General features: G+C 68.7%; 42 protein-coding genes (1 of these 42 running past the window's edge). 16 read left to right on the plus strand and 26 right to left on the minus strand.

The features are described from left to right. Positions 1–298 precede the first annotated feature (298 nt). Positions 299–1108 (plus strand): SAM-dependent methyltransferase, encoded by an 810-nt coding sequence (locus ACFOY2_RS17090; protein ID WP_379529320.1) that lies wholly within the window; start codon positions 299–301, stop codon positions 1106–1108. A gap of 17 nt (positions 1109–1125) precedes the next feature. After that, on the plus strand, positions 1126–1371 hold the full coding sequence (locus ACFOY2_RS17095) for a hypothetical protein (RefSeq protein WP_379529016.1): 246 nt from the start codon (positions 1126–1128) through the stop codon (positions 1369–1371). A gap of 37 nt (positions 1372–1408) precedes the next feature. Here ACFOY2_RS17095 and ACFOY2_RS17100 read toward each other — a convergent pair whose 3' ends face one another. The 5 genes from ACFOY2_RS17100 to ACFOY2_RS17120 form a co-directional block, all read right to left on the minus strand. Next, a complete protein-coding gene (locus tag ACFOY2_RS17100) occupies positions 1409–2866 on the minus strand; it encodes a sensor histidine kinase (RefSeq protein WP_379529017.1) in 1458 nt (485 codons plus the stop codon). Then, positions 2863–3564 carry a response regulator transcription factor gene (locus ACFOY2_RS17105; RefSeq protein WP_379529018.1) on the minus strand — a complete coding sequence of 234 codons (702 nt, stop codon included), beginning with the start codon at positions 3562–3564 and terminating at the stop codon, positions 2863–2865. The genes ACFOY2_RS17100 and ACFOY2_RS17105 overlap by 4 nt, the downstream gene beginning before the upstream one ends. A 134-nt stretch (positions 3565–3698) precedes the next feature. Continuing rightward, positions 3699–5705: an ArnT family glycosyltransferase gene (locus ACFOY2_RS17110; protein WP_379529019.1), complete on the minus strand. Its 2007-nt coding sequence runs from the start codon at positions 5703–5705 to the stop codon at positions 3699–3701. A 7-nt stretch (positions 5706–5712) separates the two neighbouring features. Further along, on the minus strand, positions 5713–6966 hold the full coding sequence (locus ACFOY2_RS17115; RefSeq protein ID WP_379529020.1) for a glycosyltransferase: 1254 nt from the start codon (positions 6964–6966) through the stop codon (positions 5713–5715). A gap of 118 nt (positions 6967–7084) precedes the next feature. Then, positions 7085–7789 (minus strand): AbgT family transporter, encoded by a 705-nt coding sequence (locus ACFOY2_RS17120; protein WP_379529021.1) that lies wholly within the window; start codon positions 7787–7789, stop codon positions 7085–7087. 82 nt (positions 7790–7871) lie between these two features. Between ACFOY2_RS17120 and ACFOY2_RS17125 the strand changes: the two genes are divergently transcribed. Beyond that, a complete protein-coding gene (locus tag ACFOY2_RS17125) occupies positions 7872–8222 on the plus strand; it encodes a RidA family protein (RefSeq protein ID WP_379529022.1) in 351 nt (116 codons plus the stop codon). Between the two features lie 688 nt (positions 8223–8910). On the opposite strand, the gene ACFOY2_RS17130 is transcribed toward ACFOY2_RS17125, so the two are convergent. From ACFOY2_RS17130 to ACFOY2_RS17170, 9 genes are all read right to left on the minus strand, one after another. Further along, on the minus strand, positions 8911–10377 hold the full coding sequence (locus tag ACFOY2_RS17130; protein ID WP_379529023.1) for a hydrogenase large subunit: 1467 nt from the start codon (positions 10375–10377) through the stop codon (positions 8911–8913). Then, on the minus strand, positions 10374–11831 hold the full coding sequence (locus tag ACFOY2_RS17135; RefSeq protein ID WP_379529024.1) for a proton-conducting transporter transmembrane domain-containing protein: 1458 nt from the start codon (positions 11829–11831) through the stop codon (positions 10374–10376). Before ACFOY2_RS17135 ends, ACFOY2_RS17130 begins: the two co-directional genes overlap by 4 nt. After that, positions 11831–12490 carry a hypothetical protein gene (locus tag ACFOY2_RS17140; protein ID WP_379529025.1) on the minus strand — a complete coding sequence of 220 codons (660 nt, stop codon included), beginning with the start codon at positions 12488–12490 and terminating at the stop codon, positions 11831–11833. Before ACFOY2_RS17140 ends, ACFOY2_RS17135 begins: the two co-directional genes overlap by 1 nt. 3 nt (positions 12491–12493) lie before the next feature. Next, positions 12494–13435: a respiratory chain complex I subunit 1 family protein gene (locus ACFOY2_RS17145; RefSeq protein WP_379529026.1), complete on the minus strand. Its 942-nt coding sequence runs from the start codon at positions 13433–13435 to the stop codon at positions 12494–12496. After that, positions 13435–15450: a proton-conducting transporter transmembrane domain-containing protein gene (locus ACFOY2_RS17150; RefSeq protein ID WP_379529027.1), complete on the minus strand. Its 2016-nt coding sequence runs from the start codon at positions 15448–15450 to the stop codon at positions 13435–13437. The genes ACFOY2_RS17145 and ACFOY2_RS17150 overlap by 1 nt, the downstream gene beginning before the upstream one ends. Positions 15451–15452: 2 nt before the next feature. After that, positions 15453–15935, minus strand: coding sequence for an NADH-quinone oxidoreductase subunit B family protein (locus tag ACFOY2_RS17155; protein WP_379529028.1), 483 nt, complete (start codon positions 15933–15935; stop codon positions 15453–15455). A gap of 128 nt (positions 15936–16063) precedes the next feature. Further along, positions 16064–17620, minus strand: coding sequence for an SMP-30/gluconolactonase/LRE family protein (locus ACFOY2_RS17160; protein ID WP_379529029.1), 1557 nt, complete (start codon positions 17618–17620; stop codon positions 16064–16066). Continuing rightward, positions 17617–19437: a flavin-containing monooxygenase gene (locus ACFOY2_RS17165; RefSeq protein ID WP_379529030.1), complete on the minus strand. Its 1821-nt coding sequence runs from the start codon at positions 19435–19437 to the stop codon at positions 17617–17619. Before ACFOY2_RS17165 ends, ACFOY2_RS17160 begins: the two co-directional genes overlap by 4 nt. 196 nt (positions 19438–19633) lie before the next feature. Further along, complete coding sequence (locus ACFOY2_RS17170; RefSeq protein ID WP_379529031.1) at positions 19634–21802, minus strand: hypothetical protein; 2169 nt, start codon at positions 21800–21802, stop codon at positions 19634–19636. Between the two features lie 514 nt (positions 21803–22316). On the opposite strand from ACFOY2_RS17170, the gene ACFOY2_RS17175 reads away from it, so the two are divergent. Next, a complete protein-coding gene (locus ACFOY2_RS17175) occupies positions 22317–22445 on the plus strand; it encodes a hypothetical protein (RefSeq protein ID WP_379529032.1) in 129 nt (42 codons plus the stop codon). 1 nt (position 22446) lies between these two features. Then, positions 22447–24843 carry a DUF4132 domain-containing protein gene (locus ACFOY2_RS17180; RefSeq protein ID WP_379529033.1) on the plus strand — a complete coding sequence of 799 codons (2397 nt, stop codon included), beginning with the start codon at positions 22447–22449 and terminating at the stop codon, positions 24841–24843. 151 nt (positions 24844–24994) lie between these two features. Here the strand turns inward: ACFOY2_RS17180 and ACFOY2_RS17185 are convergent, their stop codons facing one another. Both ACFOY2_RS17185 and ACFOY2_RS17190 read right to left on the minus strand, forming a co-directional pair. Further along, on the minus strand, positions 24995–25534 hold the full coding sequence (locus tag ACFOY2_RS17185; RefSeq protein WP_379529034.1) for an NUDIX hydrolase: 540 nt from the start codon (positions 25532–25534) through the stop codon (positions 24995–24997). Between the two features lie 37 nt (positions 25535–25571). Next, the gene (locus tag ACFOY2_RS17190; protein ID WP_379529035.1) at positions 25572–26420 is read right to left on the minus strand and encodes an oxygenase MpaB family protein; all 849 of its coding nucleotides are present in this window, start codon (positions 26418–26420) and stop codon (positions 25572–25574) included. A gap of 60 nt (positions 26421–26480) precedes the next feature. Here ACFOY2_RS17190 and ubiA point away from each other — a divergent pair, with 60 nt between their 5' ends. The 3 genes from ubiA (at position 26481) to ACFOY2_RS17205 (ending at position 30288) form a co-directional block, all read left to right on the plus strand. Next, a complete protein-coding gene (gene ubiA, locus ACFOY2_RS17195; protein ID WP_379529036.1) occupies positions 26481–27353 on the plus strand; it encodes a 4-hydroxybenzoate octaprenyltransferase in 873 nt (290 codons plus the stop codon). Between the two features lie 92 nt (positions 27354–27445). After that, the gene (locus ACFOY2_RS17200) at positions 27446–30154 is read left to right on the plus strand and encodes an AAA family ATPase (protein ID WP_379529037.1); all 2709 of its coding nucleotides are present in this window, start codon (positions 27446–27448) and stop codon (positions 30152–30154) included. A 2-nt stretch (positions 30155–30156) separates the two neighbouring features. Beyond that, positions 30157–30288: a hypothetical protein gene (locus tag ACFOY2_RS17205; RefSeq protein ID WP_379529038.1), complete on the plus strand. Its 132-nt coding sequence runs from the start codon at positions 30157–30159 to the stop codon at positions 30286–30288. A 28-nt stretch (positions 30289–30316) separates the two neighbouring features. On the opposite strand, the gene ACFOY2_RS17210 is transcribed toward ACFOY2_RS17205, so the two are convergent. Continuing rightward, on the minus strand, positions 30317–30937 hold the full coding sequence (locus ACFOY2_RS17210) for a DUF7691 family protein (RefSeq protein ID WP_379529039.1): 621 nt from the start codon (positions 30935–30937) through the stop codon (positions 30317–30319). A gap of 197 nt (positions 30938–31134) precedes the next feature. Here ACFOY2_RS17210 and ACFOY2_RS17215 point away from each other — a divergent pair, with 197 nt between their 5' ends. Next, the gene (locus ACFOY2_RS17215; protein ID WP_379529040.1) at positions 31135–32664 is read left to right on the plus strand and encodes an alpha/beta fold hydrolase; all 1530 of its coding nucleotides are present in this window, start codon (positions 31135–31137) and stop codon (positions 32662–32664) included. A 90-nt stretch (positions 32665–32754) separates the two neighbouring features. On the opposite strand, the gene ACFOY2_RS17220 is transcribed toward ACFOY2_RS17215, so the two are convergent. The 3 genes from ACFOY2_RS17220 to ACFOY2_RS17230 form a co-directional block, all read right to left on the minus strand. Then, complete coding sequence (locus tag ACFOY2_RS17220; RefSeq protein WP_379529041.1) at positions 32755–35907, minus strand: DUF7824 domain-containing protein; 3153 nt, start codon at positions 35905–35907, stop codon at positions 32755–32757. Continuing rightward, positions 35904–37232 (minus strand): SWIM zinc finger family protein, encoded by a 1329-nt coding sequence (locus tag ACFOY2_RS17225; RefSeq protein WP_379529042.1) that lies wholly within the window; start codon positions 37230–37232, stop codon positions 35904–35906. Before ACFOY2_RS17225 ends, ACFOY2_RS17220 begins: the two co-directional genes overlap by 4 nt. 102 nt (positions 37233–37334) lie before the next feature. Next, entirely contained in the window at positions 37335–37523 is a 189-nt protein-coding gene (locus tag ACFOY2_RS17230; protein WP_379529043.1) for a hypothetical protein, read from the minus strand. An 86-nt stretch (positions 37524–37609) separates the two neighbouring features. Between ACFOY2_RS17230 and ACFOY2_RS17235 the strand changes: the two genes are divergently transcribed. Continuing rightward, entirely contained in the window at positions 37610–39850 is a 2241-nt protein-coding gene (locus ACFOY2_RS17235) for an effector-associated constant component EACC1 (protein WP_379529044.1), read from the plus strand. Positions 39851–40036: 186 nt separating this feature from the next. Here ACFOY2_RS17235 and ACFOY2_RS17240 read toward each other — a convergent pair whose 3' ends face one another. From ACFOY2_RS17240 to ACFOY2_RS17255, 4 genes are all read right to left on the minus strand, one after another. Beyond that, the gene (locus tag ACFOY2_RS17240) at positions 40037–41965 is read right to left on the minus strand and encodes a glycoside hydrolase family 127 protein (RefSeq protein ID WP_379529045.1); all 1929 of its coding nucleotides are present in this window, start codon (positions 41963–41965) and stop codon (positions 40037–40039) included. Between the two features lie 53 nt (positions 41966–42018). Next, positions 42019–42861: a carbohydrate ABC transporter permease gene (locus ACFOY2_RS17245; protein ID WP_379529046.1), complete on the minus strand. Its 843-nt coding sequence runs from the start codon at positions 42859–42861 to the stop codon at positions 42019–42021. After that, a complete protein-coding gene (locus ACFOY2_RS17250; protein ID WP_379529047.1) occupies positions 42861–43712 on the minus strand; it encodes a carbohydrate ABC transporter permease in 852 nt (283 codons plus the stop codon). Before ACFOY2_RS17250 ends, ACFOY2_RS17245 begins: the two co-directional genes overlap by 1 nt. Positions 43713–43859: 147 nt before the next feature. Further along, entirely contained in the window at positions 43860–45158 is a 1299-nt protein-coding gene (locus ACFOY2_RS17255; protein ID WP_379529048.1) for an extracellular solute-binding protein, read from the minus strand. Positions 45159–45447: 289 nt separating this feature from the next. On the opposite strand from ACFOY2_RS17255, the gene ACFOY2_RS17260 reads away from it, so the two are divergent. From ACFOY2_RS17260 to ACFOY2_RS17285, 6 genes are all read left to right on the plus strand, one after another. Continuing rightward, a complete protein-coding gene (locus tag ACFOY2_RS17260; protein WP_379529049.1) occupies positions 45448–46179 on the plus strand; it encodes a FadR/GntR family transcriptional regulator in 732 nt (243 codons plus the stop codon). Between the two features lie 95 nt (positions 46180–46274). Continuing rightward, complete coding sequence (locus tag ACFOY2_RS17265; RefSeq protein ID WP_379529050.1) at positions 46275–47477, plus strand: mandelate racemase/muconate lactonizing enzyme family protein; 1203 nt, start codon at positions 46275–46277, stop codon at positions 47475–47477. Beyond that, positions 47474–48460 carry a U32 family peptidase gene (locus tag ACFOY2_RS17270; protein WP_379529051.1) on the plus strand — a complete coding sequence of 329 codons (987 nt, stop codon included), beginning with the start codon at positions 47474–47476 and terminating at the stop codon, positions 48458–48460. Before ACFOY2_RS17265 ends, ACFOY2_RS17270 begins: the two co-directional genes overlap by 4 nt. A 97-nt stretch (positions 48461–48557) precedes the next feature. Continuing rightward, positions 48558–48773: a hypothetical protein gene (locus ACFOY2_RS17275; protein WP_379529052.1), complete on the plus strand. Its 216-nt coding sequence runs from the start codon at positions 48558–48560 to the stop codon at positions 48771–48773. A 68-nt stretch (positions 48774–48841) separates the two neighbouring features. After that, on the plus strand, positions 48842–54109 hold the full coding sequence (locus ACFOY2_RS17280; protein WP_379529053.1) for a LamG-like jellyroll fold domain-containing protein: 5268 nt from the start codon (positions 48842–48844) through the stop codon (positions 54107–54109). A 90-nt stretch (positions 54110–54199) separates the two neighbouring features. Next, complete coding sequence (locus ACFOY2_RS17285) at positions 54200–54646, plus strand: hypothetical protein (RefSeq protein WP_379529054.1); 447 nt, start codon at positions 54200–54202, stop codon at positions 54644–54646. Between the two features lie 129 nt (positions 54647–54775). Here ACFOY2_RS17285 and ACFOY2_RS17290 read toward each other — a convergent pair whose 3' ends face one another. After that, a complete protein-coding gene (locus tag ACFOY2_RS17290) occupies positions 54776–56221 on the minus strand; it encodes a non-reducing end alpha-L-arabinofuranosidase family hydrolase (RefSeq protein WP_379529055.1) in 1446 nt (481 codons plus the stop codon). A 12-nt stretch (positions 56222–56233) separates the two neighbouring features. After that, on the minus strand, positions 56234–57671 hold the 3' portion of the coding sequence (locus ACFOY2_RS17295; protein WP_379529056.1) for a glycoside hydrolase family 43 protein. Its footprint extends 155 nt past the window's final position; 1438 of the gene's 1593 nt are visible here — the last part of the coding sequence; the start codon falls outside the window, past its right edge; it ends in the stop codon at positions 56234–56236.

Below are 57671 nucleotides of genomic sequence, written 5' to 3' on the forward strand. Positions count from 1 at the left end.
TCGAAGGATTACGGAGTGGCCGTCTTCTGTCACATGGATCTCTCCCGCACCACAGCTTGGGCTAGATCACCCGCACACCATCTCCCAGGACGCGAACGGGCGACAGGTCGTCACCAAGGCACGGGTGGCCAGTCTCAAGCTGGGTCAGACCCTGGCTGGTCGGCGGTGCCTCTCCACGCGGGTTCTGGGCCGAATGTGCCCTCGATCTGTCATGGAATCCGCTGGCTTGTGGCACCTCAGCCAACGCTGAGCCCGGTAACTTGGTGGTGACTTCCCCACAGCTTATGGAAGGTTGATGATGGCCGACGAATCCGTTCGCACGGACAAAATTCAGTCGCACGTGCCGCACACGGCACGGATCTGGAATTACTGGCTGGGGGGTAAGGACAATTTCGCCGCGGACCGGGAGGTCGGGGACCGGGTCCGGAAAATCTTTCCGGTGGTGGTCGAACTGGCACGGGCCGACCGGCTGTTCTTGGGGCGAGCTGTGCGATACATGGCCGCTGAGGCGGGGATCCGGCAGTTCCTCGATATCGGCACAGGGCTGCCGAGCCAGGACAACACTCACGAGGTCGCGCAGCAGGTGGCCCCCGAGTCGCGGATCGTGTACGTCGACAACGATCCGCTGGTGCTGGTGCACGCACGAGCCCTGCTGACCAGTTCTGCGGAAGGCGCCACCGACTACATTGAGGCTGATCTGCACGATCCCGACACCATCCTTCGGGAGGCGGCCAAGACGCTGGACTTCTCCCAGCCGGTGGCGATCATGCTGCTGGGTGTCATGCACTTCATCAGCGACGATGACGAACTGCAGCGCATCATCGACCGGCTGCTGGCCGCCGTGCCGTCCGGGAGCTACGTGGCAGTGGCCAACACCACCACAGCGGTCAACGGTGAGGCCACCGCCGAGGCGGTACGCGTGTGGAACCTCGACGCTCAACCGAAACTGAAGCTGCGGACTCCCGAGCGGATCGCCGAGTTCTTCGACGGACTTGAGGTGGTGGAACCGGGCTGGGTCTCGTGCTCACGCTGGCGCGCGGAGCCGGAGTACGACGGTAGCCTGCCTGTCGAGGTCGACCAGTGGTGTGGGATTGTACGGAAACCCTAGGGCAACCGTAGAGCCGCTTGCTGACCAGGGTGAGCTGCTTCTTCTCCACCAGCGGTGATGGGCTCGCGAGCTCGAAGAACCCATCACCGCGTAAGCGTCAGGCGCCGCTGATCGCCTTGCTCCTCCCGGAGCGCGGCCGCCTCGGACGCGTCCACGAGGTATTTGATCTCGTATCGGTTGAACGCGTGCAGCTTGCTCGGGGCTCGCAGCCGGTGACCCTGGTCACCGTCGATCATCGCGCCGGGTACGGAAGCTGGGAATAATGTGTGAACCGTTTCTGGAGTGAAGGTGAACGACTGTTCAGTCGTCCTGAGGCTGCTCAAGCGGGAGGACGACGCGGAAGGTGGTGCCGCGGCCTGGAGCGCTCATCACCTCGATCCGGCCGCCGTGCGCCTGCACGAGCGCCGCGGCGATGGCCAGGCCCAGACCCGTTCCGCCGCTGTCGCGGGAGCGGCCGGCGTCGGCCCGGTAGAAGCGGTCGAACAGGTGCGGCAGGTGCTCGGGGTCGATGCCCTGCCCCTCGTCGCTTACCTCGATCAGCGCGGCTTTGACGTGGGGGAGGGGTCCGGAACCGGCGTGCACGACCTCGGACCCGGGAACCCCGGCGACCGCGCGCGGGCCGATCTTGACCTGGATCTCCGCACCCGAAGGGGTGTGCTGGATGGCGTTGCCGACCACATTGCCGATGACCTGGTGCAGCCGGTGTTCGTCGCCGAGCACGAACACCGGCTCGTCGGAGACGATCAGCCGGATCGGCCGCTCGCGATCGCGGGCCCTGGCGGCATGCACGACGTCGCCGGCCAGCACGTGCAGGTCGACGATGGTGGGTTCCAGCGCCGGCTCCCGGTCCAGCCGGGCCAGCAGCAGCATGTCCTCCACCAGCACGCCCATGCGCGCGGCCTCGGCCTCGATCCTGCGCAGCAGCCGCTCGGCCGCCGGGTCCCTGAAACCTTGGCCGTGCTGGTAGAGCTCGGCGAAGCCGCGGATGGAGGTGAGTGGCGTGCGCAGTTCGTGGGAGGCGTCGGCGACGAAATGCCGCAGCCGCCGTTCGGAGCGTTCGAACTCGCGCAGCGCGGTCGCCAGGCGCTCCAGCATGATGTTGAGCGCCCTGCCGAGCCGTCCCGTCTCGGTGTTCGGGTCGGTGTCGCTGACCCGGCGGTCGATGTCGCCGCCCGCGATGGCCTCGGCGGTACGCTCCATGCGGGTGAGCGGGCGCAGGCCGAGCCGCACCACGGCGAGGGCGAGCATGCCGAGCAGCAGCAGCACCAGGCCGCCCACCGCGACCTCGATGACCAGGATTTGCTGCACGGTCGCCTGGTTGTCCTCCAGCGACATCGACACCGCCATCCGGATTCCGTCGGGCAGCCTCTTCACCAGCACGCGCCACTGTCCCGGCCCGGTCCCGGCGGCAACGGTGATGGGACCTCGGGGGAGTGTGGAGATCATCGCGGCGGGGATGGCCGGCCCGTCGGCTGTTTCGGCGGGCAGGCTGCGGAGCAGATTGCCGGAGGGGGTGTAGAACGCGATCCTGAACTGCGTCGGCAGCTCGGCGTCCCGGCTCACGTCGACCGGCGGCGGCGGAGGTACCGGGCGCCTGCCGAAGGTGGCGGCCACCTCGGTCAGCTGAGCGTCCATCTTGGTCTGCAGCGAGTGACCGAGGAGCAGCAGGCTCGCCGTGGCGAAGGCCGCCAGGCCGGCCGCGCACAGGCCGAGCAGCGCGGCCAGCAGCCGATGCCGCAGGGGCCAGGCCGCTCTCACGACGACCTCTGCAGCCGGTAACCGACGCCGCGCAGCGTGTGGATGAGCGGCGGGCCCTCGGCGTCGATCTTCCGCCGCAGGTAGCTGATGTAGGACTCGACGATCCTGCTCTCGCCGTCGAAGTCGTAGTCCCACACGCGGTCGAGGATCTGCGCCTTGCTGACCACCCGTTCGGCGTTGATCATCAGGTATCTCAGCAGGCTGAACTCGGTTGGCGACAGGTGGATCGCCCGCCCGGCCCGCCGCACGGTGTGGGCCTCCTCGTCGAGTTCCAGGTCCGCGTACCGCAGCACGCCGTCGTCGACCTGCTCCTCCACCGGCCGTATTCTGCGCATGATCGCCCGAAGCCGCAGTACCACCTCTTCCAGGCTGAAGGGCTTGGTCACGTAGTCGTCGCCACCGGCGGTCAGCCCCGCGATGCGGTCGGACACCGCGTCCTTGGCGGTCAGGAAGAGCACCATGGGGCTGTCACCGGCCTCGTGTAGCTTGCGTGCGACTGCGAACCCGCCCAGGCCGGGCATCATCACGTCCAGGACGACGATGTCGGGCCGCTCCCGGGCCACCGCTTCCAGCGCCTGGCGGCCGTTCGCGGCGGTCCGAACGGCGAAGCCGTTCAGTTCCAGAGCCTCCGACAGCAGCTCGCGAATGTTCGGCTCGTCATCGACGACCAGCACTTTTGCGGCAGGTTTTTCGTTCACGACATCGTTCTACGTGCTCGCGGTAAGACAAAGGTGTGAGTCGTCGCCTGCGGGCGACTCCTGATGGTAGCCAGCCCCGGCCTCTGCCATGACCGCGTGCTTTGTGAACTGGCGCCGCAGGCGAGGCGTCCGGCTCACGTGCCACACCTGTAAAGGGTCTGGGCGCCGCCGAAGGAGGTGCCGCTCTGCTCGGTGCCGCCGTACTCGGTGGCAGGCACGGCCGTGCAGGTGCGGCTGATCCAGGTGGTACGGGATTGCGCGGCGCCCATCATCCGCTCCGGGCCGGAGCCGCTCAGAACGTAGCGCAGCTCGCCCGCCTTGACCCAGCGGTCGAGTTGATCGGCGGTCGGCGCGTCATCGGACCCCATGAAACCGCCCATGCCGATCACCGTCTCGTCGCTGTTCATGATGTACGCGGCGGTGCCCATAGCGGAGGAGTTGATCGCGAGCTTGATGCGAGCCCCGCCAGAGTGGGCGACGGCGTAGTCGAGGATCCTGCGCTGCTCGGCGGTGAGCTCCGTGCCGCCGCCCATCGGCCCACGCCCCCCGGGACGGGGCCCGGGCGTCCTGCCGCCGGTGGTGTCCCGCCCGCCCGCGGCCGGCATCCCGCCGCCGAAGGTGTTTCGGGGGCCCGCGGCAGGGTTGACGCCGTTGCCGTCCGGCGGCCCGAAGGCATAGGCGAGTGACCAGGTCGCCGGCGCCAACAACGAGGGGATCAGTACGGCCGCCGCGACGGCCGGCCCCGTGCGGGTACCGCGCCTTGCGATGAAGAGGAAGGCGATCGCAGCGACGGCGGCGGCGAGCACGGCGTAGCGCAGCCAGCCGTTCCATGACGTGTCCCGCGAGATCAGGACCCAGGCCCAGACCGCCGTGACGGCCACCGCCCCCATGGCCGCCACGGTGCCCCATGGGCGGCGGGCCAGCCATACCGTTCCCGCGCCGACCAGAGCGGCCATGGCGGGCGCCAGCATCGTGGTGTAGTACGAGTGGAAAATGCCGGAGGCGAAGCTGAAGATGACGGCGTTGACCAGCAGCCAGCCGCCCCACAGCAACCACCCGCCGCGGTCGGCCGGCACGATGACCGCTCCCCGGCGTCTGGCGCGCACGGCGAACACGACGGCGGCCACGACGATCAGCAGCGCGAGCGGCAGCAGCCAGCTGATCTGCCCGCCGACTACTTCGTTGAACATGCGGAACGGCCCGGAAGAACCGCCGAACCCGCCGCCGCCACCGCCGCGCGGCATGGGCGTGTCGCCGCCGGACGAGCCGGGAGGCTGGAACCCACCCGGTATCTCGGGCATCCCGCCACCGCCCGGCATACCGCCAGGCCCACCACCGCCGAAGATCCGGCCGAGGCCGTTGTAGCCGAGCACAAGATCGAGGGCGCTGCCGTCCGTGCTCCCGCCGATGTACGGCTTGTCCCCCGGCCACAGATCCACCAGCGCCACCCACCACAGGGAACTGACCAGGAGCACCCCGCCCGCGGCGGCGAGGTCACCGATCCGCCGCCTCCAGGGCGCGGAGGTCCCGAACAGGTACGCCAGCAGGAAAGCGGGCAGGCACACCCACGCGGCCAGCATCTTGGTGGTGAACCCACACCCGATGAGGAAAGCGGCCAGCACCAGCCAGCCGGTGGCCCGGCGCGGCGTGATGCCGGCCCGCAGCGCGCGGGTCAGCGCGTAGGCGGCGGCCACCAGCAGCAACACCAGCAGCGTGTCAGGGTTGTTGTCCCGGTTGATCGCGACGGTCACCGGGGTCACGGCGAGCACCAGAGCGGCGATCAGCCCGGCCCCCTCACCGGCCCAGCGGCGGACGGCACGATGGAGCAGGAACACCGCCGCCACGCCCTCGACGATCTGCGGCAGCAGCAGCGCCCACCCGTGGTAGCCGAAGATCCAGGTCGAGACGACCTGCGGCCACAGCGCCATCGGCGGCTTGTCGACCGTGACGACGCCCGCCGGATCGAAGGAGCCGAACAGGAACGTGGTCACGCTCGCCGACATGGACTTGACCGCGGCGCTGTAATACGAGTTGCCCCAGCCCCAGGTCCACCAGGACCATCCGTAGAGCAGGGCGGCCAGCAGGCAGATCGCGGTCAGCGCGTACCGGCGCCCCCGATGGGGGAGTGAGATGTCGGTCATCGGACGATCAGCTTTCTGAAGAGGTGCCGGCGCGGCGGAAGACCCAGCCGCGCAGCAACAGGAAGCGCCCGGCGGTGCCCAGCACGCACGCGCCGACCAGCACCGTCACTTCCACGACGCGCGAGGGGTCCGCGACGGCGGCGTGCAGGATCAGCAGGGCGCCGGAGGTCAGCGCGTAGTACAGGCCGAACACCACCAGCCCCAGCAGGTGCGTTCGCGTGGCGGAGCCTCGGGAGGAGGTGAAGGTGAACCGGCGGTTGGCCTCGGTGTTGAGCACGGTGGTCAGCGTCAGGGCCAGCAGGTTCGCCGGCAGTACCGGCAGCCACATCCGCAGCAGCGCGTACAGGCCGAGATGCGCCGCCGTGGACAGCACCCCGATGGCGCCGAACGACAGCACCTGCCACAACAGCCCGCCGCCGCCCCGCTCGGCCAGCACGGCGTCCGGATGCGCGGCCCGCGGCTCGGGCCGCCGCGGCAGATCGGGTACGCGGGCCGCGCCCGACGCCTTGGCCCTGGCCACCCGGATCAGCCCCTTGATGTCGTCAAGGGCGGTGGAGACCATCTGCACCCGGCTGTCGACGTCCTCCACCCAGTCCACGGGGACCTCCTGCACCCGCAGCCCGTTGTGCTCGGCCAGCAGCAGCAGTTCGGTGTCGAAGAACCAGCCGTCGTCCTCGATCTTCTCCAGTAGCGGACGGATCACCGTCGTACGGGCCGCCTTGAACCCGCACTGCGCGTCGGTGAACCCCACCCCGTGCGTCCAGCGGATCAATGTGTTGTACGCCCGCGAGATGATCTCCCTGCGCGGCCCGCGCAACGTCCGGGCACCGCGTGCCAGCCGCGAGCCGATCGCCACATCGGCATGCCCGTTGGCCAGCGACGCGGTCAGGGGCAGCAGCGCGTCCAGACCGGTCGACAGATCGACGTCCATGTACACCACGACGTCCGCTTGGCTACGCGTCCACGCCGTGCGCAGCGCCAGCCCCCGCCCCTTGCGTTCCAGCCGCAGCAACCGCACGTCACCGCGGTACCGCCCGGCCAGCTCGGCGGCGACCACCGGGGTGCGATCGGTGCTGGCGTTGTCCACCACCGTGATGGTCCACTCGAAAGGGAAACACCGCTGCAGATAATCCCGCAGCACGTCGATACAGCCGGGCAGAGCCCGTTCCTCGTTGTAGACGGGGACCACGATCTCCACCGTCGCGGTCAGCCCGGGAGGCAGGTGGGTGTCGCCTCGCGCGGCCACGGCATTGTCCGTCATACGCCTCACCACTCGCCCGCTCGCGAATCTGTCATGAGACCAGTCATCGCATGCGACTGTGTGAGTAATGTGAGAGCCCACTGGCGGCTGTGCCCTCGCGGTGCGGCGCACCGCTTGATCAGGGCAGGTGGATTCCCGCGCCGGGGCCGACCGGCAGGCCGAAGAAGTAGAAGACCGCCAGCACGCAGGTCCACACCAGGCCGAACGCGGGCACGAACGGCAGCAACCGGGACACCAGCGTGCCGAGCTTCAGGTCGGGTTCGTACTTCTGCGAGGAAACCAGGATGAAGTACAGGAAGATGTGCATCGGGGAGATCGCCTGGGTGATCGAGTCTCCGATGCGGTGCGTGGCCTGGATGATGGCCGGTGACAGGCCGAGCAGCATCAGCGACGGCACCATCACCGTGGACTCCAGCGACCACAGGCCGGAGCCCGAGGTGATCACCAGGTTCAGCAGGGAAGACAGCAGGATCAGGAAGACCAGCGCGGGGAATCCGACGAGCCCCACGGCCTGGGCGGCGTCGGCCAGCTTCACCGCGAGGAACGTGGCCAGCCCGCTCCAGGACAGAACGCTCAGCGTCTGGGCGACGATGAAGATGAGCGTGATGAACCCGCCCATCTCCTTGATCGCCGAGGTCATCAGCGTGTAGACGTTGCGCTCGTCCTTGTCCAGTTTGACCACCCGGCCGTAGGTGTAGCCGAACAGGAAGAACACCAGCGCGATGATCGGTACCAGGTTGTCCAGCAGGGGCGAGGGCATCAGCGAGCCGTCCTGGCCGCGCAATTCGCCGCCTATCTCGCCGGGGACACGACCGGCAAGCACGTGGCCATCCTGAGTGGCGGCTCCGTCAACCCCCCGCTGCTGGCTCGCGTCCTTACCGAACCCGCTCGCCAGGAGGCCCTCCATGAGAACTGATCCACACCACCCGTACAGCCCGGCCGTGGTCGCCTGCGGGCTGGTCTTCGTCTCCGGCTCGCTGCCGCTGCAGGAGGATGGCACCGTGGTGGGCGGCGAGCGGACGGCGCTGGACGCGGCGATGGACACCGCGCGGCGGCGGATGGCCACGGTGGGCGCGCGGCTGGAGGACGTGGTGAAGCTGACCTACTTCGTCACCGACATGGCCCTGCGCGATGCGGCCAACCAGCAGTTCCTCGACCTCTGGCCCGAGCCGAGACCGGCCCGCACGGTTGTCGGGGTGTCCGAGCTGCCCTACGGCAGCGTGGTGGAGATCGACGCCATCGTCAAAGCCCCCTGATCCACTGGGCTGGGACGACAAGCGCGGTGGATCAGCCCAAGAAACGATGGCATGCGATGTTGCGCAGCCGGAACTCAGGTTCGCGAGCGGGGAACAACTCCTCGCACTTCATGGTGAACAGCGATGGGCCCCTGCCATGTCCGGAGGCGTCAGGCGAGACCGGGCGCGGATCGCTTGGTGCGGGCTTCGACCGGGGAGAGCGACGATTGGCAGGTGGCCGAGGGCGTCCGAGTTTCTGATGATCGTGCGGCTCATCGAGGTGTGCACGGTTTGTGGCCGCTGTCGCGTGCTTGCCGCCGCCGCCGTCTCGGGGTGAGCCGATGATGTCGGCGAGGGAAAGGGACGAGACGCTCGAAGCTTCGGGGACATCAGCGCCGGTGACGTCTCGCACAGCGTCCGTGGCCCGAGATGAAGAGCCCTGCTGGACACCGGACCTGACTGCCTCAACTCCGCCCAAAGCTATCGCGCAGGCTACGGCGGCGGCGGTTCCGCCCGCCAGCAGCAGAGTTCTGGCACGCACTCGCCTACGTGGTCGTTCACCCTTGCCGGGCATTCCCTGCTCCCGGATGCTCTTGATCGTCACGGTGCGTAGAGTATCGGCGGCTCTTCGAGCGCTCGGGGAGCTTTGATCTTCCCTTGATGGTTCGTGACGTTGGCTTCTCAAGCGGCCTGCCGGAGCATCGTGCTGTCAGAGGTCGTTGCCGGCGTAGGACAGGTTGAAGCTCTTGTTGACCAGGGGAAAGTCGGGGACGATCGCGCTGTTGAGCGCCACCGGAAGAGCGGGCCAGTTGAAGAAGGACGGATCGACGATCTTCACGCGGGCGAGGGTGCCGTCGGGGGCGAGCTCGATGCGGTGGGCGATCGTGCCGCGCCATCCCTCGACGAGGCCCACGCCTGAGGAAGATCCCTCGCCCCCGGACGCATCCGCCGCGGTGGGCCCGTCGACCAGGTGCGTGATCAGCGCGATGGACGCGGCGATCTCCTCGGCCCGGATCTGGAAGCGGGCCAGCACGTCCCCGGTGGTGCGGCGGGCGGGGGTGAAATCGCCGAGGCCGGTGAACGGATGATCGCGACGGGCGTCGAGATCGAGGCCGCTGGCGCGGGCCACGTAGCCGAGCGTGCCGAGGTCGCGGGCGGCGTCGCAGGACAGGACGGCGGTGCCTGCGAAGCGGTCGGCGACGACAGTGTGCCGCAGGGCGAGTTCGATGATCTCGGCCATGTCGGCGCCGATGGCGTGCAGCCGCCCGGGATCGGGCAGGGTCTTCAGATCGGCGCCACCGAGGCGGATGCCGCCACGCAGCAGCCGGTGCCCAGTGACCTCGGCGTTGAGGCGCAGGAGCTGTTCACGGATGCGCCCTGTGTGTGCGTGCAGGATGGCGAAGGCCACGTCGTTGCAGAGCGCGCCCAGGTCGGTGACGTGGTTGTAGAGGCGTTCCAGCTCCAGCAGCACGGCCCGGTCCCGCCGCGCCCGCGCGCTCACCGGGGTCTGGGTGGCTTCCTCCACGGCCAGGCAGTAGGCCAGGGCGTGAGCGACGCAGGTGTCGCCGCTGACGCGTTCGGCCAGCTCCAGCCCGTCGGCGGGCCGGCGGCCTTCGAAGAGCTTCTCGATGCCCTTGTGCACGAACCAGAGCCGGGCCTTGAGCTTGATGATGGTCTCGCCGACGACGGAGAAGCGGAAATGCCCCGGTTCGATGAGTCCGGCGTGGACAGGGCCGACGGGGATCTCATAGACGCCCTGGCCCTCCACGGTGACGAACGGGTAGGGGCCCTCGGGGTCGCCGAAGGAGGGCGGCGGCCCGGCGTCGGCGCGCATCGGGTACCAGCCGCGTGGCCAGTGGTGGTGGCGCACGAGCCGCCTGAGGAGTGGGTGGCCGAGCGGGGTGATCCCGTACAGGTCGTGGATCTCCCGCTCGAACCGGCCCGCGGGGAAGGAAAGCTGGGCGAGGCTGGGCACCGCCGGCTGCTCGCCCTTGAGACGGAGACGCAGCTCGGTACGGCGATCCTGGCTGCCGGCGACGAACAGGTACGCGAGGGCGAACCCGGCCGTCTCCTGGCGCGCGGAGACCAGCGCCAGCCGGTGACCGGCGGTGAGCAGCCGGGTGGCGTGCTCGGGTAGCTCGCCGGGGCTGATGTCGGCGATGGTGCGGATGCTCATGGCGTTGCTCCGGCGACGGTGGCGGCGGCCTGCAGCAAGGGTTGCAGCGGCCCGAGGGTGATGCCCAGGACGGCGCAGGCGGCCAGGCCCGCGACCAGAGGGATGGCCACGGTGCGCGGCAGCACGCTCAGGCTGCCGGCCTCGCCTGGCCCTTCGCCCAGCAGCATCCGCCGGGTGTGGCGCCCGATGGCGGCGACGATGAGGAGCATCAGTACCAGCGCTGCCGCGACAGCCCAGCCCAGCCCGGCGTCGAAGCCCGCCCGCGCGATGCCCAGTTCGCTGGCGAACAGGCTGAACGGAGGCAGCCCGAGCAGGGCCAGCAGCCCGAGCGCGAACACTCCGGCGAGCAGGGGCGCCCTGGCCAGAAGACCGCCGGTGGCGTGGATCCGGCTGCTGCCGAGTGCCTGGTGCAGCTGCCCGGCGGACAGGAACAACACCGACTTGCCGAGCCCGTGCCCGAGAATGTGCAGCAGGACCGCGACCAGGGCGAGGCTGTTGCCGATCGCCGCGCCGAGAGCGAGCAGGCCCATGTGCTCGATGCTGGAATAGGCCAGGAGCCGCTTGTAGTCTCGCTGGCCGATCAGCAGCAGCGCGGCCACCGTCAGGGAGGCCAGTGCCACGATGACGAGCAGTGCCCGGGTGAAGCCGGCGCCGAGCGCCGCGTCGGCGATGACCTTGACGCGCAGGATGGCGTAGAACGCCACCGACAGCAGCGCCCCTGACATCAGCGCCGACACCGGGGCCGGGGCCTGGCTGTGCGCGTCGGGCAGCCAGGCGTGCATCGGCGCCAGCCCGGCTTTGGCGCCGAACCCGAGCACGAGCAGCATGACCGCGACACGCATCACCCCGGGATCCAGCCGGCCGGCGTGCTCGGCCAGCACCGCCCAGTCGAGGGAGGCCACGCCGGCGTGGGTGCCTGCGTAGTAGGCGATGACGATGCCGAGCAGCGCGAGCGCGATGCCGACCGAGCAGATGATCACGTATTTCCACGCCGCTTCTGTGGCCTGGCGGGTGCGCCGGTGCCCGACCAGGAGGGCGGTCAGGATGGTGGTGGCCTCGATGGCGACCCACAGCAGGCCCAGGCTGGAGGCCAGGACGGCCAGCGTCATCGCGGCGACGAAGGCCTGGGTCAGCACCCCGTAGCGGCGCATCGCGCGCGGGCCGGTGTGCCCGGCGGCGAGCTCGGCCACCAGGTAGGCGGGGCTGGCGGCCATCGCCAGCAGCGCGACCGCGCCGATCACGAGCAGCATGAAGGCGCTGAGCGCGTCACTGACCAGCAGCCCGCCCAGAGCGTCGGGCCTGCCTGCCGTGGTCAAGGCGATGGCACAGGCCAGCAGCCCGGCCGCGGACAGCGTGCCGAGCCAGGCGGTGATCCGGTTCCAGCCGAGCACGGCGTACAGGCACGCGGCGGCCACCGGCACCGCGACTGGAGCGACCACCAGCAGGCTGTCCATCAGTCGTGCAACTCCCGTAGCTCGTCGAGGTCGGTGCCGCCGAACGCGGCGCACATCCAGGTGGTCAGCACCTGCAGCACCAGGACGGCCAGCAGGACGTCCAAGGAGATCCCGAGTTCGACCACGAGCGGGACGCCGCTGGTGGTCAGGAAGGCGGTGGCGGTGATGGCGTTGTCCATCAGCAGGAACCCGACCAGCTGCGACAGCGCCCGCCGCCGGGTCACCAGGACGAAGAACCCGATCAGCAGCACGGTCAGCGCGATCGGCACGGTCTGTGTGGCCGGGGTGGGTGACAGCCGTATCAGCGGCTGGGACAGCGCGTAGGCCAGCATCGCCAGCGCCGCCGCCACCAGCAGCGAGGTCGCCACGTTGACCAGCGGCTGCGTCTCGCGGCCCGCACCGCCGGCCACCAGCGCGCGGCGCATCAGGTACGGCAGCAGTCCGGCCCGCAACGCGCCCACACCGACACCGACCAGGATCAGTTCGAGACTGTCCTGCCGGACGCCCAGGATCACGACCAGCGCGGTCAGCGCCACCCCTTGCAGGGCGAACAACCACACGATCGCCGACAGTTCGCGCCGCCACAGCACCAGCACGCCCGTCAGGAGGAACGCCCCGCAGGCCAGATCAAGCAGCTGGATGTACATCGCGTCAGTCATGTGTCACGCCAGGAAGAAGGAGGCGGCCACGGCCAGCAGCGCCAACAGGAACGAACCGGCCAGCAGCTCAGGAACGCGGAACAATCGCAGCTTGGCCATGAACACCTCACCGACCGCCAGGACCACTCCCAGCACCCCCACCTTCAGCACGAGCGCGATCGAGGCCACCGCCAGCGCGAGCAGCCCCGCGTCCGCGCCTGCGATCCCCAGCGGGAAGAACAGGCCGGCCAGCAGACCCAGCAGCACCGACAACCGCATGGCTGAGGCCCACTCGATCAGCGCCAGGTCCGGACCGGCGTACTCCAGCACCATCGCCTCATGGATCATCGTCAGTTCCAGATGCGTGGACGGATTGTCCAGCGGGATCCGCCCGGTCTCGGCGATCGTGACGATCGCCAGGGCGATCGCGGCCAATATGCTCACCGGGGAGATCACCGACAGCGGGTTCTCCACTGTCGCGGTGACGATCGCGCCCAGACTGGTGGAGCCGACCTCGATCGACAGCGCGAAGGTCGACACCAGGATCGTCGGCTCCACCAGCGCCAGCACGGTCATCTCCCGGCTGGCGCCCATCCCGCCGAACGCCGTGCCGGTGTCCAGCGCGCCGAGTGCCAGCGCCACCGACCCCAAGGCGAGCAGCGCGCTCACCACGAACAGGTCGGCGACACCGTCCAGCGGCGAGTCCGTGGTCACCAGCGGCACCACCGCGGCGACCACCAGCGTGGTGCCGGCCAACAGCAGTGGTGCGGCGCGGAACACCCAGCCGGTGCCGCGCGGCGTGATCGCCTGTTTGCGCATCAGCTTGCGCAGATCCCGCCACGGCTGCCGGACACCGGCCCCGGCGCGTCCCTCAAGCCGGGCGCGGACCTGCCGCATCACCCCCACCAGCAGCGGGGCGCCGACGGCGACGAAGACCACCTGCAGCATCGCCCCGACCACGCTCATCACCACAGCACCACCAGGACGATCAGCGCTCCGGTCAGCGCCCAGAACCCGTAGCCGAGATAGCGGTGCACGCTGCCGGTCGCCAGCTTGCGGGCCCCGCGCCCGAGCACGGTCACGGCGGCGATCAGCGGATCGTAGAGCCGGTGCTCGATCCGGTCCGGCACCCGCGCATGAAAGCGCACCCGCTCCACCAAGTAGGCCGACTCCTTCACCGGGGTGACGGCCACATCGCTCTCGGGGGCCAGCACGTTGTCGAAGACCCGCTGCAACGGCTGGGCGAACGACGTCGCGGTGTACTCCATCCGGGCCGACATCGGTCCGGCGCCGCAGTCCCACAGCCGGGCGGCTCGCCGGGCCCGCCGCGCCGCCGTCACCCGCACCAGACCCAGGACCGCGACGACAGACGCCATGAGGGCCAGGGCGATCAGCAGCGGCGAGATCACCCCCGAGACGCCCGCCAGCCTCAGCGTCAGCTCCCCGCTCACCACCTCCCGTCCCGGGAACACCACGCCGACAGCCCCGCCGAGCGCGGGTACGACCAGCGTGGGCGTCAGCGCCAGGGCCACGCAGCCCGCTGCGGCGAGCGCCGTCGCACCGAGCATGACCGGCGGGCTCTCGCTCGCCCGCTCGGCCTGCGCGCTGCGGGGCCGGGCCAGAAAGCCCACGCCGAACGCCTTGACGAAAGTGGCCACCGCCAGCCCCGCCGACAGCGCGATCACCCCGACGGCCAGCGGCATCGTCACCACACCCACCACCCCGGCGCCGGGTACGGCGTGGATCAGGCTCTGCAGCAGCAGCCACTCGCTGACGAAAGCGTTGCCGGGCGGCAGCGCCGAGGCGCACAACGCCCCGACGGCGAACACGACAGTGGTGTGCGGCATCCGCGTGCGCAGCCCGCCCAGCGCGTCCAGGTCGCGGGTGCCCGTGGCGTGCAGCACCGAGCCCGCCGACAGGAACAACACCGTCTTGAACGCGGCATGGTTGACCACGTGCAGCAGCGCCGCGGCCAGCGCCAACGCCGCCACCACGGACAGGTGCGATGCGGCGAAGAATCCCGCCGCGCCCACCCCGACCAGCACCAGGCCCAGGTTCTCCGTCGAGGAGTAGGCCAGCAGCCGCTTCAGATCCGAGGTCACGACCGCCTGCAGGATTCCGAACAGCGCCGACGCCGCGCCCGCCGCCAGCACCAGCAGCCACCACCAGGCCGGGCCCACGTGCAGCAGATCCAGCCCGACCCGGACGATGCCGTAGGCACCCATGTTCACCATCGCCGCGCTCATCAGCGCCGCCACGTGACTCGGCGCTTCGGGGTACGCGCGCGGCAGCCACGCATGCAGCGGCACGATGCCGGACTTGGAGGCGAACCCGGCGAACGTCGCCAGGAACACCACCGTCTTGGCGGCCGGTGGCAGCGTGGCGGCGCGCAACTGCTCGAAGCTCTCCCCACCGGCCCCGGCGGCGAACGTGACCAACCCGGCCAGGATCGTCACCAGGCCGAGGTGGGTCATGACCGCGTACCACAACCCGGCCCGCCCCACCGCCGCCCGCCGCCGGTGCTCGGCCAGCAGCAGCACCAGCGACGAGACGGCCATCAGCTCCCAGGCCAGCAGGAACGTGCTCACGCCGGCCGCGGCCGGCACCACCAGCATGGCCGCCACGAACAGCGGCAGCACGGCCTGGAACACCCGCCCGTCCAGGCCGTGGGCGCAGTAGCCGATCCCGTAGATCGCCGCGCACACCGCCACCACCCCGGTGATCGCGACGAACACCCCGCCCAGCGGGTCGAGGGTCAGCCGCACCCCGGCCAGCGGCAGCAGCTCCGGCAGCCAGGCCGACCAGAGCTGACCGGGGCCCGCAGTCACAACGGCCGCCACACCCGCCGCCGCTCCCGCGGCCCCCGCGGCCGCCGTGCACCAGCCCGCCAGATGCAGCCGCGCCCGCGGCGGCGCCACCAAGGCGGCCAGAGCGGCCACCGCGCAGCAGGACAGCGCCACCGTGAACAGTGTGCCGGCCACGTTCATCGCCCGGTCAGCCCCCGCAACGCCGCCACGATCGCCTCAGGCTCCGGCGGGCACCCCGGCACCTCCACATCCACCGGCACCACGTCGCTCACCGCCCCGGCCACCCCATAGGCTCCGGCGAACGCTCCGCAGTCGCGCGCGCAGTCACCCAGCGCGATCACCAGCCGCGGCTCGGCAACCGCGTCATGGGTGCGGCGCAGCGCCACCTCCATGTTGCGGGTCACCGGCCCGGTCACGAGCAGGGCGTCCGCGTGCCGCGGCGAAGCCACCAGCCGTGCGCCGTATCGCTCGGCGTCGTAGACCGGGCCGAACGCCGAGGCGATCTCCACCTCACACCCGTTGCACGAACCCGCGTCCACATGCCTGATCTGCACCGATCCGGCCAGCTCCGCCGCCTTCGCCGACGGCTCACCGTCATCGCGCCGCGGCGCGGGCTCGGCCACCCGGCCCGTTTTCGCGATCTTCCGCCACAACCTCATCGTTGTCTCTCCACCGCTCACCGGCCACTACCAGACGATTAGCAGAAGATCTCGTGGGCTGGGGCCGATTTGGTGACTGTCGCGACTCGTTAAGTAGCTCACTGTGATCGGTCTGTCGGGGGTGGAGCTTATGGCACGGCTTCTTCGGGGTGCAGGAGCAGGACGCTGCCGTCGCCGTTCGCAGCGATGATCAAGGAGCCGTCCGCCGTGGCCGCGATCCCCGCGAACGGCCGCGGCATTCCGGGCAGGCCGGGCGGGATGAACAGGCCGGGTTCCGGGCCGGCCCCGGACGCCACAGGAAGCGAGTCGGCTTCGACCTCGACGTCGCCGGTGGCGAGGTCGATGGCGAGCAGGCGACGGTGGGCGGTCTCGACCACGTACATGGTGCCGTCGTGGACGGTGATGCCCTGCGGGGCGCCGAGCCCGTCGGCGAGCAGTACGGGTACGCCGTCCTCTACGCGGTACACGGCGGCGAACTGCTCGTCGCCGACGTAGCAGCGCTGGTCGGCGTCGACGGCTACGTCGACCGGGCGGCCGAGGCCCTCGGCCAGCACGCTGACCTGGTCGTCGTGGTCGATGGCGACGATACGGCCGGCGCCGGATTCGGCGACCAGCAGGGTGCCGTCGGCGCGCACGGCGATGCCCAGCGGCCGGTTCAGGCCGTCGGCCCGGGTGCGTACCGTGCCGGAGCGGCGGTCGTAGGTGCGTACGTGCCCGTACTGGGAGGTGGTGTGGAGCAGGTCGCCGTCGGCGGCGATGCCGTGCACGAAGGTCAGCAGCTCGGTGGTGGTGACGTCTTCGTCCGGGCGGTCGGCGGGCTGGGTGAGGCGGTAGTGGTCGGCCACGTGGATGCCGCCGCCGAGATCGATGGTCACCCCGAAGGGGCCGCCGAGGCCGCGGGGCACGATCTGGCGGGTACGTCCGTCGGTCGCGAGCTCGGCGACGCCGCCATGCGCGTAGCTGGAGACGAACATCCGGTTGTCGGCGTCGAAGGCGGCGTTGTCCAGGGCGTTGAGCTCGCTGACGATTTCCGACCGGTCGCCGGTGCCGGCCAGGTCGACGCGCGTGACGATCCCGCTCGCCCCGCGGGCGAGGACCAGCAGGGCGCCGGAGCGGTCGAAGCGCACGGCGACAGGATCCGGGACGTCCGCGGCCACCAGCTCCGGCTCGCCGCCGTCGAGCGGGATGCGGAACACCTCGCCGGTGAGCATGTGCGGGTAGTAGAGCTGCCCGTCCGGGCCGAGTTGCATCGCGTTGCCCATGGCCAGGCCCGCCGTGAGCACCGTGGGTTCGTCGCCGGCCGGGGACAGCTCCAGCAGGCGTCCACCCGGGATCATCTCGTTGGCGAACACCCGGGTGCCGACGCAGGCAATGCCGTTGGGCGCGGTGATCTCGCCGGTGACGAGCGTGAAGTCCCCGGCCGGGTCACGTCGCCACACCCGGCCAGGGACCAGGTCGGTCACGTACATCGCGCCGTCGCTGTCGAAGGCGAGGTCGTCGGGGGAGCGCAGCGGCCCGTCCGGTGGCACGACCACCTCGACGTCGCCGGTGGCCAGGTCGACGGCGCTGATCTGACCGGCGAGGAACTGGGCCACGTACAGGCGCCCGTCGGGTCCGAAGGCCATGCCGTTCGAACCCCACAGCGGACGCGCCCGGACCAGCCGCTCGATCGTGCGGCGGTTCATCGGGCGCCCGCCAGGATCTCGTCCATGCCGCCCTCGGTACGCCAGCGGCGCAGCAGGTCGTGGAAGGCGACCGGGCCGGGCCCGTAGGTCTGGCTGACCGGGCGGGGTTTGCCCTCGTTGTTGTAGTAGCCGGGCGTGCATTCGGCCTGGAACCGGCTGTTGTCCGGCGCCAGCTCCCGGATGGTGGCGACCCACGCGTCCTCGGCGTCCTTGGTCGGCTCCACCACGCCGAGGCCACGCCGGCGGGCCTCGGCGACCACGGCACCGATGTGGGTGGCCTGCTCCTGCAGGATGTGCACGAAGTTGACCGCGGAGGCGTTCTGCAGCGGGCCCAGGTGGAACAGGTTCGGGAAGCCGTGGCTGTAGAAGCCGTGCAGCGTTTGGGGGCCCTGTCGCCAGGTGCCGAGCAGGGGAGCGCCGTCCCGGCCGTACACCGGCAGCGCGCCGGAGACGATGCCGGAGACGCCGACCTCGAAGCCGGTGGCGAAGACGACGCAGTCGACCTCGTACTCGTGCTCGCCGACCACGACCGCCGATTCGGTCATCGCGGTGATGCCGCCGTGGTCGGCGGTGTCGACCAGGGTGACGTTGGGCCGGTTGAACGTCTGCAGGTAGTGGTCGCTGAAGGTGGGCCGCTTGCACATGTAGCGGTACCAGGGCTTGAGCAGTTCCGCGGTGTCCGGGTCGTCGACGAACTCGTCGACGCGGGCGCGGATCTGGTTCATCTTCTGGAAGTCGGCGATTTCGTCGAGGTACTCGCGTTGCTCGGGTGACAGGCCGGTGTCGACGGTGCCGGCCAGCAGGTGGCGCTGCAGCCGTGCGGTGCTGGTCCAGCCGTCGTCGATCAGGTCCTGTTCGGCGGGCCCGCCGGTGACGACGGTCAGGAAGTTCGCCATCCGTTCCCGCTGCCAGCCCGGCTTGAGCGAGGCGGCCCAGTCCGGGTCGGTGGGGCGGTTGTCGCGCACGTCGACCGACGAGGGGGTGCGCTGGAAGACGTACAGGTGCTGCGAGTCGCGCCCCAGGTGCGGGATGACCTGGATCCCGGTGGCGCCGGTGCCCACGACCGCCACGCGCTTGCCGGCGAGCCGGTGCAGGCCGCCGCTCTGGTCGCCGCCGGTGTAGCCGTAGTCCCAGCGGCTGGTGTGGAAGGTGTGCCCGCGGAACGTCTCGATGCCGGGGATGCCGGGCAGCTTCGGCTGGGTCAGTGTGCCGGCGGACATGACGACGTAGCGGGCCCGGAAGTCGTCGCCTCGGTCGGTGCGTACCTGCCATTCGGCTGCGGCGTCGTCCCAGCGCAGCTCGGTGACGCGGGTGTGGAACAGCGTGTCGCGGTACAGGTCGTAGAGTTCGGCGATCGCGACGGCGTGCCGGCGGATCTCCTCGCCGGGCGCGTATCGCATGGTGGGCAGGTAGCCGACCTCTTCGAGCAGCGGCAGGTAGACCGATGATTCGATGTCGCAGTGGATGCCCGGGTAGCGGTTCCAGTACCAGGTGCCGCCGAAGTCGCCGGCCTCGTCGAGCATCCGGATGTCGTCCACGCCGGCCTCGCGGAGTTTGGCGCCGGTGAGCAGCCCGCCGAAGCCGCCACCCACCACCAGCGCCTCGACCTGGTCGCGGACCGGTTCCCGCTCGGCGCGTTCGGTGTACGGGTCGGCGGCGTAGTAGCCGAACTCGCCACGGGCGCCCTGGTACTGGGCGTTGCCGTCGGGCCGCAGCCGGCGGTCGCGTTCGTGGCGGTATCTGGCGCGTAGCACGTCCGGGTCGAAGCCCAGTTCCGCGACTGTGAGGCCGGCAGGCGGCGTCGGAGAGTGTTCCATGGATGCCTTTCCTGTCTGGAGCAAGTGACACAACCGGACAATGCTGTCCGGTAACAAACGTAGCCCGTCTGACTGATCATTGTCGAATGCAGGGCATGCTGATGTTGAGAATTCGGACGCTGTTGTCCGGTTAGGGCGGCTATCAGAACGGATCGGGGAGACCGAAGGGAGCGATCAAAGTCACCGGCTTCTTGCGTCAGCGAAGGGTGAGCGGCGTGGTCACGACCAGGTCCCAGTCGTTCCCATCCCCGAAGTCCGTCCAGGCGAGCACCGGCCGGCCGCGCCCGTCCAGCGCCATGGCCGGGCCGTGGCCACCGCGGCGTGGGATCGTCGTGACCGGAGTCCGTGTGCAGCGTGTTCCTGCGCAGGTGGCGATGACGAGCTGTTCGCGGTCAAGGTTCTGGTAGGCCACCAGCGCTCGCCCGTCTCGGTCCAGCACCATCGCCGGCGCCGTGTTGCGACCGGGTTCGGAGAGCGTGGTGGTGCCGGACTCCGAGCACTCGCGGGTGTGGCAGTCGAGCAGCTTGATCGCGCCGTCGTTGACGTCCAGGTAGGCGATCAGAGGCCGGCCGTCAGCACGGATCAGCATGGCAGCGCCGGCTTGGCCGTCGGAGTAATAGGTCGAACCTTGGACGGGCTGTTCCACGCGTGCCCGGCCGCAGGCGGGATCGTCGCAGGAGATCACGAAGACCGAGCCGGTTTCGCGGTCGAACCGCACGACGACGGGCCGGTCGTCGGGGCCCACGTCCGCGATGAGGCCCCGATCGTCGTCCCGGTATCTGTGGACGGGAATTTTGGCGACCTCCTTCGTGCGCGGACGGGTGCAGGCCGGATCGTCGCAGGTGGTGATCGAGAGCCCTTCCTTGGCGATGTTGCTCCCGCCCAACGGGAGCTGGGAGAGCTGGGCGACCAGCAGGCCGCCGCCGGGCCGTGCCGCGAGAGCAACCGTCCTGTCCTGTGTGGACGATGTCACCTCCGTGATGGGCTTGCCGCCAGGGGCCGGGACGCAGGCCGTCGCGTCGCAGATCAGCAGCCCGAGCCAGGCGCGCCATTTCTCGTGGTCCAGTACCTCTCCGTCTTCGTCCGCGCCTTCCTGCGCCCATGTCGATACGACGAGACGGCCGTCTGCCAGCCGGGCGCCGGCCGCTGTGTACCCGGGGACGACGCCGACCGGCTCGGCCCAGGTGAGCCGGGTTTGAGCGCAGGTGCTGTCCATGCAGGTCAGCAGTTTCGCCGGGTAGAAGTCGTCCATGAGCATGACCATGCGCCCGCCCTGGCCCAGGTGCAGGGATTGCAGCTCCGACGCGCCGAGCTCCGGCTTGGGACGCCCGTCCTCCTCCAACACCTCGGCATCCGGGTCGCGCGGCCAGGTCGCCGTGACGACCGTCTCGGAGACCTTCGGCCAGCCGAGCGGGTTGATCAGCACCGCGCCGCCATACAGCAGGCCGGGCAGCAGCAGCGCCGCGAGCACCGGCACGAGCCTGGCCGCGCGGGGCGGACTTTCTGGCAGGCCGTCGACGATCTCCTTGAACTCGGCGATCGTCCCCTTGATGACCAGGCGGTGCAGGAACAGGCGGGCGATCACGGCTGCCTGGAACGGTACGGCGATCAGCGCCAGCACGTAGCCGGCCACGGCCGGCACGATGGGCAGCCCGGACACGCCCCGGTTCACCGCCTGGGCGGCCAGCATGGGGAAGAGCACGACACCGAAGGCCAGCGTGAACGCGGTCGCCCCTGAAGCGCCCGCCGTCAGCCGGTAGGCGCGGGCAAGGGCACCCTTCGCGGAGCGGCCCTCCAGCACCACGGGTGCCACGGCCAGCAGGCACGGCATCGCGAACAGAGCCAGGACCGCCATCACGGCGTAGGCCATGAACTGCGCCTCGAGCAACATGAGAATGCCGAGCCCGGTCGCCAGGACCGCCGCGAACGCCACCACGCCCACCAGGACGAGCACTGCCATCGCGGGCCAGCGCCGGGCCGCGGCCCGCATCGCGCCGGAGACGGCGACGCGCTTGCCGACCAGCAGCCCGGCGGCGAGCACCACCGTCGCGGGCAACGCCACCGCCTGCCCGGCCACCGAGATGGACAGCACCGCCGCCGCCCATTTCAGCAGCGTCGGCTCAGGCGTGCCGACCAGCTCGAAATCGCCGTTGACCACCGCCGCCGACCCGTCCACGAGCACGAACAGCGCCGGCACCGCGAGCAGGCCAATCAGCAGGAATACCAGCAAGGCGGGCGGCAGCAGCCTGAGCAGGTTCCGCGCCGTGAACGCGTAGGCCAGCCAGACCACGCCGTGTCGCCGCACCTTGTCCCGGGCGTGCGTGTGGCGATCGTCCTTCGGGCTCTCGTCGATCAACTGGCTCATTGTCCGTCCCGTCGCCGCAGGTGAAATCAGCCTTGGGCCGGCTCCGTGCGGAGTCGCGTCGCCTCCATGTCCGCGACCGGAAGGTTCAGGGCGCGGGAACAGGATCAGCAGCTGCAGCCAGAGGCGGGCCCGCGCCAGCCTGGCCCGCGACTTGGCGATCAGTTGATCGGGCCTGGACATGGAGGCCTCCAGCGGGATACGCGGTGTGGCCTGAGCCTAGATTCCGCGCCGTGCCGTGAACGAGGACGAAAACCCCATCGGCATCGGATCGAACCCGCGGCTGGACGCGTTCCGTACTCCAACGGCGCGCAAGAATGAAACGGACGCGGACTTTACTGCTGCTGGTGTTGGTCGGCACAGCCTTGTCCGTCGTGGGATGAGGGAGAGGCGGATGCGCCGGCGTTGCCCGTCCAGGCAAGCATGCCTTGGTCAGCTCCACGAGCGAGGCTAAATGTCGGTGCCCGTTGATAGCTATGGCTCGTCACGTTGACCGACCGAACGATGGAGCCCCCCCATGGCCACGGCCACCTTCAGAGACGAGAGCGCCACCGCCAGGTGCTCAGGTGAGATCGCCCCTCCCGCCCGGCCCGACGTGAGCCCGGCGCGCGAGCTCGTCCGCCGCGTGCCGCGGACCGGAGGCTGACATGGGCGTCCTCGACAACTTTCCCACGTCCCAGAGCTACCGGATCAATTACCACCTTGCGGGGCTGCCGCGCGGGCTGTTCGCCCGGTACGACGCGGGCTGGCGGCCCGGCGCCGACGAGACCGGGCGCAGGGCGTTCGGCATGTGGGCGCAACTGCGGCTCAGCCTGGGCGACAAGGGCGGCGACGAGCACTCCGAGGAGGTGCTCCGGCTGGTGCGCGAGGTGGCCGGCGGCGACATCCCCTGGACGTTCGAGGACACGCGCTCTCTGTGGGGGATCGCCGACGCGCTGTCGTGTTGCGGTCACACCGGCCACGCCGAGCTGTACCGGATTCCGCTGGCCGCCATCGCGACGCTCGGATACCCCGAGCGCCGCCAGATCCTTGGTGACGAGCCGCCGTGGCACCCGGCCCACCGCAGCCCGGGCCGGGCCGCGTTACGCAAGGACCTGGAGCGCGTTCTGATCGAGCCCCCGGAGCACGGGCCGGCCGGGGTCGTGCGCAGCCTGGTCTGGGACGGCGACCCCATCGCCCGTGCCATGGCGGGGAAGTACGCCGCCCGGCTGGCTCACCCCGCCGTGCTGCCCCTGCTGAAGCACTGGCGCAAGGCCAAGGCCAACAGGCCCAGCGAAGCCTGGCTCGCCAAGGCCGGCACGCTGCTCACCGACGACGGCGTGGCGGTGCTGCGCGAGATCCTCTCCCGCTTGGCCACCCATCGCGAGAGCCGCGAACCCGGCGGCAGGGTCTTCCTCGCCCGCCACACCGCCCTCCCGTTGCGCGGCATGCTGTGGACCTGTGAGGTGATCGACGCGCCCTGGGTGTCCACGCTGCTCGGCGACGTCGCCGTCAACTGCGGCATCGGACGCAACGGCACCGGCGGCGCTGCCGTCTGCCGCAACGAGAGACTGGCCAACGCCGCACTGAACGCGCTGGCCAAGTGGGGCGGCCTCGACACGGTGGGCGTGCTCGCGCGCGTGCGAGCCAAACTGCGCAGACCGGCCCTGCTGGAGAAGGCGTCCGATGCCCTCGACGCGGTGGCCGTACAAGAAGGGCTGAGCCACGAACAGCTCGTCGACCGGACGGTCCCGGCCTTCGGGCTCGGCCCCGACGGGGTCAGGGAAGAGCAAGTCGGCGGCTGCGTCGTCCGGCTCGACGTCGACGGGCCGGTGCTGCGGTTCGTCAACGCCTCCGGGCGCGTCGTCAAGTCGGCGCCCCAGTCCATCCGCAAGGATCCAGTGCTCGCCGATCTCAAGGCCACGCTGAAAGACCTCAAACGCACGCAGGCCGCCGAGCGGCTGCGTCTGGAGCAGATGCTCATCGTCGAACGCGAGCTGTCCTGGCAGGAGGCCGAGCAGTACTTCTTCGACCATCCGGTCACCGGCCCCTACACCCGCGCCCTCATCTGGCGGCTCCCCGACGGGTTCGCCGGGCTGCCGGTCAGGAGCGGTGGCAGCTGGGCACTGGCCGGCGCGAGCGGCGAATCCGTGCGTCCGGGCGCCGAGACGCCCGTCCGGTTGTGGCACCCCATCCAGGAGCGCGCCGAGGGGGTGCGCGGCTGGCGCGACCACCTGCTGGAGCGGGGGATCAGGCAGCCGTTCAAGCAGGCGTTCCGCGAGGTCTACCTGCTCACCCCGGCCGAGGAGCGCACCCGCACCCACTCCGACCGTTTCAAGGGCCACTTCGTGCGCTACGGGCAGGCCAAGGCGCTGCTGGAGCAGCGCGGCTGGAGCGGGCTGTCGATCGGTCACTGGGACTACGAGTGCGGCGGCGACGTTGGGGCGGCCGTCAAGACGCTCGCCGGCTGGCAGGCGAGCTGGGGCATGCGGGTCGCCTCCGACCCCGAGCAGGACGACTGGAGCACGGCCTCCTGCGCCGTCACCGACGCGATCCGGTTGCGCCACGCGGATCTTCCCGGCGACGCGCCGCTCACCGAAGTGCCGCCGCTGGTGTTGTCGGAACTGCTGCGCGACGCCGACCTCGCCGTGGGGGTCGGGTCCCTGGGGCTCGACCAGCAGGCGGCGGCCGGGCACGACGGCTACTGGCAGTCGTACGGGTTCGGCGAGCTGAGCGAGACCGCTCGCACGCGGCATGACGCGCTGGCCCGGCTGCTGCCCCGGTTGAAGATCGCCGACCGGGCGGAGCTGACCGACCGGTTCCTGCGCGTGCGCGGGCAACTGCGCACCTACCGGATCCATCTGGGGTCGGGCAACATCCTGATGGAGCCGAACGACGCCTACCTGTGCATCGTCCCCGGCCGCGACCGCTCCGCCTCATCGTTGTTCCTGCCGTTCGAGGAGGACGGCGGAATGTTGTCGGTCATCTTGTCGAAGGCGTTCCTGCTGGCGGACGACACCAGGATCAGCGACCCCAGCATCACCCGCCAGCTCGTCGCTACCTAGCGTCATCCGCCTGAATTCGCCGGCGATGTCCAGCGAGGGATTCGAGGATTTCCTCTGCGGTCTTGGTGTACCAGCCAGGGGCCCGCCAGCGCGGCGAGCACCCGTCCGGCGACGCACGCTCCCTGCTGGTCCTGGGGCGGCATCAAACTATTCAAAGCAGATTCAGATGATCGAGCGCCAGATATCCGAGATCGACGTCCGTCATCGAACCCTCGCGCAAATGTTGGCGGAAACGTGTCAACGAGATCAAGACCGGTTCGCAGAATTCATCACCGACAGGTGCCGGGCTCCCGACCCGTCGACAATTCCTCGCCACTGCCACGTGCCGCCTCGTCGTCGCCGATGCCGAGAGCCATGTGCTGCCGATAATGTGGATTTCCCCAGCATAGCCGGTCTCTTCCAACAACTCCTTGCGAGCGGCTTCGGCCGGTGTGTCGCCGGATTCTACGTAACCGCCAGGCATCTCGTCGAGAATCATACCCGGTCCGGGACGGAACTGCCGTACCAGAACCACATGCTCGTCATCGGTCAGCGCGAGAACGGCGATGGTATTCCCGCCGTCAACAAGGTCCCAGCTGCTGATGCGCTCGTCTGGAAGAACATAACGTCGAGTCAGAATACGCAAGTACCCGGACGGGCCCCGTGATGACGTTTCGCTGAGAGGCTCCCAGCGGCGAATGGTCGAGTCCACGGCTTCATCTTGAGACATTGACATCCTTTTGCGGTCGTCAGCTGCGGCCGGCTCGTTCCAGCGCCGCTCGACGCATGGGTGGGACGCGGTATTTCGGCGGTAGAGCCACCCGGACCAGAAGCCGGGTTCCCCGGGCCGACAGTCCGGCGACGACGTCGGTTGCCGCACCGTCCCGACCGCCGTAGAGTCGGCGGGCCCACGGCGGTAGGAGGCCGGCAGCGGTTGCGGCCAGGACCCGGTAGAGCCCGCGCGATGGAGCGCTGGCGAGCGCGCGCCGAAGAGCCGGTCTGTTCCATTCCGTGGGCACGGGCGGGCAGGTGGCCAGGAAGGCCGCGATGTCGGCTGCTTCCGTCGTCAGGCTCAGTTGCGGACGAACGGCCTCATAGTAGGCCGCCACATCCGCCGCGGTGCCGGGGACCGAGGCGGGGTCGAGGCCGATCAGCTCGGCGCTGCGGCGCTGCTCGGTGTAGTAACGGTCGACCTCGGCGCCGGTCAGCCGGAGGCCGGCGCGGCGAACCGTGGTCACGAACGACTCGGCCTCGGCCACGTGCACCCAGCGCAGCAGGTCGGGCTCGTCGATACGGAACACCTCGCCGGTACGCGGGTCCGTTGCCCGCATCCCGGCGTGCAGGCGCCGGACCCGGCTCGCGGCGGCCTGCGCCTCGGCGGTCGTGCCGTACAGGAGGGTCCGCAGGTAGATCCAGGTGCGAATGAGCCGGCGCCACGGGTCAGTCCGATATGAGGAGTTCTGCGCGACCCCCGCGACCGCACGTGGATGCAGCGCCTGCAGGTACAGGCTGCGCAAGCCTCCCAGCGCGACGATCGGCTCGCCGAAGACCTTCCAGCTCACCGAGTCGGGCCCGAACACGCCGATGTCACGGTTCATGAGAGATAGGCAATCCTTGCCGAGGCGCCATGCTGGACAACGGGATCATCATTGGTGGCGATGGTACATCGAGCGATCGTCCGGTTCGGCGCCTATGCGCGCCTGGTCCGGCTGGACAGGCCCATCGGCATCTGGCTGTTGATGTGGCCGGCGCTGTGGGCGCTGTGGCTGTCGTCCAACGGCGACCCGGACGAGCGCGTGTTCCTCGTGTTCATTGCCGGGACGGTGCTGACACGTTCGGCGGGCTGTGCGATCAACGACTTCGCGGATCGTCAGTACGACGGGCACGTGGCGCGCACCAAGGGCCGTCCCCTGGTCACCGGCGAGGTGAGGCCGGCCGAGGCGGTCGGGCTGTGTTGCGTTCTGGGCGTGGCAGCGCTCGGACTCGTGTCCACGCTGAATCGGCAGACGCAGGTGCTGGCGCTGGCCGGCGGTGTGCTGCTGCTGACCTATCCGCTCATGAAGCGCTTCTTCCCTGCGCCGCAACTGTACCTCGGCGCTGCCTTCACCTGGTCGGTTCCCATGGCCTTCGCGGCGCACGACGGCGGAATGCCCCGGGCGGCCTGGCTCCTGTTCGCCGCCGGGCTGCTGTGGACGGTGGCGTACGACACCATGTACGCGATGGTCGACCGCGACGACGACCGCGCCCTCGGCATCCGTTCGACCGCGATCCTGTTCGGTGACGCCGATCGCCTCGTCGTCGGCATCATGCAGGCGGCGATGCTGATCACCATCTGGCTGGCCGGCCGGGAACTGCACCTCGGAGCGTGGTATGCGGCGGGCGTGACAGCCGCCTCCCTGTTCGCATTGCACCAGCAGTTCCTCATTCGCCGGCGCGATCGTAGGCAATGTTTGAAAGCGTTTGCGAACAACAACTACGTCGGCATGGTGATCTTCGCCGGTATCGCGCTCGAGTACCTCTTCCGAAGCTGACGGCAGGAGCGTCGTCCTTTCGCCGGACATGCTCTTCCTCGCCTCTCCTGTCCTGGAGGTGGATGTGAACGCTGATCCATTACCGTTCCGGTATGCACGCACTGCCACAGACCTCCGATTTGCTCATCGGCAGAGACCACGAGGCACGTCGTGTCGCCGAGCTTGCCACGGCCGCACGCGCGGGCCGTGGTGGAGCACTGGTGCTGATCGGTGAGGCCGGCATCGGCAAGACCGCCATCCTGGAGAACGCCGCCGCGGGGGCGGCAGACTTCCGCGTCGTGCGCGCATCCGGAGCTGAATTCGAGAAGGAGCTCCCCTACGCCGCGCTTCACCAACTGTGCGTTCCGATTCTGCGCCACCTAGGCGAATTGCCGGACCGGCAGCGCGAAGCGCTACAGGTCGCTTTCGGCCTGACCGCCGGGGCTCCCGACCCTTTCCGCGTCGGCGTGGCGACCCTGGAACTGTTCGCAGCGGCGGCCCGCGAACGACCGCTGGTGTGTCTGGTCGACGACGCTCAGTGGTTGGACGCGGCGTCGTCGAAGGCGATGGCCTTCCTCGCCCGACGGGTCGCGGCCGATCCGATCGCCATGCTGTTCGCGCTGCGGTTGCCTGCCCGCGCAAGTGAGCTGGATGAACTTCCCCGACTCACCGTCAGCGGGCTGAGCGACGAGTTCGCCAAGAGTCTGCTCGCCGCCCGCAGCCCGTTCCCGCTCGACGAGCGAGTTCGTGATCGGCTTGTCGCCGAGGCGCACGGAAATCCGCTCGCGCTGCTCCAGCTTCCCCGGGCGGGCGGCTTCGCACTGCCGGAGACCTCCTCGGTGCCGAGCCGGATCGAACAGGCATTTCAGAGCCGGCTGGCCGGGCTGCCTGACGACGCCCGGATGCTGCTCACCCTTGCCAGTGCTGATCCGACCGGCGACCCGGCCCTGCTGTGGCCCGCCGCACGAGTATTGGGTCTCGACATCGATCGCGCCTGCGCGGACGCGGCAGCCGTGGAACTGGCCGAGTTCACCACACGCATCCGCTTCTGCCATCCGCTCGCCAGATCGGCGGTCTACCGGGCGGCCGAGCCGGACGAGCGGCGCGCGGTCCACGGCGCCCTGGCCGAGGTGACCAGCCCGGTCGTGGCACCGGACCGCAAAGCATGGCACCGCGCTCAGGCCACACTCAGCCCCGACCACGACGTTGCCACCGAGCTGGAACGGTGCGCCTCACGGGCCCACGCGCGCGGCGGAATAGCGGCCGCGGCCGCGTTTCTGGAACGGTCGGCCGCATTATCGCCGGACATCGACCGACGAATCGGCCGAACCCTCGACGCGGCGCAGGCGCACCTCGACGCTGGTACCGGCGAAACGGCCACCGCCCTGCTCACCACGTTGGAGACCGCCACCCTGGATGAGTTTCAGCGCGCTCGGGTCGAGCTGTTGCGAGGCCGGATCGCATTCACCCGGCCGAACGACGACACCGGACCCGCGCTGGTGGCGCATGCGGCGCAACGGCTGTCGAACCTGGATCCCGACCGCTCCCGCGAGTGCTATCTTGACGCGCTCGAGATGTGCCTGCTCGTCGGGCGAGGCGGCGGCTTCATCCGCCAGATCATGGACGCAGCGCGGTCGGCGCCCGCGCCGAGCTCGCCGGACGTCCTCGACGCGTTGATCGCGCTCGCTGCCGACCAGCCCCGGACGGCGATTGCGATGTTCAAGGAAAGCCTCCACGGCGAGCAAGGTCCGCTGTGGACCAGATGGCCGGCGATCGCGACGATGATCTCCGTTGAGCTCTGGGACCCGGACGCCTTCTCCGCCATCGCCGAGTGGCTGCTGAAGGCCGGACGCGAGTCGGGTTCGCCGGTGCTGCTCAGGCTCGGGCTCGCGCAGAAGGCAGCCGACGCCACCCTGAGCGGCGACGTCGGGCAGGCGCTCGCCGCGGTAGCCGAGGAGGGAGCGATCGCCGATGCGGCAGGTGAACCCCCTCTGGTGTTTCCACGGCTTCAACTGGCCGCCATGCGCGGCCGTCGCGACGAAGCCCACGAGCTCCTGCGGGTGGCGAGCAAGACAACCACAGCTGACGGCATGGGGCGGCTCGTCAATCAGCACTCCTCAACAGCAATGCTCTACAACGGACTGGGCGACTTTCCTGCCGCGCTGGCCGCCGCGCGTCGAGCAACCGAGCATGACGACCTCTTCCTCGCCGGAGCTGCTCTGCCCGAGCTGATCGAGGCCGCGATGCGATGCCGGGAACCGGCCGTCGCCGCCCAGGCGCTGGAGAGGCTGACCGAGCGCACGCAGGCGGGTGGCACGACGGCCGGACGAGGGGTCGCCGCCTACTCACGCGCACTCGTGACCGGCGCGGAGGAGCACTATCTCGAAGCCGTCGAGTGTCTCGCGGAGACATCACTGGCCTCGTACCGAGGCCGGGCTCACCTGCTGTACGGAGAATGGCTCCGGCGCAAGGGCCGCCGCAACGACTGCGTGCGGCGACTTCGGCTCGCCCATGAGGAGCTCTCGGCAGCCGGTGCCGACGCCTTCGCGCGCCGCGCCGCCGACGAGCTACGCGCCGCCGGAGAACGAGTCGACCGGCACGCGGAGTCGACCTACGAGAAGCTCACGCTGCAAGAGGTCGCGGTGGCCCGGCTGGTGGCATCCGGCGCCACCTCGAACGAGGTCGCCGCCCAGCTGTTCATCAGCAAACGCACCGTCGACGCCCATCTACGCAACATCTTCAGGAAGCTCGGCATACACTCGCGCAGACGGCTCAAGGACCACCCCGGCCTTGTCTCGCAGGACCAGGCACCGTCCGGGTGAGGATGATCTGGCGCCTGCGGGCCGGTCAGCGCATACGTCCTGCCGACATGACCACCGTCCACGAGGACCCTCGCCGACACAGCGCCGACGTCCGCTTCGTCTACGATCCCGCCGGGAACGTCGGCGAACGGTAGGTCCCGTTGGGGGCGGCCGTCCGGGACTTCAGAAGCAGAAGCCGATCACTCCAAAGCCCGGCTGATCCGCCGCGTGCCTCATCCAGTCGAGACACTGCATGACGGCATCCACGACGTCGGGCTCCAACGGTGGCGCCTGGCCCGACGCGTCGGTCGCCCGTTTGGTGGCCTCGAACTGTTCCAGCGCCCGTGCGATGTGCTCGGGCGTCCACTCGCCGCAGCCCGGTATGGAGGTGTACGGCAGGGGAGCGGGCAGGCTGCCGAGGCTGAAGTCTTCGACGGACACGGCGGTGATGCCCAGAGCCTTCAAGCCGCCGTCCACCACCGACAGCCAGTCACCCCGGTGCGGTGTGAAACAGCCGTTGTCCAGGAACGAGCCGGTGAGCGAGCACAGCCGCATATAGGCGTAGCCGTACTGGAAAGCATGGTCCTCGTTCTCGCGGAAGGGCCCACCGTGGACGACCGCGTGCAGGGCGTCGTATGCCGTGGGGGCTCCTTGTTCGATCTGGTGGCGGAAATAGTCGTCGTCGCGGGCCAGGTCGTCCCCGAAATTGTCGCGGATCACCTCCAGCAACTGGTCATAGTGGGATCCGATCAGGGCACGCGTAGCGGCCACGTCGAGCAGGTGGACGCTCAGGGAAGAACTCATGTGACGAACCTAAGGGAAGCCTTTACCGCCATACCTGGCGATCGCCGGCAAAGATCGACAGTCACCGATGCGGCGGCTTCTTCGCCGCCCCCGAGGTGTTCTCCCCTCTGCTGGTATGACTCCGATTTCATACTCGAGTTGGATGGTCTTGTTCGCGAATATGGTCCATGATCGGGATCCCGAAGATTGGAGCTGTTGTGCGAAGACCTGTCCTGACGTTCGGTCTCTTACTCTCGCTCGTCCTCCCCGTGCTCCCCATCGCTCCGGCCAGTGCCACGGCACAGAACACCATCTCGTGGGCCCCATGCCAGGATGACGCCACCGCCGAGTGCGGCACGCTGACCGTGCCCGTCGACTGGGACAAGCCCGGCGGGCAGACGTTCGAGCTGGCGCTCGCGCGGCGCAAGGCCACCGATCCCGCGGCCAGGATCGGCTCCCTGGTGATCAATCCCGGCGGGCCCGGCGGATCCGGCGTGGACGCCGTGCTGGGCGGCTGGCTCGGCTTCACCCCGGAGATCACCAGCCGCTTCGACGTGGTCGGGTTCGACCCGCGCGGCGTGGCGCGCAGCCACCCGATCCTGTGCTCGCTCGAACTGGCCACACAGGCGCCCGATCCGCTTTCGCTCAAGAGCCAGGCCGACTTCGACGCGCTGCTGGCCTTCAACGAGCGCTACCGGCAGGACTGCCGGAGCCGCACGGGCCCGCTGTTCGACCAGGTGCACACCGGTAACGTGATTCGCGACCTCGACGCCCTGCGGGCCGCGCTGGGCGACGACAAGCTCAGCTACTACGGCGTCTCGTACGGCACGCTCATCGGCCAGCTGTACGCCGAGCGCTACCCGAGCCGGGTCCGCGCCCTGGCACTCGACAGCAACATGGACCACAGCCTCGGCACCACGGCGTTCCTGGACACCGAGTCCCAGACCGCCCAGGACTCCTTCGACGAGTTCGTCGCCTGGTGCGACAGGACGGCTTCGTGCGCGCTGCACGGCAGAGACATCCGGGCACTCTGGAAGGAGCTGCTCGCCCGCGCGGACCGCGGCGAGCTGCACCTGCCCGGCCGGCCGGAGATCACCCTGACCAAGTTGGGGCTGATCGGGCAGGCGTTCGGCGCGTTCTACGGCCCGGCCTACAAAGAACTGGCCGAATTCCTGGTCGCGCTGGAGAGTGGCGCCCAGACTGGGCGGGCGATCCTCACGCCCGCGCCGACGCAGGAAGTGGTCAACGACGCCAGCCAGATCTTCTGCCAGGACTACCTGCTGCCCATCCGCGACTACCGCGAATATGCGCGCATAGTACGCAGATCTGCGGCGATCGCGCCAGACATGCTGATCAGCCCGCCCGGCCACACACTAGCGGCCGCCTGCCTGGGCACGCCTGGTCCGATCCCCAACCCGCAGCACCGCCTGAACGTCTCCGGCACGCCCACGCTGCTCCTCGGCAACGCTGTGCACGACCCCGCCACGGCCTACCCGTGGGCGGTCAACGCGGCGCGGCAGATCGGGCGCGAGGCCAGGCTGCTCACCTACGAGGGGTGGGGGCACGGGATCTACGGCCGTGGCGAGTGCCCGACCGCCGCGTTCGACGACTACCTGACCTCCCTCGCCGTGCCCGACAAGGGCGCGCGCTGCCCGGCCATCCCACCTGCGGAGCTGAGCACCCTGCGTGCCCGCCCGCTCCCCGGCCCCATGCCCGGCCTTCCCGGCTGGGTTCCCACGGCCCGCTGAAACATCTTCGCGGGCTCCAGCGCACCCTCAAGCCACGTTGTAACTCGGCCTCGGCGTCGTGGTGAAGCACGATCTCGGTGTCGTCAGAGGTCATGACGTGGCTCCGGTGAGCTGGGCGTGGAGGCGCTTGCACTCGTGGACGAAGCGGATCGTCCGGCGGCTCCGCGCGAACTCGCCGACGACCGGGATCTCCCCGCGAGCGCCGGTCCATCGTGCCACGTCGGCGGCGAAGGCGACGAGTTCGGCGTGGGTCACGGTGATGCGCTGCCCCTCGCCCGGCAGCATCCCGGGCAGCAGGGCACTCAGGATGCGCCACACCTCGTGGTGGCCTCCGGCGTCGGCCAGGTCGGTCAGGGCCGCGATGGCGGGGCGGGTTTCCAGCCAGGTGCGGCGCAGCACCAGGGCGAGCTGTCGGCCGATCGCCTCGGCAGGCAGTTCGTCCCTGGCGGCCATGCTCAGGACCAGCGGGATCGTGCCGGGCACGCTGTTGGCCAGGAGGAAGGCGAGGATCACCGCCGTGGACTCGCCCATCGGGCCCTGGGCGATCTCCAAGCCGGTGATCTCCGTCGGAGCCACCCACGCGCCCCAGCGGCCGCGCAGCAGGAAGGGCAGGAAGTTGACGGCCACGACCTCGCGGTGCGAGGGCAGCATGGCGGGCCACGCCCTGAGCGTGCTGTTGAACTCGTCGACCGTCCAATCGAACGGTTCGCGCAGCAGCACCTCGTCGATCAGCCGATGGCCGGTCGGGGCCGTCACCCGCAGCACGGGTTGCAGCCTGACCTCGGTGAAGTGTTCCGGTTCGCCGTCGCCGAACTCGACCATGGACGCCTCGACCATGTGACGCCACACGTGGCCGCACTCGGGATCGGCCATGCCGTCACCGGCGAGCCAGCGGGCGGCCGAGCGCGCCGCCTCCGAGTCCACCTTGGCGGCCAGGTCGGCCGCTGCCCGGTGGCAGCCCCGGGGCAACCGCAGCAGCGCCTGCGCCAGGTCGGCCGGGAGTGGCTCCACGCCGGCGGCGGCGCAGGTCTCCAGCCGGTCGATCAGCACGTCGGGGTCGAGGTGACCGCTCATCCAGGTTGGCGTGGCCAGCAGCACCGGGGGCAGGGTGCCGTTGCGGAGGGCCTCGGCGAGTTCCGCGTAGCGGTGGAGCAGGAAGTCGTGGGGCGGGGAGACGCGATTGGGGTGGGGCAGGTGGTTGCGCCGCCGCCACTCGTCGTGCTCGGGCAGTTCCCTGGGCATGAAGGAACGCAGCCGGGGCGGGACGAAGACGACGGTCACCTGCACGAGCGGCTCGCCCGGATTCGGCGGGGGCACCCGTTCCCCTGCCCGCATCGCCGCGATCCTGGCGGGGTCCACGCCGAGCTTGGCCATGCGCCCGTAGGCGCGGTCGAGGATGAAGGACGGCATGGCCTCCACGGAGTCGTCGTACAAGACGCCGGGCCTCGTTCGCACCGGATGGAGGTGATCCGGCGGTCCGTCGGTGGGGGAGTCGTTCAGGTGGATCCGGCCCTCGGCGAAGGGGACCTGCCGGTCGCCCTCGTGGGCAACCGCCCCGTCCGGGCCGTCGTCGCTGGTCCAGGTGATGAAGAAGACGCGCATCGGGGCGTCGTCATCGAGGTAGCGGCCAGGCCGGTAGGAGCCGCCCACCATGATCCGCTGAAGCGACGGCTCCGTGCCGGGCTCCTCACCACGGGTGAGGGCGTGCACTCTCACGGAGTGGTTCGCGCCGTCCCAGAACTTCTCCGGCTCGATCGGCGGTAGCTCCGGCACGCTGCCGGGGGTGACGAGCTCGGCGGACAGCGCCGACTGCCAGTCGTCGGGGTCGAGGTGCACCTCTCTGGACCGCCAGTAGCCCTGGTCCTGCTCAACGTGGGGCTTGAGCTTGCGGCGCAGTTTCGCCCGGTCGTCGGCGATCCCGGCGACGAAGGCCGCCAGCCAGCGCTCCTGGCCGATCCAGCGCTCGTGGTAGTCGGGGGAGATCGACGGCTCGGGGAATCGCCGCGCCTCCGGCAGTTCGGGCAGCGGCGGAAACTCCTTCTGCTCCAGCACTTCCTCGACGGGGGTCTGCCCGCCGAACTGCTCGGCCAGCTTCGCGCCCAGGTCGGCGGGGAGGTAACGGACGCCGTCGAGGATCGCCTCGGCGTGGTCGGCGAACAGGCCGGCGTATTTCAGGGTCAGCTCGACCGCGCGGTTGCGCACGTCGAAGGACTTGTGCGCGTACGCCGCGGTCAGCGCGGTCACGAGGTCGGCGACCGCCTCAGGCGTGGCCCGGATCGCCTGGTCGAGCCAGCGCAGGCCCGTGGCGGCGAGCTTGGCCTCGGCCCGGAAGGTGAGCGCGTCGACCGCCTCGACCAGGTCGGCGTGGTCGAGCGGCATCGCCGCGCGCACCTGCCCGGCGGCCAGCTCGGCGACCGTGCCCGGGGCCGACGGCAACAACCGCAGGTAGTCGCGCAGGCGGGGAGCGGACTCCGCGGGCGTGGGGTCGAGGAGCGTGTGCAGCCGGACGAAGAAACGCAGGTCCTGCGCCTCGCCTCCACGCAGGAAACGGCTCACACAACCGTCGAGCACCTGCTCCTTGGGCAGCTCGCGGGCGGCGGCGGCCAGCCAGCGGGTCGGCAGGGGCGTCAGCCGTTCGTCACGAAGGACGCGGCCCGCGCCGTCGGCGTCGAAGACACGAGGCAGCAGCACGGGCACCAGCGGGTCATCGGCCACGCTCGGCGCGGCCAGCCAGGCGGCCACCAGCGGGTCGTGGTCGGGCGGCACGGCGCCGGACTCGCGCAGCAGCGCCACGGCCAGCGGCGCGATGCGGTCGACGGGACGGCGCACCCGCTGGGCCAGCCGGACCGCGACATCGCGACGCCACTCCAAGGGGCGGGTGGCCGCCACCCGGCACACCTGGGCGATGTTGGGGTCCTCGGCCCAGCGGCGGTTGACGTTGCGGCCGGTCATCCACGTCACGGCGGCCGCCGGGCCGGTGATGACGCCGACACCGGCCAGCAGCAGCGCGTTGGCCAGGGTGTCGAGCAGGTCGCCGACCTCCCAGGAGGCCATCTCCTCGAAGTCGTCGGGATGCTGGGCGCGCACCTGCTCGGTGCGGGCGCGGCGCAGCTCCTTGACGAGGCCGGGCAACCGCCCGCTCAGCTCGGCGCGCTCCTCCTCGGTGAGCGTGACCAGCCGGTCGGCCAGGCGGGTGACCTGGTTGCGAGTGACCAGGTCGCAGATCTCCGTCCAGAGGCTCATCGGGAGACCTCCACCGCGGCGCGGGCGACGATCCGGGCGGCCAACACGTGTTTGCACGGCCCGCGGGAGCCGTGATGGTCCCACCACCACTCGCAGGTGCAGGAGCCGTCGGCCAGCGAGACCCGGCGCGCGCCGCCCGAGGTGCAGACGGTGGCCGACTCGCCTTCGAGGTGCACGGCGCCCGCGTCGACGAGCTTGCGCGCCTTGGCCAGCCGTGGATTGAGCAGGGTCACGTTGTCCTTGTCATAGGGCAGCTCACGGTGGAAGTGGGCGGCCTCCGACAGGTCGTAGCCGACCCGGCCGACGACGCCGAGCTGCGTCAGCGCGGCCCGCACCCGGTCGGCGGGGATGCCCGCGCGGTCGGCCAGCAGGCCGATCTCGATCTCGGGCTCGAAGTTGAGCAGCATGCCCACGACGTCGGCGTCGTTCTCGGCCTCGTCGGTGGCCAGGTCGTCCAGCACCGAGCCCTCGCCTGAGAAGCCGCGCCGGCGCTCGGGCGAGAGGGTGAGCGTGTAGCGCATGCTCGGCAGCTCCAGCTCCCAGGCGCTGGAGGCGGCGTCGGCCGGGCCGTACACCCGCAGGGACTTCGCGAAACGGAGCAGCGGCAGGAGGGTGCCGAGCCGGTTGGGGCCGGCCAGTTGGACCGAGCCAGGAACCCGGCGGTCGGAGACCTTCAGCTCACGCCCCGCCTGCGCCACCCACACCGTGCCCTTCTTGGGCAGCCCGCGCAGGAACCGCACCGCCGCCATGCCGGTCAGCTCACCGCGCTGGTCCATGCCCGAGGCGATGACCTGCACTTCGGCGAATCCGCGTAACCAGCGCTCGGGCAGCGGCACCTTCTTCTCCACCACCGCGCCGTCCATCGTGGTCACGACCAGCTCGTCGAGGCCTACCCCAAGGTGCAATGAGTCACGCGCGCCGATGCGCGCCAGCGCCTCCCGGAGCGGCGCGTTCACATCGACGTTGGTGGTGCCCCGGTCGAACACCTCGCCGTCGAGCGCGCCGTTCAGCAGGTCAAGCCGGGCATACACCCCGCCACAGGCCGAGAAGGACTCGAACCGCAACCGGTCTCCGTTGCACGTCACCACCGGGTCCCGCACCCAGCCGGGCCGCGCCTGCGGTTGGTGGTAGCGGGCCAGCGCCACATCGGCGACGCCGAGCAGGGCCGCCGCGGCGGGGGCAGCCTGGGTCACCACGCCGCTGAAGAACCGGGGCGCCACGGCCGGGCCGGACAGGGCCCGACCGCCGGAGGTCGCCAGTCCGAGACGACCGTCGACAAGGGAGGAGGGCGCGGCGTACGTGTACGCCTGCGTCGCTGAAGTCATGGCCGGGACAATAGATCGCCCCACCGACAAACCGGCGCGGCAGATGTCACCTACCCGGCCTTGGGGCGCGTGTGACAGGTGCTCGCTCGCCGGCGTGGTTGGCTAACCGTTCGAGTCGGCATCTGACGGCGGTGCCTCGACGACGAAGACCAGGAAGCTGAGTTTGGTCGAAAGGCCATCGAAGTCATCGGGTGGTTCACCGACGCGATCAGTCGACCGCCGGGCCAGCGGGTAGCGAGGGAGAAAATGCGCACTTTTGTCTTGATTTGCCATCATGACAATAGGTTTCATGGATTATCCGCTATTTAGAAACCATTCACCCAAGTACATCTGCGCGGTAAAATTCCCCACAGCTTGATCCAGAGGGAAGGGGTGGCGTGAAGATCTCTGTCTGGGTGGCTGGTCAGCGGGACAAGGAGGTCCAGCGCTCGCTGATCAACGCGCTCTTCAACAATCCGAAACTGCGAGAGGCAAACATCTCGTTACAGCCGGCTCCGCAAGCCTCTGACACGATGGGTCCCGATTTCGAGGTCATCCAGCTCATCGTCGACAGCGGGTTTCAGCTCGCCACTCTGGCGCTCGCTTTTCTGGCCTGGCGCCAAGATCGTGAACAAGCGGGGCAATTGGTCGTCGAACTTGATGGCACCATGAGGGCCGTCTCTGATGATGACCTGCGTGACCTGCCGTCCGCGCTGCGTGCCTTGAGCGGACAGCCCGATCCGAGGAAGTCCCGCTGCGTGCTCATCGGTGTCACCGATTACCCTCACCTGGGCGATCTGCCTGCCGTGGGGCAGAGTTGCTGGGGCCTGGCGAGCACGCTGGCTGACCCGGACATCTGGGGCGTGCCTTTGGGTCAGTGCCAGCTGATCCTGAACCCTCGGACTCCACGCGAGTTGCTGGATTCGGTGAGCGACGCGGCAGCGGCCGCGGAGGATACCTTGATCGTGTACTTCGCCGGCCATGGGCTCCGCGCCTCTGGCGGCGACGATCTCCACCTATGCCTGTCCGGGGCGACCCAGCAGATGGTCGGGAAGGAAGCTGCGGGCAAGCTCGCCGATACCGTGTCCTGGAGAGATCTGCGCAGGATCCTGCACGGTAGCCGAGCCATGCGGCGGGTGGTGATCCTCGACTGTTGCTACAGCGGCCTCGCCCTGAGTGAGAGCGATCCGTCGGCCAGCCTCTTGGAGGCTGTCAAAGCGGAGGGTATCTACACGCTGACGTCAGCGACAAAGGACAGCTTGGCGATATCCCCGCGTACCGAACGGCACACCGCATTCACCGGAAAGCTTATCCACGTGCTACGCGCCCCAGAGGGGCATTCAGAGTTCCTGACTTTGGATGAGGTCTATCACCGGGTCCGCAACGCGCTCGTCCCCCATTTGCCCGAGCCGCAGCGGGCGGGCCCCGCACACATCGGCTCGCTGCCCTTCTTCCGCACCACGCCGAATCTCACCCACACCGAGGAGGGGACAGGCAGAGACCCGGACGTCGACACCGCCCCACCTCAAAAGGGCTCAGCCGAGAAGAAATCGTTCAGAGGCTCGCGACGACGCCTGCTTCTCGGAGGAGGAGGGCTGTTGTTGTCGGCCACCATCGTGGCCGCTGTTGCGGTGATGTGGCCTGATTCAGGTCCGATCGGCTCCTGCTCAGCGAACGCGACTTTGCTCGACTATTCCGACGAGCTCGACAAGCTGGTGTTCGAGGGTGCCACGGTTGGTGGCCTATCAGCGATTGCGATGACTGGCAAGACCGAGGCCGTGGCCCTGATGGACAATGAGCCGGGCGGTCTTTTGCACCTTTCCCTCGGCGACGAGGAGGATCTTGATGTCAAGATCCGCAAGATGACCCCTTTGCTTCACTCCGACGGTTCCCCTTTCGCGGACGAGGAGATCGATGGGGAGGGCCTGGTCTTGCGCCCGGACAGCGTGCTCGTTTCCTCGGAGATCGGACCGGCGATCCTTGTCTTCGATATGTCGACAGGTAGACAAACCGCTTCACTGCCGGTACCACCCCTGTTCCGCGCGCAGTCGAAAGGAGGGGAAGCGGGTAGAGAGACGATCGAGTCGCTGGCCGCCACTCCCAAAAGGGATTTCCTCTATGCCGGTATGGAGACCCCGCTGTCCCGCGACGGTGCCTACCAAGGCGGAAACCTTCTGCGCATCCTGCGCTACTCGTCCGCGGCTGGCAATGCCTACAAGCCGGACGCCCAGTATGCCTATAAGGCCGACATTGGCCTGAGCCTCACGGAGATCGTGGCACTGGACAGTGGCAAATTGCTCACGCTGGAACGCGGTCACATCAAGGGAGTGGGAAACACCATCCGAATCTTCCAGACTGCCCTCACGAAGCGATGGGACATCTCCTGGAACGGGTCTTTGCGGAATGAGCCAGAGGAGGTCTTCGCTGAGAAGACTCTCCTGGTTGACCTGGGCAACTGCCCGGCAGCGGATGCCCCCGCACCGCAGCGCCAGTACAACGCGTTGCTGGACAACGTCGAGGGTATGGCGCTGGGTCCCATGCTGCCGGACAGGCACAGAGTTCTCTATCTGGTCTCTGACGACAACCTCAGCAGCGCTCAGACCACCCGGATATACAAGCTCGACATTCGCTTGCCGTGACAATTAACCAGGCCGGGTGCGCCCAGGCCCGCGACGGTCGCCGTGACCAACAGGATCCGCCACGCCGTCATCCAACGCGCTGCAATTGTCAGGGCGGCTGCGAAGAGAACGGGCAGGCTGGACATCAGATCACGTTAGCGCCCCGAACGATAGCGGGGTACCTTCGACTTGGCCTTGAAGGAAGTGCTACGGGCCGCCTACCGCCGGCGTCCAGACTCGCATGGCAGACGGCCCTCTGTTGCCCCAGCGGTGATAGGGCACATAGGTCAGCTTCACTTGCCGTGCCGGTCGGCCGGTCTGGCTGGGCAGGTAGGGCCAGCCGCCGGTGGCCTCGTCCCGGACCGTCCCCGACACGATGATCGCGAGGCTGCCGGGCAGGTCGTCGGGCTCGCGTACGGCGAACGGGGCGGAGGTGTCGACCTCGACCAGGTTGAGGTCGACTTCGTGCTGGTCCGCCGACTCAAGGCAGTAGACGAGCGGTCCCCGTTCAAGAGCGGCGCAACCGCGAACCGCGTCGATTCGCGGGTCCGGTCGCACCCATCGCGGCGTCATGCCGAGATCCAGCGTCAGCTCGTCACCGACCTGCCATGCCTCTGTCACGGTGGCTGTCCCGGGTGCCAACTGGTGGGTGGTCGCGCCGTAGCGCAATGTGGCCTTTTCGGTCCAGCCGGGCACGCGTAGGCTCAGCGCCCATGGCTCGCCGTCGCTCTGCGTCACCCGCAGCCTGACCATGCCGTCGAGCGGGTAGGCGGTTTCCAGGGAGATTCCCACGCCCCGGCCGTCTGGCAGGGTCGCCTGGATCTCGCCGTCCACGTACTGGTGCACCTGCAGACCTCGGCCATCGACGGTGGCGAGGTAGCCGCCGAGGCTCGCCAGAGTCCTTGCGATGTTGGTGGGGCAGCACGAGGTGGTGAACCACGCCGCCCGCATTCCGTCGGTCCGCCGCAGGCTCGGGTGGTTCGGGTCCGGAAGGACGCTCATGCTCCGGCGGTGCAGCGTGTTGACGTAGTGGAAGGCGTCCCCATTGTCGGACGGCGCGGTGGCGACGATGTTGTAGAGGGTGCGCTCGATGATGTCGGCGTAGCGTGGTTCGCCGGTCGCCAGGAGCAGCCTCCATGCGACCATCACCGACGCGACCCCTGCGCAGGTCTCGGCGTAGGCACGATCGGCGGGAAGCTCGAAATCCTCCCCGTACGACTCGCCGTGATGGTGCGACCCCATTCCGCCGGTGAGGTACGTCCGTCTCTCGACGGTCCGGTCGAACTGGGCGGCCAGGTGCTCCAGCAGCGCCTGGTCTCCGGTCTCGACCGCGACGTCGATCGCGCCCGCGGTGAGGTAAAGCGCGCGGACGGCGTGGCCTACGAGCACGGGCGCGTCACGAATGCAGACGTCGTCCTGGTAGTAGTCCCGGCCGCCGTACATCGTGTCGCCCAGGGTGCGATTCCCGCGCCGCTCGACAAAGCGCGATGCCTGGTCGAGATAGCGTCGCTCGCCGGTGGCGCGGTAGAGCTCGACGAGCGCGGTCTCGATCTCGGGGTGCCCGCAGATCCCGTCCCGCCCGTCGGCGCCGAACTCCCGGCAGATGTGGTCGGCGGCGGCCCGTGCGACGGCTACCAGAGCGTCGTCATGGCCGGCCCGCAGCCGGGCGACGGCAGCCTGGATCAGGTGTCCCGCGCAGTACAGTTCGTGCCCCCACTCCAGGTCGCTGTACCGTTCGGGGCCGCCAGGGTAGTCGTAGAAGCTGTTCAGGTAGCCGTCCGCTGCCTGCGCTTCGGTGAGCAGCCGGCTGAGTTCGGCCAGCCGCGCCTCGAATCGCGGCGAGGGCTCCCTGGCGACCTCCCACGCCATCGCTTCCATGATCTTGTAGATCTCGGAGTCCGTGAAGAGCCGCCCGACGCGGTTGGTGGCGAGCGTGCCGTCGACTGCCGCCCGCAGGTTGCCGACCCAGCCGGCGCGTTCGAGCCACTCATCACAATGCGGGATGACCTTGTCGCGGTTGAGTCGCTGGCGTTCACCCCAGAAGCCGCGAAGCGTGACGTCGTGAATGGGCAACGGTGTCAGCAGGACCGCTGTCGCGGGATCGACGGGAATCGTGCGGTGACCAGCGGGGGTCATCTGCGAGAGCTCCTCTGGTTGATCGGTTCTGGGGGTGTGGCCGGTGCGGTCGTTCATCCGCGCACCGAGCCGGACATGAAGCCCCGCACATAGTGCCGCTGCAGCAGCAGGAACAGCACCAGACAGGGCAGCGCCGCCACGACGATGCCGGCCTGCAACGCGCCGAGGTCGATCGCGCCGAACTCGCCGCTGCGCAGGCTCACCAGGGCGATGGGCAGGGTGAACTTCGTCCCGGACGTGAGGAGGATGAGGGGCGCGATGAACTCGTTCCAGGAGGCGAGGAATGCGAACAGGCCGACGGTGATCATGGCAGGCATCACCGCGCGCATCAGGATCCTGACCAGTGCGCCGAACGACGAGCAGCCGTCCAGCTGAGCCGCCTCCTCCAGTTCCCGGGGCAGCCCCTCGAAGGCGTTGCGCATCATGAAGAGCGCGAACGGGAGCTGGAACATGATGAGAACCAGGCTCAGCCCGGTGAGCGAGTTCTGCATCCCGACATAGCCCAGCAGTGTGTAGATCGGGACCAGAATGGTCGGATGGGGGACCATGAGGATGGCCAGTGCGGTCAGGAACAGCAGGTTCTTGCCCGGGAAGCGGAACCGCGCGAAGGCGTACCCGCCGAAGAGGGCCACGACGAGCGTCCCCGCCACCGTCATGGCCGAGATCGCGACGCTGTTGCCGAGGTAGGTGCCGAAGCCGGCCCCGTAGTGCAACAGCCGGTCGTAGTTGGCGCCGCCGAACCCGCCCTGGCCGTCGCTCGCCCGCGGACCGTGCACGGAACTGAAGGCCGCCCAGACCAACGGCGACAGGAACAACACGGCGAACACCGTCGCGGTGCTGTACAAGCCGGCGGACCCGGCGACGTGGCGCGCCTTGAGACGGCGAGCGGTGCTCATCAGTCACCCTTCCTACGAAGCAGGGACAGCTGGATCGCGTTGAGCACGACCAGCGCTACCAGCAGCACCATGGCCAGGGCGGCCGACCGCCCGACGTCGAACAGCGTGAAGGCCTCGCGGAACATCGCGATGACCATGGTGACGGTGCTGTTGTCGGGCCCGCCGGAAGTGAGCACGTAGAACGGCTCGAAGGCGAGCAGCGAACCGGTGACGGTCATGATGAGCATCAGCGCGATGGTCGGCTTCAACAGCGGGATGGTGATGTACCGCAGCCGCTGCCACCAGGTCGTGCCGTCGACCCGGGCCGCCTCGTACACGGCGGTCGGGATGGCCTGCAGGCCGGTGAGCAGGATCAACATGTTGAAGCCCGCGAACCGCCACGTCACCATGACCACGGTCGAGGCGAAGGCGTTGTCCGGGGTGCCGAGGAAGTCCACCTCGCCCTGAGCCAGGCCCAGCGCGCGCAGGATGTCGTCCAGGGGGCCGAACTCGTTGTTGTACAACGCGTAGAACAGCAACGATGCCGAGGCCAGGCCCACGACCGAGGGAAGGAAGAACGCCGTCCTGAACAGGCCGATGCCCGGCCGCGACTCCTGGACCAGCAGCGCCAGACCGAGCGCGATCACGAAGTAGATGACCGTCACCACGACGGTGTACTTGAGGGTGAACCCGATCGAGCCGACGAAAAGCTTGTTCCCGGCGATCGCCGTGTAGTTCTCCGGAGCGTTGAAAGCGGGATCACCGAGCAGCGGCCAGTCGTTGAGAGACATCCAGACTGCGAGGAGCAGCGGCAGCACGAACAGCAGCGCGACGATGAGGCCCGCCGGCGCCGCGTACAGCAACCCGGCCACGGCCTCGCTCCGCCTCTTGCGCCTCTGCGGTGCGGTGGTCGGCGGTGGCTCAGTGCGTCGCGAATGCTTCATCACCGACGCCATGGGACCTCCTGATAGGAACTGATGTGCTGTTCACGCCCGGCCCGCCTGTGGCAGGGCGGACGGTTATCGCGTGGAGAGGGATTCGTTCAGCTCGCCGGTGGCGGCCGACAGCGACCCGGCGGGGTCGGCGCCGAAAAGGGCGCCACGCGCGACCGCGAGCCACGGTCCGTTCAAGTCGTTGAAGGTCTGCCCGAATTTGACGGCATACGGAGTCCGGCCCTGGCCCACCAGCTTGTTCAGCTTGACGATGCGAGGGTCGTCCGCCGCGTACTTGTTCTCCACCAGGTCGCCGCGGAGCGTGAGCTGGTGGCTTTTCGCGTACACCTCGACCTGCGCGTGCTCCCCGAGAGACCAGGCGAGGAAGTCCCAGGCGGCGTCGGGTGCCTTGCACGAGGTCGAGATGCCGATCGCGTCGCCGCCGACGAAGGTGGAGCTACCACCGGTCACACCGGGAATGCCCTGAACGCCGATCTTGAGCGTCGAGCTCTCGGGAACCTTGTCGACGACGGAGTTGCTGGCCAGCATGTAGCCCACCTTGCCGGTGGCGAACACCTCGTCGCGGGTGGCTCCGGACTCGTTGCGCACGCTGGGCGAAACGGATCCGTCCTTGAACATCTGGTTGTAGGCCTGGAAGACCGCGACCGACTGCTGTTCTGCCAGGCGTGACTCCGTGCCGTCCTCGGACAGCGCCTCGCCCCCTGAGGCCCAGATCGACGGGAAATGGGTGAAGGCGATGCTGCCACCGTTGTTGCCGGTGTAGTACAACCCGATGTTGCCATCGCCGAGCGCGGCCACCTTGCGCGCGTTGTCCGCGAGTTGCCTGAGGCTGGTGAGTTCGGCCGACGGGTCGATGCCGGCAGCCTTGAGCAGGACGTCATTCTGGAAGATCGCGGACATGCCGATCGTGTGCGGGACGGTGTACTTGCGCCCGTCACGGGTGCCGAGGGCCATGTGCGACGGGGTGAGTTCGGCGGCGAAGGGCAGCGCGTCGACTCTCTTGGTGATGTCCTGGTAGAGCTTCTTCGAGGTGAAGTCGGGGGTGTAGGCGACATCCGCGGCGAGCAGGCAGGGCAGATCGCTGGCCCCTGCCGCGATCCCGACCTTCTGCAGGTAGTTGTCCGTGGGCACGACCGTGAGCGATATCTGGTTCTTGTGGGTCGCGTTGTAGGCCTTGACCAGGGCCTGGCTCTGGGACGCCGTTGATGCGCGGGCCCACATCGTGACGGTGGAACCGTCGTCCACGGCCTTGCCGGTGTTCGAACCGGTGCCGCCCGCGTCGTCGCCGCAGCCGCTGAGCGCGCACAGTCCCGCCAGCAGTCCTGCCGCCAGTAGGCGCCGCGAGGTGCGGGAACTTCGAACCATCGGATCTCCTTCGTCGGGCGGCAGGCGGGGACGGGGTTGGTTCCCGATACCATGGCACTCATCAGATAGCTTCGCAAGAGTCTGGAGGAACTCCAGCCGTTCCGACGTGGGCGTTGTAAGGGAATCTATGCGTCTGAACAGCGATTATTCAGATGCGCCGCTGGGGTCTTGTCGGTGACTGGTTGAGAACTTGTCAGATATGTGCGATGGTCCTAGGCGTGAGAGGGTCAAGCAGCGGCAGGGCGCCGGAAGTACCGGGGTCCGTGATGCCGAACCGGCAGGGGACACGATGGACAACGAGAGAGAGCCATTGAGCGAGTCGCGGACCGCGGGCGTGGTGCGTCACCTGGAGGAGCTCATCTTCGATGGCGACCTGCAGCCGGGCCAGTTCCTGCCGTCGGAGGGCGAGTTGGCGACGGCCATGGGGGTGAGCCGGCTCACCGTTAGGGAGGGCGTACGCACGCTGGAGGCCCGCGGCCTGCTCGAAGTGCGGCGCGGTCGCCGTCCCGCCGTCGCCTACCCCAACGCGGCTCCGCTGAGCGGGTTCTTCGCCGCCTCCCTGCGCCGCGACCCGCGCAACCTGCTCGAGCTCGTCGAGGTGCGGCTCGCACTGGAGGTGCACGGCACGACGCTCGCGGCGCGGCACGCCACGCGCACCGCGCTGACCTCGCTCGACCTGGCCTTCAACACGATGAGTCAGGCGAATGACGAGGAGTCGTTCAATGAGGCGGACGTCCGCTTTCACGCCGCCCTCGCCGCGGCGAGCGGCAACCAGATGATCAGCTTCTTAATAGAGGCGATGGATGAGCCCATGCGTGAGAGCCGGTTGCGCAGCCTGCGTGGTCATCTCGCCCGGGGGCGCTCGATGGACGACATCATGGACGAGCATGCCCGGATCCTGGCCGCGGTCCGCGACCGGGACGTCAGGGGAGCCGCGGAAGCCATGCGTGAGCATCTCATCCAGACGCGCATGGACCTGCGCACGTTCCTGGCCCTGCCCACGAGCGACGCCGAAGGCTGAAAGGCCGGCGTCGTCCTCGATCCCGTACCGATTGCACCGCTCACACCCGGTCGGATGGGCCGCGCGTGCCATCTCCCCTGACCTATGGAGGCACAGTGAAGATCACCGAAGTCGCCACTGTCGTCGTCGGCACCCCTTGGCGGGAGCTGACGTTCGTCGAGCTTGTCACCGATGACGGGCGGCGCGGGCTCGGCGAAGCGAGGATGCTGAACAAGACCGACACCCTGCTGGCGTGCATCGAGGAGATGTCGCGGCGCTACGTGATCGGCAGCGACCCGTTCGATGTGCAGCGGCTGGCGTGGAGCTTCTCCTGGGAGGAGTACGGCCGCGCCGGTGAGGTCACGCAGACCGCCTTGGCCACCATCGACATGGCGTGTCACGACCTGATCGGGCAGCACTTGGGCGTGCCCGTCTACCAGCTGCTCGGCGGGCGGTTCCGGGAACGCACCCCCGCCTACGCCAACGGCTGGTACCAGGGGGATCGGGACCCCGCCGTGATCGCCCGGATGGCCGCCGAGGTGGTGGCTCGGGGGTACCGCGGGCTGAAGATCGATCCGTTCGGCGCGGCCACCGCCGAGCTGCCGAGCGCACAACTTCGCATGGCGTGCGACATTCTCGGCGCCGTCCGGGAGGCGGTCGGCCCCGACGTCGAGCTCATGGTGGAGATGCACGGGCGGTTCACCGCGGCGACGGCGGCCCGGGTCGCCCGAGCCATCGAAGAGTTCGACCCGGCCTGGATCGAGGAGCCGGTCCCGCCGTACGACGTACCGGGTTTGCGGCAGGTTCGCGCGGCGACGTCGATCCCCATCGCCACCGGCGAACGCGTGCACGCCGTACCCGAGTTCCGTGAACTGCTCGAGCGGGGCGTCGTCGACATCGTGCAGGCCGACCTCACGCACATCGGCGGTTTCACGGGGTTGCGGAAACTGGCCGGATGGGCGGAGTCCTACAACGTGCTCATCGCGCCGCACAACGTCTGCGGCCCTGTCGGAACGGCGGCCAATGTGCACCTCGCCGCCGCGACCCCGAACCACAAGGTCCTCGAACATTTCAACGACTTCGCCGACCCGTGGGTCAAGGACCTCGTCCAGGGCGCGCCGGCCGTCGATCCGGCCGACGGCTGCTTCGCCCTGCCCACCGCGCCAGGGCTCGGCGTGCGACTCGATCACGAGGCGTGCGCCCGCCATCCCCGCACCAACGCGCACTTCAATCTCGTGCGCGACGGCTGGGAACGCCGTGACAGCGCGCGCGCTCCGCTGAACGCGGCTGCCGCCGCGTCCTCGGCGAGGCGCTCGTGACCGGCACCGGCGGCGCGCCCGCCACACCGGTCGGCATGCCGCGCCCGGCGCAACTGCTGACCACGCTCGGGCTGCCGGCGGGCGACCTGCGCGAACTGCCCGACTCGCCAGGACGGTTCCCCGACGGCGCGAAGTACCGGGTGGAGATTCCCAGCGTCGAAGGTCCGGAGTGCCTGGCCGCGGTGCTGGCCGCGGCGCGGACGTTCGACGTGCCGGTCACCCGTGTGTCACAGGGCACCGGGGTCGGCCTTCTCACGGGCGCCGAGCTACGCGAGATGGCGGCCATGGCCGCGTCCGCCGAGGTTGAGGTCAGCCTTTTCGCCCGTCCCTGCGCGGGCTGGGACGCCTCCGCGATGGCCCGCAGCTCAGCGGGCCTGGTTCTGGCGCCGGCGGCACGCGGGCAGGACCAGGTTGCGGCGGTCCTGGATGAGATCCTGCGGGCGGCCGAGTACGGGTTCCGCAGCGTGCTCATCGCCGACCTCGGCGTCCTGTCCGTCTTCGGCCGGCTCAGGTCGGCAGGACACCTGCCAGCGGACATGCAGGCCAAGGTCTCGGTGATGCTGCCCGCCGCCAATCCCGAGTCGGCGCGGGTTCTGGAGGACCTGGGCGCCGACAGTCTCAACCTGCCCACGGATCTGACCCTCGCGCAGATCGCCGCGATCCGCGCCGCCGTCGACATCCCTCTCGACGTATACGTGGAGGCGCCCGACAACATCGGCGGATTCGTCCGTCACTATGAGCTGCCCACGCTGGTCCAGGTCGCCGCACCGGTGCACATCAAGTTCGGGCTGCGCAACGCCCCGGACGTCTACCCGGCCGGGACGCACCTGCAGGCCACCACGGTGGCGCTCTGCCACGAACGGGTGCGCCGAGCCCGCCTGGGCCTGGATCTGCTGGCACGACACCGGCCCGACGTCCGGGGCTCGACCCCACGGGACGACGGCGCCAAGCTGCGGGTCCCGGTACCCACCTCCCCGTCCTGACCGGCTGCCATCCTGCCGCCGCCGCCCGGGCATCGGGCGCAAGCTGCTGCCCGGGCGGCGCGAGACGCCGGAGGATGCCGGCATCAAGATTGACTCGGTGGCCTTAAGGCTGCTCGGCATGCCCGGCCGGGCGTTGATCGAGTCGCCGGAGGTGGTGGGTCGAGGTTCTCACAGTGATGAAGCCGACGGGCTGGCCGCCCCACCTTCGACGATCACGGAGCATCCCGTTCCCGATGCGAAAACGATCTTTACCTTATCTCTGCCTTATGCAACGATCACCCTGTTCTTCATACGTTCGTTCGAAAGGCAGTGATGAACACACGACGATTACCGTCCGGCTTATCCGCCCGGACGCGCCGCCACGCCGCCCTGATCGCGACCTTGACGCTGCCGCTCTCGCTGATGAGCGTCCCCGCGATCGCCCAGCCCCCCACCCCCGTGACATCACCTTCCGCCCCCGCGGATCCCGTTCTCAAGACCGCCTGGGACAAGGCCGCCAAGTCCGGCCAGCCCGTCGAGGTCCCCTCTCAGTTCACCGAGACCATGAAGGTCTGGGCCAACCCCGACGGCAAGAACATGCGGGCCGAGCTGCACACTCGCCCCGTCCAGCTGAAGAACCCGGCCAGCGGTGCCTGGGAACCCATTGACACCCGCATCGTCACCCGTGACGGCAAGCTGCAGGCCGCCCGGGTCAAGACCCCGCTGACCTTCGGCGGCCGCGGCGCCAAGAACCTGGTGTCGGCGGCCGGCAAGCAGGGCAAGAGCGGCTTGGGGGTGACCCGGGCGTTGCCGGAACCCCAGGTCTCCGGCAACGCGGTCACCTACCCTGACGCCGTGGCGCCCGGGGTGGACCTGATGGTTCAAGCCCAGGCCGACGGGTTCGTCTCCCAGGTGGTCTTCCGGCAGCGGCCGTCGGGTTCGGTGACCGTGCGGCTGCCGCTCACGCTGCCCGAGGACACCACGTTCGGCAAGACATCCCAGGGGCTGCCGCAGCTCAAGGACGCCAAGGGCGAGGCGAAGGCCGCGCCGATCGTGCTGACCGCGATGGACGCCAAAGTAGAGTCCACCCCCGAGCAAGGCAGGACGTCTTCGGTCAAGGCGCGCGTGGAGACTTCCGGTAAGACATCGGAGCTGGTGTTCTCCCCTGACGAGAAGTTCCTGGCCGACCCAGCGGTGACCTATCCGGTGACGATCGCCGCCTCCTCTGAGTGGTTCGGTGGCGGCGCTCCCACCGACGCCTGGGTCAGTAGGAACGACCCTTACAACAACAACGCCGCGGCCGGGTACCTTCGCGCGGGCACCACCTCGACCAGCGCGGACATCGCCCGCGTGTACATGAAGTTCGACACTACGGACCCCGTGCTGAAGGGGGCCACCGTCATCCAGGCGGACCTGCGGATGTGGAATTACAAGTCTGGCGGGCCCAACGGCCAGTTGTGTGGCGATCCGCTGGGGGCGGGCATCGTGGCCGCGCGCGTCACCTCCTCCTGGACTCTCGACAGCCTGGACTGGTACAACCAGCCCTCGAGCACCGGCACCGAGGGGCTGAACCGGGCCGGGTACAACTACGATGCCGACCCCGCCACCTGGTGCGCCAAGGACGAGGAGCTCTTCCACCGGGTCACCGGCATGGCCCGCGCCTGGATCGAACAAGGCGCGTCCAACCACGGCATGGTGCTGCGTGCCGCCAGCGAGAGCGCGGCGATCAACTGGCGCCAGTACTACTCCAGCCAGTTCGGCGGCGGCCAACCTTATCCGGGCTACCGCCACCCACCCGCACTCATGATCGAATACACCCCTGCGGTCAAGCGGATCATCGTGGTTCCCCGAGCCTATGAGAGCGCCACGCCGCCTGAGACCTCCTACGAGGAGGACAAGGCATGGCTCGAATCGGGCAATGTTTACTTCGACGAGCTTCCTCCCGCCCAGGCCAGGTCCCACGAAGAGGCGATCGCCGAGGCGCAGGCGAAAGGCGAGTCGGCCAAAACGCGTCTGGTGGACGCCTTCTACCCGGACGATCTCACCGACCAGCAATTGGAGGACGCCCACGACCCTGATCTGCTTCCCCCCGGGGAACCAGGAGCGCCCGAACCGAATCCCATGCCTGAAGACAACAAACCGCCAAGTGTCCTGAGCACCGAGCCCACGAACGGGCAGTCGGGAGCCCCGGTCAACAACCCGGTCACAGCGTTCTTCAGCGAAGAGGTGACCGACGCTAAGATCGTGGTCAAGAACGCGCAGGGTGCCGCGGTGGCCGGCAAGGCAGCCATGGACGACATAGGCGACACGCTGATCTTCACACCGGACGCGCCCTTGGCCACCAGTACGGCCTACACCGCGGAAATCAGCGCGGCCAAGGACCTGGCCGGGAACCAAATGGCGCCTTATTCCTGGTCGTTCACGACTGGGGAGCCCGACGCCGCCGCACCGACTGTGACTGGCGCCGAACCGGGCGGGAACGCCACGGACGTACCGGTGAGTACAGCCGTGAAGGTGACGTTCAACGAGGCGGTGTCGGAGGTCGCACTCACCGTCAAGAACCCGGCGGGGACGCCGGTGCAGGGAGCGCTACAGGGCGGTGGCAGCAATGCCGAATGGACCTTTACACCGGCATCCAAGCTCGCCGCGCAGACCACATATCGGGTCGAGGTGGGCGGCGCCAAGGATACTTCGGGCAATGTCATGGTCCCCTATACCTGGATATTCACGACGGGTGCGGATACACCGCCTCCGATCCCAGGACTCGTTGCCGCCTACGGCATGAACGAGGGCGCGGGCACGAGTGTGGCCGACTCCTCCGGGCAGAACAACACCGGTACCGGAAGCAGCACCGGCTGGGTCAACGGTAAGTACGGAAAGGCCCTGTCGTTCAATGGTTCCTCCAGTTGGGTCACCGTCCAGGACGCCGCGTCGCTGCGTCTGACGACCGGGATGACGCTTTCGGCCTGGGTCAACCCGACCACGGTGGCTGACTGGAGCAGCGTGCTCGGCAAGGAACTGGACGGCGGTGAGGGCCTGTCCTACAACCTGTACGCCGCCAACGGCGGTTCTGTTCCATCTGGCTGGGTGCAGACTTCTCCGCTTAACGATGTGACCGTCAACGGAATCTCTCCGTTGCCAGTGAGCACGTGGAGCCACCTGGCGCTCACGTATGACGGTGCCGCATTGCGATTGTTCCTCAACGGTCAGCAGGTCGCCCAGACCGCGCTCAGCGGCAGCCTCTACGACGACGGCAGTCCGCTGCGGATCGGCGGCAACAGCATCTGGGGCGAGTTCTTCAACGGCCTGATCGACGAGGTGCGCGTCTACAACCGCGCCCAGACCGCAACCCAGATTCAAGCCGACATGAACACTCCGGTCGGCTCCACCACGCCGGGGCCCGATCCCACCCCGGACCCCACGCCAGATCCCACCCCGGATCCCACGCCCAACCCGGTGCCGGGGCTGGTGGCGGCCTATGGCATGGAAGAAGGCACAGGCACCGACGTCGGTGACTCCTCCGGGCAGGACAACACCGGCGCGGCCACCGACACCACCTGGGCGACCGGCAAGCACGGCAAGGCGCTGTCCTTCAACGGTGACTCCAGCTGGGTCACCGTCCCGCACGCCGCGTCACTGCGGTTGACGAACGCGCTGACGCTCTCGGCCTGGGTACGGCCCGCGGCAGCAGACAGTTGGCGCACCGTGCTGATGAAGGAGAGCGACGACGGCGGCTCCTACGGCCTGTACTCCTCCTCCGACGGTTCTCTTCCCCTGGGCTGGTTGCAGATCGCCGCCGGCCCCCGGGCGGCGGCAGGTGACAGCCCGCTGCCGCTGAACCAGTGGAGCCACCTGGCCGTCACCTACAACGGCAACATGGCCACCCTGTACGTCAACGGCACCCAGGTGGACCAGACGCCGATCAGCGGCGACCTCGTCGACGACGGCGGCGAGCTGCGCCTGGGAGGCAACAGCTTCTGGGGCGAGTTCTACAGCGGCCTGATCGACGAGGTGCGCGTCTACAACCGCGTCCAGACCCCGACCGAGATCCAGACCGACATGAACACCCCCGTCGGCCCCGCCCCGGCAGGAGCGGCGGCTCAACAGCGGCGCATGGACGCCGCCGCGGACGCCGCTCCCGCGATCGGCAAACTGACGGTGGACGGCGCCCGCACCGTGGACGGCGTCAGCGTCACCTCCACCCTCACCCCCCGCCTGACCACCTGGTTGTCCGCCAGGCGCGACGGCGAGGCGAAGGTGGACGTGGAGATCACTCGCATGCCCACCAAGACAGGCACCAAGACGGGCAAGCCACGCGTGGAGCAACGGTTGCTCTGGTCAGGCCAGGCCACCGCCAAGCCCGGTGAGTCCCGGGTGACGTTGCAGGTGCCCAAGGGTAAGCTCCGCGCTGGGCTGGAGTTGAGATGGCGCGCCCGTCTCACTGGCGCAGGCAGCACCGGCGACTGGACTGAATGGCGTTCCCTCGGCATCGACACTTCTCAAGCGCCGCTCCAGTCCACCACCGCGCAAGCACAGGGCCGTCGGATGTCGGCGGATGAGATCAAGCGAATCCTTCGCGCCGCACCGCAGGGCGTGGTACCCACTCCGACCCTGGCACAATGCCAGCGGGAAACAGCCTCCGGCGACGCGCCTTACGCGTGGAGCCTGAACCGGTTCAACCACTGTCGATACTCCAGCTATAAGGTGGTGTTCTGGGAAGAATATCTCGACCTCGGCGTATGGAAGGTCGGCCGAAAGATCGGGACGCTCACAGGACATGTGATGACCTATCTGGAGGGCAAGCTCAACCGGCGCGAATTCTACGTGCGCCAGCACTACTACATGACCAGGGTCGAGGGCGACATCGGCAACACCTATGTCGCGTTCTCCATGACTCCACGCGCGAAGACGGGCAACTGCCCCCGAGTTTCGGGCGGCACCGGGACATCGGTCTTCAAAACCATTGACCAGTGGAAGCGAGAGGCCGGCACGGAGTGGCATGAGACGCAACTCTTCACCTCCGGCCCGGGCACGGGTTATCACCTGACCAGCGAGTGCACCATGAATTACGCCGTGATCACGAAACACCCGATCGACGCCAAGAACACCACCACCTCGTACTCGTCACTGAGCACGTTCCGCTGTGACGCATCACCCATGCAGCGCTGGCACAAGGGCGGGGGCTGCGTCGTATCGAACGTCGTTCCGGCATTCTCGATGGGCAGGAATGACGTCAGTACTACCGGTGTGCCATACAAGGAGATGTATGACCACATCAAAAAGGCCCTCACCCGACCCCAGGAGACCGTCCCCAAGCCGGGCGGCCCGTCTTTCCCGGATCTGCAGGGAATGAAGGACATCAAGGGCGGCAGCGAACTCAGACCGCTGCGCCGTCATGGGTACGAACCCATCCAGAACGGCAGCCGCAGCACCGCAAAGACTGTCTGCGACCTCGAACTAGCAGATGAAAAGAAGAAGGGGATGGATTGCGATGAATTCCCCTTCGCCTCAACCCTGGAAGGGGCTCAGCGCGCCACTCCCTTCTTCAACTTCTCCGTCCAATGGGTGAACCAGGCGGCGAACCGATCACACGGTACGGTGATCAACGCCTGGTACGACAACAATAGAATGATAAACTACGACACGTTCTGGGTAGACTTGCTGGATTAACCCGTAATATCCGAGCCGGGCTGCACCGCCGTACCGGGTGGGTCAGCCCGGCTTCACACGCACGGACACAACGGAATATCAGGACATCTCATGGCAAGAATCATCAGCGAAATTCTTGATCAACGCGAGATACAGAAGTACCTAGAAGGTGTCGTGGACCCCGACATGGAATGGGTGCTCGCGGACATCCACGCCGACGCGGAAGAGTGGGTCATCACTGTCGATAACGGGATTTCCATTAACGAGGACGACAGCGAGCGATGCCTTCTCAAATACGAGCTCTGGGATGGGCCGCCTCCACTGCTCACCTCCTGGGACAGGACCTGGACCGGAAGTGTGCTCCTGACCTCAGGAAAGGTCGCTGCCGTCAGCGGCTATTCCGGCGGAACGTCATACGGCGCAGCATTCGACCTTGGCCGGAGGGACACCATCTGGAATGTCGCAATCCACCGGAAATCCCTCGGGCACGATGAGTTCACGCCGGACATCGTCAGCTTCACCCTGCTGAAGCTGCGGTTCTGGCCCACGACGGCGTAAGACCATATCGATGATGGATCCCGCTTGGTGGCCGAAGTCAGCGGCTGGATCGACCCGGCGCTCCGTCGCTATGTGAGCGCTGACATTTCTGCATGGCGGGCGCGGTCTTGAGCCGCGCCCGCCACACCGTTAGCGCTGCAGTGTCAGCAGAGCCGGCCGGTAGGGCAGGAGGCCGTAGTCGCCGCCGGAGTTGGGGTTGCGTCCCTGGTAGAGCAGTTGGAGGTTGCAGGGGTCAACGGTCATGGTCTGGTCGGCGCCGGCGCGGATCAGTTCGCCGTGGCTGATGTCGTTGGTCCAGGTGGCGCCGCTGTTGGCCTTGCCGGCGAAGGGGTTGCTCTCGGTCGCGGCCTGCGGTGTCCATGAGCCGTTCAGGCTGGTGGCGGTGAAGGAGCGGAAGTAGCGGCCCTGCGCGCCGATCGCTTCGACGATCATGAGGTATTTGGTCTGGCCCTGGAGCTTGTAGACCTGGACGGCTTCGAACAGGTTGTTCCTCGTGTCGCTCATGACCACCGTCGATGTGGCGCCGAAACTGCCCGGGAAATTTCCGATGGGCATGCCGGCCCGGTAGATCTTGCCGTTGTCCCCGGCGAAGAACAGGTACATGTTCGTGCCGTCACCGATGAGCGTCTGGTCGATGGGTCCTGTTCCCGAGTCTGAGATGCTTCCCGAGAAGAGCACCTGCTGCGCTGACCAGCCATTCGGATTGGCAGGGTCGCTGGAGGTCCTGTAGGAGAAGGCGGTCCCGCCCCACTGGTAGGCGAGCACCCAGATGTTCTTGGGGGCGAAGTAGAACAGGGTGGGTGCGACGGTGGAGTTGGTCATGGTGTTCTGGCCGGCCGAGGCCATGTCGGACCAGTTGGTGAAGAGGCCGAAGTTCATCGAACCCCATCTCGTCCCCGTGTCGTGCGTCGTGGCGTAGACGAGATGCCTGCCGTTGTAGGGGGCGACGGTGAAGTCCTTGAGCGAGACCCACCCCGACTTCGGGTTGGCCAGCGGGCCGGTCGAACTCCAGCGGTAGGTCGAGGGAAGATCGCACGCACCGGGGTTGCCGCCGCCGACCTGGACGAGCTGCCACTGCTGGTTGGTGCCGCCCCAGTCGTCGTACTGGACGATGTTGGCGTCGTCGGCGGTGGAGGCGCCCTGGACCTCCAGGGCCTTGTTACTGTGGCGCGAGACGAACCTCACGTAGCCGTCGGAGCTGTCGGCCAGCCGCCACTGCTGGTTGGTGCCGTTGCCGTCGGCCCACTGGACGATCGCGCCGCCGTTGGCGGTGGAGAAGTTGTAGACGTCGAGCACCTTGCCGGAGTGGCGGGACTTGATGCGGTAGTAGCCGCCGCCGGAGTCGACGAACTGCCATTGCTGCTGGTTCTGGTTGTTCCTGGTCCACTGGGTGATGCGGCCGCCGTCGGCGGTCGAGAGGTTGTAGACGTCCAGGGCCTTGCCGCTGTTGCGGTTGACCAGGACGTACCAGGCGTTGGTGTCGACGGTGGCCGCGTTGGCGGGCTGACCGGCGACGAACAGGCTCGCCAGTAAGGTCGCCAGCGTCGCGAGGACGGCCAGGTATCTGACTTTCATGGTGTGCTCCCATTAGGGGGTGGTGAGGTCGAAGCGGCGCACGGTCACCGCGCCGCCGAGCGACTGGGTGGCGTAGTTGAAGATCCCGAAGCGGTAGCCCATGAAGAACTGCCAGGCGTTGTTCAGGGTGAAGGCCGGGCCGAGGCTGACGAAGGTGCCGCCGTCGGTGCTGTAGGAGAAGCGGGCCTGCCTGCCGGAGCCCGGCCGGATGTCGGCGTTGACGCGTAACCAGATCCGGCCGCCCGAGATGTTCGCGCTCGCCGCCTCGGCGCCGGTGCCGGTGGTCTGCCACGAACTGTTCATGGTCAGCCCGTTGGTCATCACGACCCGGTTGACGCCGTTGTCGCGTTTGACGCCGATCCAGGCCGACTGGTCACGCAACATGGCCAGCCCGGCGCGGTCGCCATTGGTCATCTGCGAGTAGTCGAGTTCGATCGTCGCCGTCGACGACGGGCCCTGGATGCGGTGAGTCAGGGTGTTACGGGCGTTGTAGAGGTCGCCTGTAACGGTCGCGGTCTGCAGGCGCAGGCCGTTGCCGGTGGAGAAGCGGCTGGTGTCGGGATTGTGGTTCCATTCCCAGCGGTGGCCGAGGCCGCTCGAGGTGAAGGCATCGGGGCCGATCATGGGCGCCACGGTCCGGCTGGTCTGGATGTCCGGCCTCGGGTAGGTGGCGCTCCAGCCGCCGTTGACGGTCTGCACGGTCGGCCAGTCATTGGTCCAGGTGATCGGCGCGAGCGCCGGGACGCGGCGGCCGGGGTAGGCGTCGACGAACGACATGTAGTACCAGGCGCCGTTCTGGGTCTGGACGAGCCCGCCCTGGTGGGGCACGCCGCCGCCGGAGATGGGGCCGGGCATGTCGAGCAGGACCTGGCGCATCTCGTACGGACCCCAGGGCGAGGTGGAGCGGAGCACGTACTGGCCGTTGGCGGGGCGGGTCAGCCAGATGTAGTAGTAGCCGTTTCGCTTGTAGAAGCGGGCGCCTTCCAGGGTGCCGACGTTGCTCGGGGTCTGGAACACCTGCTGGGCGCGGACCTGGCTGAGGCCGTCCGAGGACAGTTGGGCGACGCTGATGGTGCTGTTGCCGTAGGCGACGTACATGGTGTCGTTGGTGTCGATCAGCAGGCCGGCGTCGTAGTAGCAGTTGTTGATCTGCGAGCGCTTGGTCCACGTGCCGTCGACGGCGGAGGCGGTGTAGACGTAGGTGCGGTTGAACTCGACGCAGCCGATCCAGTAGTAGGTGCTGTTGCCGGGCCGGTAGTTCAGGGTCGAGGCCCAGATGCCCTTCACGTACGCCCGGCCGCCGTTGAGGTCGTAGGCCCCCGAGTTGAAGTCGAGCCTCGGGACCGAATGACCGGCGTACTCCCAGTCGACCAGGTTGTAGGAGCGCAGGATCGGCGCGCCCGGCGAGTAGTGCATCGTCGAGGCCGAGTAATAGTAGGCGTCGCCGACC

The organism is Nonomuraea purpurea, from assembly GCF_042650645.1.
Classification (GTDB): Bacteria; Actinomycetota; Actinomycetes; order Streptosporangiales; family Streptosporangiaceae; genus Nonomuraea; species Nonomuraea purpurea.

Bases quoted from the DNA above. Each gene is read 5' to 3' on its own strand.
- ACFOY2_RS17090 (WP_379529320.1), top strand. From the start codon at position 299: ATGGCCGACGAATCCGTTCGCACGGACAAAATTCAGTCGCACGTGCCG.
- ACFOY2_RS17110 (WP_379529019.1), bottom strand. From the start codon at position 5,705: ATGACCGACATCTCACTCCCCCATCGGGGGCGCCGGTACGCGCTGACC.
- ACFOY2_RS17115 (WP_379529020.1), bottom strand. From the start codon at position 6,966: ATGACGGACAATGCCGTGGCCGCGCGAGGCGACACCCACCTGCCTCCC.
- ACFOY2_RS17125 (WP_379529022.1), top strand. From the start codon at position 7,872: ATGAGAACTGATCCACACCACCCGTACAGCCCGGCCGTGGTCGCCTGC.
- ACFOY2_RS17130 (WP_379529023.1), bottom strand. From the start codon at position 10,377: ATGAGCATCCGCACCATCGCCGACATCAGCCCCGGCGAGCTACCCGAG.
- ACFOY2_RS17135 (WP_379529024.1), bottom strand. From the start codon at position 11,831: ATGGACAGCCTGCTGGTGGTCGCTCCAGTCGCGGTGCCGGTGGCCGCC.
- ACFOY2_RS17140 (WP_379529025.1), bottom strand. From the start codon at position 12,490: ATGACTGACGCGATGTACATCCAGCTGCTTGATCTGGCCTGCGGGGCG.
- ACFOY2_RS17145 (WP_379529026.1), bottom strand. From the start codon at position 13,435: ATGAGCGTGGTCGGGGCGATGCTGCAGGTGGTCTTCGTCGCCGTCGGC.
- ACFOY2_RS17155 (WP_379529028.1), bottom strand. From the start codon at position 15,935: ATGAGGTTGTGGCGGAAGATCGCGAAAACGGGCCGGGTGGCCGAGCCC.
- ACFOY2_RS17160 (WP_379529029.1), bottom strand. From the start codon at position 17,620: ATGAACCGCCGCACGATCGAGCGGCTGGTCCGGGCGCGTCCGCTGTGG.
- ACFOY2_RS17165 (WP_379529030.1), bottom strand. From the start codon at position 19,437: ATGGAACACTCTCCGACGCCGCCTGCCGGCCTCACAGTCGCGGAACTG.
- ACFOY2_RS17170 (WP_379529031.1), bottom strand. From the start codon at position 21,802: ATGAGCCAGTTGATCGACGAGAGCCCGAAGGACGATCGCCACACGCAC.
- ACFOY2_RS17175 (WP_379529032.1), top strand. From the start codon at position 22,317: ATGGCCACGGCCACCTTCAGAGACGAGAGCGCCACCGCCAGGTGCTCA.
- ACFOY2_RS17180 (WP_379529033.1), top strand. From the start codon at position 22,447: ATGGGCGTCCTCGACAACTTTCCCACGTCCCAGAGCTACCGGATCAAT.
- ACFOY2_RS17190 (WP_379529035.1), bottom strand. From the start codon at position 26,420: ATGAACCGTGACATCGGCGTGTTCGGGCCCGACTCGGTGAGCTGGAAG.
- ubiA (WP_379529036.1), top strand. From the start codon at position 26,481: ATGGTACATCGAGCGATCGTCCGGTTCGGCGCCTATGCGCGCCTGGTC.
- ACFOY2_RS17200 (WP_379529037.1), top strand. From the start codon at position 27,446: ATGCACGCACTGCCACAGACCTCCGATTTGCTCATCGGCAGAGACCAC.
- ACFOY2_RS17205 (WP_379529038.1), top strand. From the start codon at position 30,157: ATGATCTGGCGCCTGCGGGCCGGTCAGCGCATACGTCCTGCCGACATG.
- ACFOY2_RS17210 (WP_379529039.1), bottom strand. From the start codon at position 30,937: ATGAGTTCTTCCCTGAGCGTCCACCTGCTCGACGTGGCCGCTACGCGT.
- ACFOY2_RS17220 (WP_379529041.1), bottom strand. From the start codon at position 35,907: ATGAGCCTCTGGACGGAGATCTGCGACCTGGTCACTCGCAACCAGGTC.
- ACFOY2_RS17225 (WP_379529042.1), bottom strand. From the start codon at position 37,232: ATGACTTCAGCGACGCAGGCGTACACGTACGCCGCGCCCTCCTCCCTT.
- ACFOY2_RS17230 (WP_379529043.1), bottom strand. From the start codon at position 37,523: ATGAAACCTATTGTCATGATGGCAAATCAAGACAAAAGTGCGCATTTT.
- ACFOY2_RS17240 (WP_379529045.1), bottom strand. From the start codon at position 41,965: ATGACCCCCGCTGGTCACCGCACGATTCCCGTCGATCCCGCGACAGCG.
- ACFOY2_RS17245 (WP_379529046.1), bottom strand. From the start codon at position 42,861: ATGAGCACCGCTCGCCGTCTCAAGGCGCGCCACGTCGCCGGGTCCGCC.
- ACFOY2_RS17255 (WP_379529048.1), bottom strand. From the start codon at position 45,158: ATGGTTCGAAGTTCCCGCACCTCGCGGCGCCTACTGGCGGCAGGACTG.
- ACFOY2_RS17260 (WP_379529049.1), top strand. From the start codon at position 45,448: ATGGACAACGAGAGAGAGCCATTGAGCGAGTCGCGGACCGCGGGCGTG.
- ACFOY2_RS17285 (WP_379529054.1), top strand. From the start codon at position 54,200: ATGGCAAGAATCATCAGCGAAATTCTTGATCAACGCGAGATACAGAAG.
- ACFOY2_RS17290 (WP_379529055.1), bottom strand. From the start codon at position 56,221: ATGAAAGTCAGATACCTGGCCGTCCTCGCGACGCTGGCGACCTTACTG.